The organism is Nostoc sp. NMS2, from assembly GCF_017115105.1.
Lineage (GTDB): Bacteria > Cyanobacteriota > Cyanobacteriia > Cyanobacteriales > Nostocaceae > Nostoc.
Map to the genome: position 1 here is coordinate 1 of NZ_JABXKH010000158.1, position 52,257 is coordinate 52,257.

Annotated in this window: 43 protein-coding genes and 2 pseudogenes; 21 read left to right on the plus strand and 24 right to left on the minus strand. The window is 42.1% G+C overall.

Features of this window, described 5'->3' with window-relative positions; translation table 11 throughout:
* Nucleotides 1-109 precede the first annotated feature (109 nt).
* The 3 genes from hemN to HWQ36_RS28460 form a co-directional block, all read right to left on the minus strand.
* Entirely contained in the window at nucleotides 110-1,492 is a 1,383-nt protein-coding gene (gene hemN / locus HWQ36_RS28450; protein WP_292709069.1) for an oxygen-independent coproporphyrinogen III oxidase, read from the minus strand.
* A gap of 565 nt (nucleotides 1,493-2,057) precedes the next feature.
* A complete protein-coding gene (locus HWQ36_RS28455; protein WP_292709071.1) occupies nucleotides 2,058-2,477 on the minus strand; it encodes a hypothetical protein in 420 nt (139 codons plus the stop codon).
* A gap of 14 nt (nucleotides 2,478-2,491) precedes the next feature.
* Nucleotides 2,492-3,436 (minus strand): hypothetical protein, encoded by a 945-nt coding sequence (locus tag HWQ36_RS28460; RefSeq protein ID WP_292709073.1) that lies wholly within the window; start codon nucleotides 3,434-3,436, stop codon nucleotides 2,492-2,494.
* Between the two features lie 348 nt (nucleotides 3,437-3,784).
* Here HWQ36_RS28460 and HWQ36_RS28465 point away from each other — a divergent pair, with 348 nt between their 5' ends.
* Nucleotides 3,785-6,025, plus strand: a complete 2,241-nt coding sequence (locus HWQ36_RS28465) for a DUF1796 family putative cysteine peptidase (RefSeq protein ID WP_292709075.1) — start codon at nucleotides 3,785-3,787, stop codon at nucleotides 6,023-6,025.
* 343 nt (nucleotides 6,026-6,368) lie between these two features.
* On the opposite strand, the gene HWQ36_RS28470 is transcribed toward HWQ36_RS28465, so the two are convergent.
* The 15 genes and pseudogenes from HWQ36_RS28470 to HWQ36_RS28545 all read right to left on the minus strand — a co-directional run bounded on the left by HWQ36_RS28470 (nucleotide 6,369) and on the right by HWQ36_RS28545 (nucleotide 21,081).
* Nucleotides 6,369-6,560, minus strand: a complete 192-nt coding sequence (locus HWQ36_RS28470) for a hypothetical protein (protein ID WP_292709077.1) — start codon at nucleotides 6,558-6,560, stop codon at nucleotides 6,369-6,371.
* A gap of 108 nt (nucleotides 6,561-6,668) precedes the next feature.
* Complete coding sequence (locus HWQ36_RS28475; protein WP_292709088.1) at nucleotides 6,669-7,415, minus strand: alpha/beta hydrolase; 747 nt, start codon at nucleotides 7,413-7,415, stop codon at nucleotides 6,669-6,671.
* Nucleotides 7,416-7,739: 324 nt separating this feature from the next.
* Complete coding sequence (locus HWQ36_RS28480; protein ID WP_292709090.1) at nucleotides 7,740-7,931, minus strand: hypothetical protein; 192 nt, start codon at nucleotides 7,929-7,931, stop codon at nucleotides 7,740-7,742.
* A gap of 2 nt (nucleotides 7,932-7,933) precedes the next feature.
* A pseudogene (locus HWQ36_RS28485) lies at nucleotides 7,934-8,080 on the minus strand (DNA-binding protein); the annotation flags it as partial.
* A 144-nt stretch (nucleotides 8,081-8,224) separates the two neighbouring features.
* Nucleotides 8,225-9,703, minus strand: coding sequence for an amidase (locus HWQ36_RS28490; protein WP_292709093.1), 1,479 nt, complete (start codon nucleotides 9,701-9,703; stop codon nucleotides 8,225-8,227).
* A 26-nt stretch (nucleotides 9,704-9,729) separates the two neighbouring features.
* Nucleotides 9,730-11,769, minus strand: a complete 2,040-nt coding sequence (locus HWQ36_RS28495) for a pentapeptide repeat-containing protein (RefSeq protein WP_292709095.1) — start codon at nucleotides 11,767-11,769, stop codon at nucleotides 9,730-9,732.
* Between the two features lie 202 nt (nucleotides 11,770-11,971).
* Nucleotides 11,972-12,196: a PIN domain-containing protein gene (locus tag HWQ36_RS28500; protein WP_292709097.1), complete on the minus strand. Its 225-nt coding sequence runs from the start codon at nucleotides 12,194-12,196 to the stop codon at nucleotides 11,972-11,974.
* A 162-nt stretch (nucleotides 12,197-12,358) separates the two neighbouring features.
* Complete coding sequence (locus HWQ36_RS28505; RefSeq protein WP_292709099.1) at nucleotides 12,359-12,535, minus strand: hypothetical protein; 177 nt, start codon at nucleotides 12,533-12,535, stop codon at nucleotides 12,359-12,361.
* The gene (locus tag HWQ36_RS28510) at nucleotides 12,507-12,749 is read right to left on the minus strand and encodes an antitoxin family protein (RefSeq protein WP_292709100.1); all 243 of its coding nucleotides are present in this window, start codon (nucleotides 12,747-12,749) and stop codon (nucleotides 12,507-12,509) included. Before HWQ36_RS28510 ends, HWQ36_RS28505 begins: the two co-directional genes overlap by 29 nt.
* Nucleotides 12,750-12,951: 202 nt before the next feature.
* Nucleotides 12,952-14,460, minus strand: a complete 1,509-nt coding sequence (locus HWQ36_RS28520) for an acyl-CoA synthetase (protein ID WP_292709102.1) — start codon at nucleotides 14,458-14,460, stop codon at nucleotides 12,952-12,954.
* A gap of 135 nt (nucleotides 14,461-14,595) precedes the next feature.
* Nucleotides 14,596-15,576 carry a CorA family divalent cation transporter gene (locus HWQ36_RS28525; protein ID WP_292709104.1) on the minus strand — a complete coding sequence of 327 codons (981 nt, stop codon included), beginning with the start codon at nucleotides 15,574-15,576 and terminating at the stop codon, nucleotides 14,596-14,598.
* A gap of 526 nt (nucleotides 15,577-16,102) precedes the next feature.
* The gene (locus HWQ36_RS28530; protein ID WP_292709106.1) at nucleotides 16,103-18,160 is read right to left on the minus strand and encodes a tetratricopeptide repeat protein; all 2,058 of its coding nucleotides are present in this window, start codon (nucleotides 18,158-18,160) and stop codon (nucleotides 16,103-16,105) included.
* A gap of 529 nt (nucleotides 18,161-18,689) precedes the next feature.
* The gene (locus HWQ36_RS28535) at nucleotides 18,690-20,588 is read right to left on the minus strand and encodes an aspartate kinase (protein ID WP_292709107.1); all 1,899 of its coding nucleotides are present in this window, start codon (nucleotides 20,586-20,588) and stop codon (nucleotides 18,690-18,692) included.
* A 120-nt stretch (nucleotides 20,589-20,708) separates the two neighbouring features.
* Nucleotides 20,709-20,861: pseudogene (locus tag HWQ36_RS28540) on the minus strand (Uma2 family endonuclease); the annotation flags it as partial.
* A complete protein-coding gene (locus tag HWQ36_RS28545) occupies nucleotides 20,824-21,081 on the minus strand; it encodes a hypothetical protein (RefSeq protein ID WP_366829861.1) in 258 nt (85 codons plus the stop codon). The gene HWQ36_RS28545 and the pseudogene HWQ36_RS28540, both read right to left, overlap by 38 nt.
* A 385-nt stretch (nucleotides 21,082-21,466) precedes the next feature.
* On the opposite strand from HWQ36_RS28545, the gene HWQ36_RS28550 reads away from it, so the two are divergent.
* From HWQ36_RS28550 to coaBC, 4 genes are all read left to right on the plus strand, one after another.
* Nucleotides 21,467-22,267 (plus strand): RMD1 family protein, encoded by an 801-nt coding sequence (locus HWQ36_RS28550; RefSeq protein ID WP_292709109.1) that lies wholly within the window; start codon nucleotides 21,467-21,469, stop codon nucleotides 22,265-22,267.
* Between the two features lie 260 nt (nucleotides 22,268-22,527).
* A complete protein-coding gene (locus tag HWQ36_RS28555) occupies nucleotides 22,528-23,133 on the plus strand; it encodes an alpha/beta hydrolase (protein WP_292709158.1) in 606 nt (201 codons plus the stop codon).
* 154 nt (nucleotides 23,134-23,287) lie between these two features.
* Complete coding sequence (locus HWQ36_RS28560; RefSeq protein WP_012412287.1) at nucleotides 23,288-23,500, plus strand: DUF2555 domain-containing protein; 213 nt, start codon at nucleotides 23,288-23,290, stop codon at nucleotides 23,498-23,500.
* A 118-nt stretch (nucleotides 23,501-23,618) separates the two neighbouring features.
* On the plus strand, nucleotides 23,619-24,881 hold the full coding sequence (gene coaBC, locus HWQ36_RS28565; RefSeq protein ID WP_292709111.1) for a bifunctional phosphopantothenoylcysteine decarboxylase/phosphopantothenate--cysteine ligase CoaBC: 1,263 nt from the start codon (nucleotides 23,619-23,621) through the stop codon (nucleotides 24,879-24,881).
* Nucleotides 24,882-24,923: 42 nt separating this feature from the next.
* Here the strand turns inward: coaBC and HWQ36_RS28570 are convergent, their stop codons facing one another.
* The 5 genes from HWQ36_RS28570 to HWQ36_RS28590 all read right to left on the minus strand — a co-directional run bounded on the left by HWQ36_RS28570 (nucleotide 24,924) and on the right by HWQ36_RS28590 (nucleotide 30,089).
* Nucleotides 24,924-25,874, minus strand: coding sequence for a D-2-hydroxyacid dehydrogenase (locus tag HWQ36_RS28570; protein WP_292709113.1), 951 nt, complete (start codon nucleotides 25,872-25,874; stop codon nucleotides 24,924-24,926).
* A gap of 461 nt (nucleotides 25,875-26,335) precedes the next feature.
* Nucleotides 26,336-27,106: an ATP-binding cassette domain-containing protein gene (locus HWQ36_RS28575; RefSeq protein ID WP_292709115.1), complete on the minus strand. Its 771-nt coding sequence runs from the start codon at nucleotides 27,104-27,106 to the stop codon at nucleotides 26,336-26,338.
* Nucleotides 27,107-27,410: 304 nt separating this feature from the next.
* The gene (gene ssuC / locus HWQ36_RS28580; RefSeq protein WP_292709117.1) at nucleotides 27,411-28,238 is read right to left on the minus strand and encodes an aliphatic sulfonate ABC transporter permease SsuC; all 828 of its coding nucleotides are present in this window, start codon (nucleotides 28,236-28,238) and stop codon (nucleotides 27,411-27,413) included.
* A gap of 131 nt (nucleotides 28,239-28,369) precedes the next feature.
* Nucleotides 28,370-29,518, minus strand: a complete 1,149-nt coding sequence (ssuD, locus tag HWQ36_RS28585) for an FMNH2-dependent alkanesulfonate monooxygenase (RefSeq protein WP_292709119.1) — start codon at nucleotides 29,516-29,518, stop codon at nucleotides 28,370-28,372.
* A gap of 352 nt (nucleotides 29,519-29,870) precedes the next feature.
* Entirely contained in the window at nucleotides 29,871-30,089 is a 219-nt protein-coding gene (locus HWQ36_RS28590; protein WP_292709121.1) for a hypothetical protein, read from the minus strand.
* A gap of 469 nt (nucleotides 30,090-30,558) precedes the next feature.
* On the opposite strand from HWQ36_RS28590, the gene HWQ36_RS28595 reads away from it, so the two are divergent.
* The 14 genes from HWQ36_RS28595 to HWQ36_RS28660 all read left to right on the plus strand — a co-directional run bounded on the left by HWQ36_RS28595 (nucleotide 30,559) and on the right by HWQ36_RS28660 (nucleotide 48,462).
* Complete coding sequence (locus tag HWQ36_RS28595) at nucleotides 30,559-32,517, plus strand: iron uptake porin (RefSeq protein ID WP_292709124.1); 1,959 nt, start codon at nucleotides 30,559-30,561, stop codon at nucleotides 32,515-32,517.
* Between the two features lie 276 nt (nucleotides 32,518-32,793).
* A complete protein-coding gene (locus HWQ36_RS28600) occupies nucleotides 32,794-33,504 on the plus strand; it encodes a TVP38/TMEM64 family protein (protein ID WP_292709126.1) in 711 nt (236 codons plus the stop codon).
* Between the two features lie 108 nt (nucleotides 33,505-33,612).
* Nucleotides 33,613-34,623, plus strand: a complete 1,011-nt coding sequence (locus tag HWQ36_RS28605) for a glycosyltransferase family 2 protein (protein ID WP_292709128.1) — start codon at nucleotides 33,613-33,615, stop codon at nucleotides 34,621-34,623.
* 361 nt (nucleotides 34,624-34,984) lie between these two features.
* On the plus strand, nucleotides 34,985-36,658 hold the full coding sequence (locus HWQ36_RS28610) for an FAD-binding protein (RefSeq protein WP_292709130.1): 1,674 nt from the start codon (nucleotides 34,985-34,987) through the stop codon (nucleotides 36,656-36,658).
* Nucleotides 36,655-36,984: a ferredoxin family protein gene (locus HWQ36_RS28615; protein WP_292709133.1), complete on the plus strand. Its 330-nt coding sequence runs from the start codon at nucleotides 36,655-36,657 to the stop codon at nucleotides 36,982-36,984. Before HWQ36_RS28610 ends, HWQ36_RS28615 begins: the two co-directional genes overlap by 4 nt.
* 165 nt (nucleotides 36,985-37,149) lie before the next feature.
* Nucleotides 37,150-38,199, plus strand: a complete 1,050-nt coding sequence (locus HWQ36_RS28620) for an ABC transporter substrate-binding protein (RefSeq protein ID WP_292709135.1) — start codon at nucleotides 37,150-37,152, stop codon at nucleotides 38,197-38,199.
* 3 nt (nucleotides 38,200-38,202) lie between these two features.
* A complete protein-coding gene (locus HWQ36_RS28625) occupies nucleotides 38,203-38,673 on the plus strand; it encodes a hypothetical protein (RefSeq protein ID WP_292709137.1) in 471 nt (156 codons plus the stop codon).
* Nucleotides 38,674-38,700: 27 nt separating this feature from the next.
* Complete coding sequence (locus HWQ36_RS28630; protein ID WP_292709139.1) at nucleotides 38,701-40,182, plus strand: amidohydrolase family protein; 1,482 nt, start codon at nucleotides 38,701-38,703, stop codon at nucleotides 40,180-40,182.
* A gap of 109 nt (nucleotides 40,183-40,291) precedes the next feature.
* Entirely contained in the window at nucleotides 40,292-41,533 is a 1,242-nt protein-coding gene (locus HWQ36_RS28635; protein WP_292709141.1) for an MFS transporter, read from the plus strand.
* A 72-nt stretch (nucleotides 41,534-41,605) separates the two neighbouring features.
* A complete protein-coding gene (locus tag HWQ36_RS28640) occupies nucleotides 41,606-43,087 on the plus strand; it encodes an amidohydrolase family protein (RefSeq protein ID WP_292709143.1) in 1,482 nt (493 codons plus the stop codon).
* 394 nt (nucleotides 43,088-43,481) lie between these two features.
* Complete coding sequence (locus HWQ36_RS28645) at nucleotides 43,482-44,588, plus strand: aliphatic sulfonate ABC transporter substrate-binding protein (RefSeq protein ID WP_292709145.1); 1,107 nt, start codon at nucleotides 43,482-43,484, stop codon at nucleotides 44,586-44,588.
* 37 nt (nucleotides 44,589-44,625) lie between these two features.
* A complete protein-coding gene (locus HWQ36_RS28650) occupies nucleotides 44,626-45,489 on the plus strand; it encodes a TauD/TfdA family dioxygenase (RefSeq protein ID WP_292709147.1) in 864 nt (287 codons plus the stop codon).
* 588 nt (nucleotides 45,490-46,077) lie between these two features.
* Entirely contained in the window at nucleotides 46,078-47,283 is a 1,206-nt protein-coding gene (locus tag HWQ36_RS28655) for an aliphatic sulfonate ABC transporter substrate-binding protein (protein ID WP_292709149.1), read from the plus strand.
* Between the two features lie 90 nt (nucleotides 47,284-47,373).
* On the plus strand, nucleotides 47,374-48,462 hold the full coding sequence (locus tag HWQ36_RS28660) for a sulfonate ABC transporter substrate-binding protein (protein ID WP_292709151.1): 1,089 nt from the start codon (nucleotides 47,374-47,376) through the stop codon (nucleotides 48,460-48,462).
* 493 nt (nucleotides 48,463-48,955) lie between these two features.
* Here HWQ36_RS28660 and HWQ36_RS28665 read toward each other — a convergent pair whose 3' ends face one another.
* Nucleotides 48,956-49,183, minus strand: a complete 228-nt coding sequence (locus tag HWQ36_RS28665) for a helix-turn-helix transcriptional regulator (RefSeq protein WP_292709153.1) — start codon at nucleotides 49,181-49,183, stop codon at nucleotides 48,956-48,958.
* A 175-nt stretch (nucleotides 49,184-49,358) separates the two neighbouring features.
* Here HWQ36_RS28665 and HWQ36_RS28670 point away from each other — a divergent pair, with 175 nt between their 5' ends.
* Entirely contained in the window at nucleotides 49,359-49,643 is a 285-nt protein-coding gene (locus tag HWQ36_RS28670; RefSeq protein ID WP_292709155.1) for a hypothetical protein, read from the plus strand.
* A gap of 225 nt (nucleotides 49,644-49,868) precedes the next feature.
* Nucleotides 49,869-52,079 (plus strand): CHASE2 domain-containing serine/threonine-protein kinase, encoded by a 2,211-nt coding sequence (locus HWQ36_RS28675; protein ID WP_292709159.1) that lies wholly within the window; start codon nucleotides 49,869-49,871, stop codon nucleotides 52,077-52,079.
* Nucleotides 52,080-52,257 lie beyond the last annotated feature (178 nt).

Genomic DNA, 52,257 nt, shown 5'->3' on the forward strand with positions numbered 1-52,257 from the left:
CCCGTCACAAAACTTAATTACGAATTACGAATTACGAATTACGAATTATTTAATCTTGGCATACATTTTTACCTGATAATTGGAGCGTTAGGAAGGAACAACGACTGGTTTAAATAGCACGAGAGAATTTTGTCTCTCGCATTTTTGTGTGAGTATCAAATATAACGGCAATATTTCTGACTAGTAATCTCCCGATGTCTGTAATCTGGATCTGATTTTTTGATAAACTGACTAGACCATCAGCTTCTAGTGGTTTTAACGCCTCTAATTCCTCAGAGAAATATTCATCAAAGTTGATCTGATATTTGTTTTCAATATCTTGTTTATGCAACTGGAAGTGAGACATAATACCCATGATTACATCCCTTCTGATAATATCATTTTGACTAAGCTTGACACCTTTGCTAACAGGTAAATTACCTGATGCAATTGTCTGATAATAATCCTTTAATTCCTTGTGATTTTGAGCATAAGCATCTTCTAGCATACTGATGGATGTAGAACCAAAGCCAAATAATTCTGTCTCCGCGTGGGTAGTGTAGCCCTGGAAATTGCGCTTTAGAGTGCCATTGCGTTGAGCGATCGCTAGTTCGTCATTAGTTTTTGCAAAGTGATCCATCCCAATAAATAGATATTGGTTATTCGTTAATTCTTCAATAGTCATTTTCAGAATATCTAACTTTTCTTCGGCTGGTGGTAACGCCTCTTGAGGAATATTTTTTTGTGTTGGTTTAAGCCACGGTACATAGGCGAAGTTAAAGACAACAATTCGGTCAGGATCTAGTTCAATTGTCTTTTTCACCGTTTCTTGAAATGTCTCGCGGGTTTGATAGGGTAAACCATAAATTAGGTCTACATTCACACTCTCAAACTTAGCTTCTTTAACCCAACTCATGACATCAAAGAGCATTTCTTCTGGCTGAACACGATTTACAGCTACTTGAACTTGGCTATTAAAATCCTGAATGCCGAAACTAATGCGGTTAAATCCAATCTCTCTGAGAAAGAAAATGTAGTTTTTATCGATATAGCGGGGATTAATTTCAATTGAAATTTCTGCTTGTGGATCGATGTTGAAATAGCGATTGATATTTTTCCATAAAAATTCTACTTGGTGATGATCCAAGTAATTAGGAGTACCGCCCCCCCAGTGGATTTGCAACACTTTTCTGTCTGGATCGATTAAAGCTGCGGTGTTTTTGATATCTTGAACCAAAGACTCTACATAAGGTTTAGCAATATTCTTGTTGTTGGAAATTACTGTGTTACAGCCGCAGAAATAGCAAGCACTTTGGCAAAAGGGAATGTGAAAATACAAACTCATAGGAGTTTGGCGTTGATTAGATGCTGCGATCGCGGCCTTAAAATCAGTTTCAGTGAATGTTTCGCTTAACTCTGTAGCGGGCGGGTAACTGGTATATCTAGGTGCGCGAGTGTCGTACTTTTGAATCAGATCTAGATCAAACTTGACATCAGGTAATAAAAAAACCATTGAGTTGCTTTCCAGTGAATGTGTGAAGCGAGGGGGAGTGGGGAGTGGGGAGTGGGGAGCAGGGGCAGGGGAGCAGGGGGCAGGGGGAGATGAGGGAGATGAGGGGGATGAGGGAGATGAGGGAGACAAGGGGGACAAGGGGGAATTATTGAATAGTCTCTTCCTTGTCTCCCCCCTCTTCCTTGTCTCCCTTGTCTCTTCTTCATGCCCAATTCCCAATTCCCAATTGTTATTCTAGGTTTAAAGAGGATCTGCATCAGTCTATCCAGCAAGTACCAATGCCGATGTAGATCCAGGTATTTTTATTTCTCCTAAGATTATTTAACTATTAATTTATATATAACTATAAAGATATTAGTATTTATTTATGTTTTTCTGATGCTCATGTTCAGGCACATTTCAGTTAAGTATTTGAGAATAACATAGATTAATAATAGCGATCGCTCAATTCAACCCTCCAGCTTTTTGTGTTAAAGGTGGGTTACTAGTGACCAAGTATATATTCATACATGAAAATCGCACAGATCGATATTAATATTTCCTGATCTCAATAATTCAAGCAATTTCATACTCCTGCAAATCTAATCACCACATGAGCCAAGCTAATAAAGAAATTCAACACTTTCTCTGCTTGAATTGCAGCATCAATATCTCGTTTGATATTTTGCAGATCGGCAATAATTTGGTTGTGATCTGGACGCATCAAAACTTGTGTGAACAGAGCGGCTGTCACTGCTCTTAGTGCATCCTGACATTGTTCAATAGCTTCAGAGAGGATATCAATAAGTTCCCAATTCTCTTCTTCTTCTGCTTGCAAAAGTGCAAATTGTAATCTAAAAAGGATGCTTTTTAGACTTTTTTCTGATTGTTGAAAAACTTGCAGGTCGATAGGTTTACCAGGAGATAGATTTGCTATCGAATCAATGCTATCAATAATCTGTTTGATCTGTTCTTTAATTTTGTTGAGGCTAGTTGATGTAATCATTTTAAACTATCTCCTTACGATGAACATTCGAGAGGTTGAGAATCAGAAGTTGCAGGCGGGAGATTCTGTCTTTGTTTGTTTAACATATCGTTCAAGATGGAATCTTCCTGAATTGCTGTTTGAATCTCTTTAATCCTTACATTTACAGCAGTAATATCCGACCCAAAACTAGAAGCTATTCCTAAAATTGTGGTGATTTTTGCAACAACTTCATCAAAGCTTACATCGTTGTATTTTTCGATGACTTGAGAAAGCTTTGCTCCTGTATCGGCTGTCAGTAAAAGTTTCGCTCTAGCTTGACAAATCATTTTTTTATCTTCTATATTGATGCTGAGTAACTCATCTAAAACTTGCTCAGACTGATTGAATATTTGTGTTTTATCTGCCTCAGAAGTCGCATTTTGAAATTGCGTTCTGAGCTTGCTAAACCGAAAAAGAATCACAACTCGATCTGGATTTTTCGGTGAGGGTGGATCTTGAGCAATCAGTTCAGCTAGAAGTAGCATTTTGACAGTTAATCGCCTAGAAGGTTCAGCCGCTCTAGTAACTGCACCCGCTTCAGTGCCTAATAACCCTGCTTGTTCAATATTGTTAAAAGTCTCGCCTGCTACGATATATTCTTGCTTGAGATCGTTGAGAACGTTATTAACAGGACTTGGCCGGGTATTTGTCTGAAGTTGGTTTTCAATTATATTCGATATTTTGTCTATATCAGCAAAGTCTATATTGCGATCGCTTAAGAGTCTTTTTACCAGTCTTCGCCGTAGTTCAACAGTTGAGCGCGGTAGAGGATTGAGTTGATAGATAGTTTTGACAGATTCAATTGCATCACTTGCCTGATTCTTAAAGTTCAGTGCTGTCAGTCGTAATACCGCCCTCCTCTCTGGACTGCAACCGCTTAGAGCGATACTCACTATCAAAAAAAGCAGGAAACTTTTTAATTGAACTGGATTTTTCATGTCTTGGTTAAGTGGAATAGATATTCCCTACTAAGTACTGGCGTATTTCAGTGCTATTAAAGGAAAAATTTAACTTAATCTTATCCTTTTGTTGATTTGTTCTTAGTTGTGCAAAGACTTTTAATACAATATATTCTACTTAATAAGTATAAAATCTTGTATAAAAATTCGACTTAATCGTTAAAAAGCTTTACTGCTGGTAACTTTGGGTGATTTCAGCCAGAGCTTCAGTATACTTAACAATATTCATACCGGATTCTTAAAAATTCTATGTGATATTGTCAAAGTAGATTTAAATATTTCAGCCTGACTGTTTGGTATCGGACTCACGAAAACAGGATAAACTCTATGTATCGATTCCAGATCAGTGCATACACGCAAACGGGTGAATCCATCGGTCTGGTCGGTTCCACTCCAGAGTTGGGACTGTGGGACATCAAAAAATGTGTCTACTTGCGTACAAGTGGTGATCGCTATCCTTCATGGTGGACAGATATTGACATTCAAGAGTCAGGCGGTCAACAGAGAGTTGAATACAAGTACGTGCTACTCGATGCCAACGGCAACCGATGGGAAAGCTTACTAGATACAAACCGATGGATACCGATTGATTCTAAGGATCGTTCCAACACAATTATTGTGGATGATGGTGTATTCGGTTATTTACAGCCTTACCCTTTTGGATACATTGAAAAATCAACTGTCAAGATGCCAGTGGAAGAAAGGGCTGAGAGACTCAAAATTGTGGTCATTGGCAGTTCCGTCGCATTAGGTCATAAAGCCTGGTTTTTGAAAGGTTGGGTCTGGTTGTTAGCACAGGCTTTAGAGCAAAAATATGGGCATCAACTCGTGAATGTGTCAGAGGTGGGGGCAAATGTCAGCAGAACGATCGCTCGATTTGGCTCAGTTGTCATCCCAGAACAACCAGATATCGTGATTATTGCCCTTTCTCTGGGCAACGAAGGGTTAGCTTATTCCCCCCCTCACGAACGGCGGGCAGTACAGCGACGGTTTGAAAGTGGCTTGCAGCAGCTGGTGAAAATGACGCGAGACATCGGCGCAATTCCGATTCTGGGCGGTGTCTATCCCAATGGTGACTATTCCCTGGAACATTACTGGCTGCTCCGAGACACACACAAGCGGATGCTAAGTTGGGACGTAACTGTATTGGATTGGTTGGCAGCCGTGGATGATGGACAAGGACGATGGAAAGCGGGGATATCCTTCGATCCGGCTCACCCAAACACCAACGGTCATAGCCTTATGTATAAGCAGATCGACCAGCACCTATTCGACATCCACAAAGACGAATTGGCAAAAGAAAAACAACGCTTCCAGCAACCGAATGAATTTCCCATCTACTTTGACAATGCTGGCTTTCATATCTCCGTCTGTATCGAAGAGAAGCGTTTACGGTTCGTTAATCCATCACAATACAGCTACACCATCGCTCCCAATTGGCAAGAATTGCAAACTGCATTACAAAGTAGGGCAAGATTGATACCAGGTATTTACATTGCAAAGTCTGTCAAGCCAGGGATACTCCCCTTCTTCGCTGTGCAAGAAGATGGCGCGATCGCAACTACAATAAATATTCCCCCTGGTGCAGACTTAGAATATAGCGCCGCCTTCAATCTTTTTTCGCCGAACAACTTACAAGTTTTGTTTTATGACGGGAATCTGGGGATTTTGCAAGCGGACGAACAACACCTCTGGATAATCAACGAATCAGATAACGAGTACAATATCCAACCCATGTGGACGGAGGTTTGCAACGCACTTAAAGCCATGCCATCGGGTGTTTATGAAGATCCGCTTCATCCTGACATTCCCTTTCGCACCATGATGATTAGCAAAGAGGGGCTAGAAAGCCGGGTGAAAGCACCAGCTAAGTCTGCGGTGTTTTTCCAATACAAATGTCAGTTATCGGATATTAGCCGTGTCGCTATTCTTCCCCTTGGCGATCGCTGTGCCGTCCGCATGATGCTATATAAAATGGAGTACGATGGCCCTGCTTTTCCCTTTGATTTAACGCGCACCACTAATATTGCAGATGTTGCGGATGCGATCGAAAACGGTTTTTATGATATGTGGAATCCTGCTTTCCTACACTACAGCCCGGATGCAGGCAGAATTTACCATAGTAAATGGTCAGGTCTATCCTTTGCCCATGAAGTTGAGGAGACAGACGACCCGACGAGCGATATGTCTCCCGTCCATGAACGGATGCGCGTTCGATACACAGCACGTTCTGAAAGGTTTTGGTACGCATTGCAGCACTGCGACAAAGTGCTTTTTGTTCGTACAGGAATTAGCGATCGCGGTGGTGTGATAGATTTAGTCAACAAGCTGCAAAAACAATGCCATGGAAAGCCATTTCATCTCTTGCTTCTTTCTCCTCAAAGCGATGATGAGTTTTTAGACCTTCCTAATGTGCTGCACTACAATGTGGAGTTTAATCCCGATCGCATGTATGACGATTTGGGACATTGGATGTATTGCACAGAGGTAATGCGAGCAATTCTGCAATCCCTTGGGGTGTCTAGTAAAAACCTCTTTTGGTGTCCGCCTAAGATACCGAAGGGGTGAGAAACTGGGTAGAGGCGAACTCATTTGTTATTTCGGCGAACTCATTTGTTATTTCGGCGAACTCATTTGCGATTTCGGCGAACTCATTTGCGATTTCGGTGACTGGGTTGTTTGAGTTTTTCAACTTAACGTGAGTTGGTTATAACGCAATACAGTTCAGTTAGCGTCAAAAACCATAAACTGCGTAGGTTGGGTGGAGGAACGAAACCCAACATTTTCGAGGGTTTGTTGGGTTTCACTACGTTCCACCCAACCTACGATTATCTATTGTCACACAAACAAATTGAAGCTACATAACCTTCTCAATCACCCCAGATAGACCGCAACACCCAACAGATAACTTTTAGCTAGTTGGGTAAAGCGACTTGCTATGCAGACGACTGGGTTGTTTGAGTGGCTGTGAAATGATCTGCCGATTACTTGCAGCTTGCTTTTGTCGCAAATCATCGCAAATTGCTTGTAAGTCGTAGTTGAAAGCCTTTGCGTGTTCTTCTCGAATTTTATAAATCTCTTCAAGAATTTCATCTTTCCACATATCTACTCTCCCATTAGTTCGTAGGGTGTACAAAGGGTTGGCAACTCGTATCCGGCATCAAGACTACATTGGGTTTTTAGATAATCATTTGGAGAGTAACACCCAAATTTAAACATCATTAGTTAATACTGAGGCAAGGTGAGCAGGACGAGACAAGTGTGGGCAATGTCCTCCAGGCAGTTCTATAGCATCAACTCCCAAGCGCCTACGTGCAGCGTAGTGTGACCATGCAGGAGAGATTATCAGGTCATCACTACAAAAAATATATTTATACTCTACATTTGGTAAAGCATTCAGGGGATTAACCTCAAAAATATATGCCATTGATTGCTGCAAACGTCTTTTTGATAGTGCCCAGCGCATGACATCCGGCTGACAATCTTGATAAAAAAATTCCATCAACACTGCTTCATCTGAAAAGTTTTTACCAGCAGAAATTGAATTAAATATATAAGGTTCATCATCAAATTGTTCGAGTTTACCTGACTCTTTTGGTTCGTAATTTAATGATTTGAGGCTATCAGAATCAAGATGATGAGAAAATTGGTCAAGTGTACTGGTTCCTGGGTATGGAATAAGCGCGGTAAGGAATACTAGTTGACGTACTTGACGCGCTTGGGCAACAAGGGGAATAACAGTACCAGCCATTGAGTGACCAACCAGCACAATATCATCATCAGTTTGTGGAAGCGCTTGCAATACTACATCTGCAAATTGCGATAAACTTGCAGACGCATCTTCAATTGGCAAATCCATTGCTACTGTTTTGTGACCTTGCGCTTCTAAATAAGGAATTAACAAATCCCAACACCAAGCGCCTTGGAAAGCGCCATGAACTAGACAAAAAAGACTCATAGCGATTTTAAGTTTTTTGAATTTTACTTATCTTCTAGTGACGTGTCAAGCCTAAATTTGTGCATTAGACGTAGGTTGGGTTGAACGAAGTGAAACCCAACATGGATAAGAGTGTTGGGTAACGCATTGCCTCAACCCAACCTACAATTTTTTGCTAAGATACCGAAGGGGTGAGAAATTAGTTAGTGGCGATCGCTTTTCGACTACTTAAACCCTTCGATATAATGAGGGTTGGTAGTCTAACGGCTAGCTTTACGGGCGGCAGATAAAATGTAACTCAGCATCAGCGTATATCTACCGTCCGTAACGCTCAACAGATAACTTTTAGCTAGTTGGGTGCAGCGATTTGCTATGGCGCGGACTGGGTTGTTTGAGTGGCTGTGAAATGATCTGCCGATTACTTACAGCTTGTTTTTGTCGCAAATCATCACAAATTGTTTGTAAATCGTAGTTGAAAGCCTTTGCATGTTCTTCTCTAATTCTATAAATCTCTTCAAGAATTTCATCTTTCCACATATCTACTCTCCCATTGGTTCGTAGGGTGTACAAAGGGTTGGCAACTCGTATCCGGCGTCAAGACTGATTTGGGCTAGCTTCTTCTGGATTTGAGCATTGGCAATATGCTTAGAGTTCCACGTTAACAGATAGTCCAATCCGTAAACTGTGTAAACAGTTTCGCTCATCTGGTATTAAGCTGTTAACTTTCTCATGTTATCCGAAGTCAAAAACCATAAACTGCGTAGGTTGGGTTGAGGAAAGAAACCCAAGCGTATTGGGTTATAACGGTGAAGTTTAATTGCTGCCATTCCTCAATAGCCTAATGGATGGTGGAAATCACCAACCACTTTGTCAAGTTCTTGAGCGATCGCTAACAACTCCATTTCGCGCCATCGCTTGCCCACAATCTGCATCCCGATCGGTAAGCCATTGTGAGTTTGCCCTATGGGAATCACCACCGCCGGATGACCACTGAGATTAAATGGCATGGTGTAAGCTCCGTTTGCCACCGCATGAGGATAGGATTTGCCCTCAATATCAATAGCACTCCAAGCCGGACAATGAGTAAATGCAGGAGTTGCTGTCACAGGAGTGAGCCATACATCCCATGCTTCTAAGGCTTCATCCATCTGGGAAATGAAGCGATCGCGCTCGGTGAGGGTCTCAAAATATCCTCTGAGGCTGGGATTCAAAAGTTCTGGCAGAAAGCTGCTGAAATTCCCCAATTTTCGGAGTTTTTTGTCGCCTTGAGTTGCCGTGCGAAAGAGTAATTCTAAGCTGCGGATCACATTATAACGATCCTTGGGTTGGGCATAGTTGTTGATGTATGCTTCCATCCGCCCGCAGAGGTTCCACACTATCGATAAATCAAAGTCTTTGGGAAGCCAGCGTTCAACATGAGTACCTGCTTGAGCAAGTTTTTGCACGGCTGTCTGGACTGCGGCTCGAATTTCCGCAGCAACGGGAACTTCCACCCATTCATCAATCCAAGCAATTTTCAGATCCTGCAAAGACTTGCCTGATGGCGTATCAAGAGGAATCGGTGGCACATCTGGGCGACGTAGATCCGCACCAGCGATCAGCGAGAAACAAAGGCGAATATCTTCGAGCGATCGCGCAAAACAGCCAATCGTCAACATTTGTCGCAAGCATAGTGGCATTCCCGGTACTTCAGGGATACTTCCGGCGGTAGAAATCCGGCGATCTGTTGGCTTTAAGCCATACACACCACAGAAAGTTGCAGGCTGGCGCACGGAACCCGCAAGATCGTTGCCTATATCTAATGTTGAAAGTCCGGCTGCAACAGCAGCAGCACTGCCTCCAGAACTGCCACCTGCTGTATAGTCAAGATTCCAGGGATTATTTACCCGTGGAAACAGAGAATTTGTACTTTGAAAATCACCAGCCAGTTCTGCCATGTTCGTTTTTCCCAGAATCACGGCTCCTGCTGCCCGCAACCTTGCGACAACGGTGGCATCCTGTTGAGGAATGTAGTCTTTAAGCGGAATGTAACCTGCTGTGGTACGTAATCCTACTGTTTCAAAAATGTCTTTGAGCGTCACAGGGACACCGTGCAGAGCGCCCCAGTATTCTCCTCTGGCTAGAGCTTCATCCGCAAGCTTTGCTCTAGTACGAGCATTGTCTTCGTCTAAGGTGCAAATCGCATTCAGCTTTGAGTTGTGTTTATAAATCTGCGTCAGGTAAGCATCAAACACTTCGACAGCAGAGACTTGGCGATCGCAAATCATCTGAGCAAGTTGATGAGCAGGTAGAAAAACTAAGTTACTCATATCACTGTTATCCGTAAAGCGATAAATTATCCCAAACCGAATAATTTAGAAATTGCAGGTAATAATTTATTAGTTGCTTCAACTAGGGATGCGATCGCAGGTAAACCGGAAAATAGACCTTTCAACATGATGATTGCATTTTTTGCCGTTTTTTGCTTCGTCGATTCTTGGGGACTTTTACCTGCTTCTGCTAAAGCTTCTACCTGTAACAATGCATCAGCTTTGTCTGTTTCTGGTAAATCTGAGGAGTCTGAAATTACCTGGTGCAACTGCGTTAACAATTCTTTAATGCCTGGTTTATCGGCATCGGTTGCATTAGGCAACTGATTCAGGGCAATACTCACGTTACCGCTAATGGTTCCTAGATTAGCAATAGAATTATTGCCAGCGATACCGCTAACATTACTGCTGCCTTGAATATTGATGCCACTGATATCTGACATGATGGTACTTCCTTGTGTATAAAAATTCGGCTGCCCAAGTGCAGTTGTGATCATATTTTCTAAATTACGAATGCGTAGGCGTAGCCCGCCGCAGGCATCGCTTTTTTCTACAAGCAATAATTGCTGACTCTGCGATAAGGCTTTGAATTGATTATAATCATCAAAATATTCTGCACTCAGTTGAGATTTATCGCTACCTGCGGCAGTTTTGGCTCTGAGTAAGATTTTATCATCGCCGCGTTTCTCCATTGCCACGATTTCTAACTCAGCTTCGGGATGGTTTTCAGCGAGGTTTTTCAAGGCAATAGCGATCGCGCGAGGGTCAACGCCTTGATTATGGTAAAGGTCGAGGGTGTCAAAAATTGGTTTGATAAAGTCGGCAAAGTCGCCGTCTGCAAATTCCTCTTGTTTATTATCAGGTTTGCGGAGCGGGTCGGGGTCTTCTTTTGTGGGTAAGCGCATGAAGACATATTCACACCTTACTCCATGCAATTTAGTTGTATTTGTAATCCCCCAATCTTCAATATACGCGCCGGTGAGGATTGCACCTGTTAAATCGGTTGCGTCTAGTTGCGTTTGTTTGAGCTTTGCTCTTGACAAATCGGCATCTTGCAAGTTTGCTTCACTGAGGTCAGCGCCGATAAAGCTGGTATCAGCTAAGTTTGCTGCTTGTAAGTTGATACCTCGTAGGTTTTGACGGTCAAAGTTTGTGTCTTCTCCCTGTCCTGTAACTAGCAGTTGCCGTACTTGTGAGTTTTGCAGATAAGTTGAGCCAGGACGAACACGGTCAAGCATTTTGGCTTGATGCCAACGGCTACAAATAAGAATAGTGTTTCGGAAATCTGTACTTTTGAGTATGGCTTGGGTGAAATCAGCATTGGTTAAATTAGCACCACGAAAACTTGTACCTCCTGTTGCAGCAAAAGCGATCGTAATATTGCGAATTAAGGAGTGTTTTTGATCTCCTTTCATGGCTCGCCAGCTGATGTAAATACTAAATAACGTTCCGGCTACGGCTCCGGCTACGGCAAAGGCTCCGGCTACGGCAAAGGCTACGGCAAAGGCTACGGCAAAGACTCCTGCTACGGCAAAGGCGAAGGCAAAGGCTCCAGCTACGGCAAAGGCGAAGGCAAAGGCTACGACTCCGGCTATGGCTCCGGCTCCGGCTCCGGCTACAGCTACGGCTCCGGCTAAGGCTAAGATTACGGCTACGGCTCCAGCTACGGCGAAGGCTCCGGCTACGGCAAAGACGAAGGCTCCGGCTCCTAAACCAGCTGTTATTCCTTGGCGAATTGTGATGAAGAAAAAGGCAATTAATACGATTAAAGCAACCCAGCCAATAACTTGATTCCCTAAGCTGGAATTAAATATTAGTGATACAAAATAACCGTTGACAGCCCATAAATATCCTGACACTCCCGACAATAAGAACGAGACAAGGACTAGGAAAGTTGCCCAACGGCGTTGCAGTCCAGCTTTGACATGACTGAAGTTTGCACCTGTTAAATTAGCATTGGTGAAGTTTGCCCCTCGGATGTCGGCATAGCTAAAGTTTGCACCCGCAAGGTCTTGTCCTTTGAAGTTGCGTCCTCGGAGATTTTGACCGGAGAAGTCTAAAGCCATGTTCCACTTTACGAAGGTGAGCAAATTTTACTACACGCTCACCTCTGTAAATTCAGGAATGGTTAGATATATTTGTTAGTTGAGTCTCTGAAGGTCAACTTCGAGCCTCTGAAGGTCAACTTCGAGCCTCTGAAGGTCAATTTCGAGCTTCAGAAGGTCAACTTCGAGCCTCAGAAGGTCATTGTTAAACTACACTTACTAATTACCACTGTTCGACTATGAGATTATCTACATAACTAAAATGCTGATCATTTGTGGCTAATCTCCAGCCACGTTCCAGACATTGGGCTGCAATCCAAATGTCATTTTCTGGAATCGGTCTGCCTTTGCGCTTTAAGGTAAGGCGTGTTTGGGCGTAGAAAGTGGCAGTTTCTCGTCCCATTGGCACTACAGCACAAGCCTCAATAAACTGTAAATAGCGAGTCAAGTTTTGCAAGGAACGGGCAGAATTTTCTGCTCCAAATAACAGTTCCGCAACAACAGGTCTGACTTTTCACGGTATCTGGAAAACCTCTCTCTAAATCTCTCTCCTAAAAGGAGAGAGACTTTGAATTTTCCCCCTTCCCGCGTCGGGTTGGGGGTTAGGGGGTTAGGTTTTTCGTAGTATTTTCCACATGACGTGAAAAGTCAGAACAACAGGTAATGGCAGGACGATTGTTGGCAAGGCTATGACCCTTCCAACTACGATCGCATCACCGTTGAGATAGCGAATAGCAACGGACGTGTCCAGAGCCGTTTCACCAGCCATTGGAGTCAATTTGCTCAAATTCCTGATGAATCACAGCTTGCAATTGTGCAGCTTCTTCGTTGCTGATAATGCCTGCAAACTGTAACAGTGGATGGGTTGGAGTCTCTTGGTACTCAATTATGATCTTAACTTTGCTATGTTCTGCCACACCTGTTAGTGTTTGCAGTGGACGTAAAACTCCATCTTCATATATTGCTTCAATAGTTTGAGACTCTGGCATACGGTTTTGCAATTTAATTCCTACTTAAAATTCTATAACTGTTTACAGATGCGATTTCTGTCATTTTAGCGATCGCCTACCTAATGTTAGTCCAACTGCTGGACTACCGCGACATGAAACCTGCTCCTATCAGCCAATTTGACGAAGCACCTGCGTTAATGATCGCACTTGACATTCAAGACAGTCGCTACGAAGTCTAAATTTACGATCGCTATCAGCAAAATAACTCAACCACTGTCGGCTTAGTCACTTTCCCCATAGCGTTGCGCGGTAATTCTTCAACTATCAAAATTTGGGTTGGCACTTTATAGACAGCCAATCGCTCTTTTGCCCAACTCCTAAAAGATTCTAATGTCAAAGGTTGTAACCCTTGCAATACTAATGCAGCACAAACCCGTTCACCCCACTCTATATCTGCAACCCCAACCACTGCACATTCTTGAATATCTGGATGCGATCGCAATACTTCTTCAATTTCCAAAGCTGAAACTTTATACCCTCCGGTTTTGATAATATCCACACTCATCCGTCCCAGAATCCGGTATTTGCCGTTCTCAACTACGGCGGTATCTCCAGTACAAAACCAGCCATCTTGGAAGGCTTTGGCGGTTGCTTCAGGGTTTTGCCAATATTCGAGAAACACTCCGGGCCCTTTGACTTGGATCTCTCCTGGTGTTCCTACTGGGACTAACTCTCCGTTCTCATTTACTAATCTCACTTCAACTTCAGGCAAAGGCTTTCCTACATATCCAGCCAACCGTTCACCGTGTAAAGGGTTCGATAGCGCCATCCCAATTTCTGTCATCCCATATCGCTCCAGCAGAAAATGGCCGCTAATACTCTGCCACTTTTCTAAAACTTGAACTGGTAACGCTGCCGAGCCGGAAACCATCAGACGCATTTTACCACAGCCTTCTGACATGGTTTTTTGACGTTCCCTAGAGGCATTTTCCCAAGCAGTAATGAGCTTTACATAAATCGTTGGTACTGCCATAAATAGGGTTAAGTCACCGTCACAAATTCGCCTCCAAACGGTTTCGGCATCAAACTTGCTCAATATATGGCACTCCGCGCCAGCCCATAAAGCACAAGTCAGTACGTTAATAATTCCATGAATATGATGTAGTGGCAATATATGTAAAATGCGTTCGCGCCGCGTCTCCCCAGGAAAATCGTTAGATGTCCATTCCCAAGCAGTAATTAAGCTAGTCACTTGCGCTTGAATATTTTGATGAGTTGTAACTACACCCTTGGGTTTACCCGTTGTACCACTAGTGTAGAGAATTAAGGCGCGTCTAGTGATATCTACCTCTGGGAGACGAGCAATATTAGATGGGAGCGTTTCTGAGGTGAGGATAAATCGCAAATTGTATTCTTCGGCGAGCGATCGCAGTATACCTTCAAAATTAGGATGAGCAACAATAATCGATGCTCCAGAATTAGTAATTACATACTCCAATTCTGGGCGCGGATGGGAAACACACAGAGGTACAGCCATTCCACCAGCCCGCCAAATTCCCCATTGAGTCGCTACATACTCAAATCCAGGTGCAATGAGAAAGGCGACTCTCTCCTCTTGTAAATCTTCTGAATTCTGAAGAAGATTTGTTGCTATTTGACTAGAAGTGTGGAGCAAATCCCGATAGGTAAATGATCCATCCGTCGTAGCGATAGCTATTTTCTCGCTGTGTTCTTCAGCACGAATAATCAATGGGAGATTCACGTTTATTTACCGATTTAGGGTTAATGCAGTCTACTTATTGAAAATATATATAGTAATCTTATTTGCTTTCCACCGACAGACTCAGATCCCCGACTTCTTGAAGAAGTCGGGGATCTTTTTATTCGTAACTTGATGTTACAACCAACGTTGTTTTTTAGCATAAGCAATACTACCAATCACAATTAACGCCATCATACAGATCACCACAGGATAAGCCCAAGGTTGCTCTAATTCCGGCATATATTTGAAGTTCATACCATAGAAACCAGACATAAAAGTTATTGGTAAGAATATGGTCGATAGGATAGTCAGACGATTAATTCGTTCACCAGTTTTGCTAGCAATATTATCGCGTTGAATTTCCATTAATTCTGACATCCAGGCTCTCAAAGCTTGATATTCTTGCCATAATTTATCAACTTGATGAACCAATTCTTCTTGGAATAGTTCTTTTACTGGCTGGGTGATCCATTGGAAATCTTCGTAATCCATAATAGCCATAAGTGACTTAATGCTTTGAAAATTACGCCGTCCTGAGCGAGTAGATTGCCTCATGGTAGCAATTCTTTGGTACGTTGATTCATCACCAGAATCATCTAAAACTTCATCTTCTAAATCATCAAGCTTTCTAGAAATATATTCAAATACGGTATGATAATTATTCAAAATCTCTTTAAAAATGAGATAAAAAAGATAGTCGATACCCCACTTTTTTATATCTAAATGGCGCTTTTGCAAGTTATTAGCTAGAATGCTTAAGACTTTTAGCTCGGTGATTTCAAATGTGATGATAAAATTATTTCCAACTACAATATTGCCACGTGCAACTTCAAATTCATGATTTTTTATTTGAGCAGTTAGAATTTCATAACTGTCAAATAAACAATCTTCTACGTCTTCATCAATTCCTAAAGGGGAATGATTGAAAATCATGTTAACACGAGATGGATTGAGTTCAAAGTGCTTGATAATTTTAGCCGTTCCAGTGCGATCGCGGAAGTGAACACAGCGCAACCAAATATTCTGAGAAGCATCAATTCTTTTTAGTACCGTATCGACATCTCTATGAGTAAATATTTCCAGGTTATCTGGATAAAAAGTGAGAAGAATTAGCATATAGCCATCCTAATTGAGTCGTGAGAAAATACGGTGACTCATGTTGAGCGATAATTTATTTGACTACAACGACATATAAAATGTCAAAGCCTATGATTTCCGAGGGTGAATAGATTACAGTGATATTTTACCTCGGAAGCTCCCCCAAACTCTCGTTAATAAAGAGGGTTTAATCTCCTCCTTTTTAAATAGGATTTACGGATGTAGGGGCAATTCACGAATTGCCCCTACATGAAATCTCAGGAGGATTAGCCCTCTTTTATTACTCCGAAAAAATAAAATATTCGTAGGTTGGGTTGAACTTTAGTGAAACCCAACAAAACCAGGGATTTTTGGTGTTGGGTTTCGTTCCTCAACCCAACCTACACCTAAATTCATCAAAGTCCTTAAAAATAAAAGTGGATGATTTTTATCCGACGAGAGTCATAAAAGAGCGTTAGGAAGGATAAAGCCTGTATTAGGACATATTAGGTTAATAGTATAAAAGGGAACATCATAAAATGGTATGACTGTATTGAGTCATAGGTCAGTTTTTTTCCATTTTCCCCGATTTAGGACGAGAACTTTTCGCTGGTGCTGAATTATTTTGCAGAATTGCAATTTCTCTCAGTGCATCTTGATAACTATCTTTTTCCCCCTGCCGTTGGAATAGTTTTGCAGCTTTTTTAAAATCTGCGATCGCACCCTGTTTATTTTTCTGCTTGGTGCGAATCACACCCCGATTATAATAGGCTAAGGCATTGTTAGCATTAATTGCGATCGCTTGTGAATAATCCTGATTGGCAGCTTTTTTATTTCCCAGTTCAAGATAAGCGTTACCACGATTGTTGTAAGCTGCTATATTATTAGTGTCTAGTTTCAGAGCTTCGGTATAATCTTCAATAGCGCCTTTATAATCTCCGAAAGAAAAGCGGTGAATACCTCTGTGAATATAAGCGGCAATAAATTTAGGATCAATCTGTAAAATACTATTGTAATCTTCAGTAGCTTCGACTTTATTTCCCAGATCGCTGAAAACATCACCTCGATTAAGATATGCTTCTATATATTTTGGATTAATGTTAATTGCATCTGTATAATCTTTAATGGCTGCATATTGTTGTTTATTAATAGATTGAGTTAAAGCCCTTTGATAATAAGCTTTGGCATCACTAGGATTAATCTTAATTACTGTATCAAAATCTTCAATTGCCCCTTGCTTGAGTTTGAGGCGACGGCGGATAATCCCTCGCTGTAAGTAGGCTTCGGTATACTGAGGCTTGAGGGCAATCGCTTTACTAAAATCTCCAATTGCCCCTTTATGATCTTTCAATTGAACACGGGCTAACCCTCGTCCATAGTAAGGGTATGCATCATTAGAGTTTAACTTAATTGCTTGGGTATAGTCTGCGATCGCTTCTTTGTATTTGCCTAATTCCGAAAAAGCAAATCCTCGGTCAAAATAGGCATTACCATCTTGAGGATTGAGTAAAATGGCCTGACTAGAGTCTGCTTGTGCTTGCTCATAGTCTCCTAAGCGATAATAAGCATCGCCTCGCTTATTATAAGCTAAAGCATTTTTCTGATCTAATTCAATAACGTGATTGAAATCTTCAACTGCTCCTTCATAATTTCCTGCATCATATTTATTTAGTCCTTCTTGATATAATTCTTTTTGAGCATCACTTATAGGTTTTAGCGAATGCAAAAACCACACTCCTACACCAAGTATGATTAAGCCAGCTATGCCAGTCAAAACTATTAATAATTTTTTATCAGGCTGTTTTTGCTGAACTTCAACATTTGTTATCTTTTTCAAGTCGTCTAAAACTTCAGTTGCATACTGGTAACGCTTACGATAATCAAAACGCACCATTTTATTAATAATTTTTGCTAATTCTTTGTTAACTTTTATATTTTTATTACGCCAAACTATTTCACCCGTCAGTTTATTTTTCTGATTTCGCAAATTAGATATTTCGTTTTCAGGTAAACCTAGAAGTGCTGCGATCGCAACTATACCTAAAGCATATATATCACTGTTATATTTAACGTTGCCGTTAACTTGTTCTATAGGCATATATTCGGGATTTTCAGCATTATTATTGCTGCTTTCATTAAAATTACTAACATCAACCAAAACTAACTTTTTATCTGACTCCCTGCGAATAATATTTGCTGGTTTAATATTCCGGTGGATTACACCTAAGCTATGTAAAATAACCAAAATCTCTAATATTTCTGATAAAAGACTAATTACTTGGTCTTCCCTCAGAGGTTGTCCCTGAATAATTTCGTCAGTTAAAGGATTACCAGAGATGAATTCTTTAACTATATAAAATTCTTCATTTTCTTCAAAATAAGCAATTAGCTTTTGAATTTTATCTTGTTCCTGTCCTAATTTTTCTAAAGTTTCTACTTTACTGGTAAATAAGCGACTGAGGATTGTTAAAGTTTGAGGATTACTACTATGAGAACTTAACTGCTTTACTATAAATTGGTTGCCAGGGAGATTAACATCTTCAACTAGATAGGTTTTTGCCTTTTCACCATCATTGAGAACTTTTAGTATTTGATAATGTCCATCTAGGAAATGACTATTCATTAATATAAATGTAAGATTATAAATTGTTTGATTATAGCTTACGTGTTATTAATAGTGATTTTAAAATGTAAATATTTATTTATTAACTTGTAGGGGCAATTCATGAATTGCTCCTACCAGAATCTCACATAGAATTAGTATAAGCGGCTCCAGCCCTATTCTAAGAGGATGTTTTAAAAGTCTCCTTATCGGTATCAAAAGTTCTAGATCCCCCTAAATCCACGCCACTTGCTTCACTACAGCGCTTCGCGCATCCTGCGGCGGGGGAGACCCCAAGACCGCAGTGGCTCCCCGATAAATTGGGGGACTTTGATTCCAGTTCCCCCCTTAAAAAGGGGAGTTAGGGGGGATCTAAAAGTGCCTAAAGTCACAGCAAAACACTTTTAAAACATCCTCTAAAGGCTAGAGCCGCTTACTACAAACCTTTAATTATTCACGCCTACTTACTTACCAGAACAGTAAATAGACCACGTGGTTAATTACGAATTACGAATTACGAATTACGAATTACGAATTATTCAGTCAGATTTTACGCTGGTACGACAACTTTCTCACTACCAGCTAGTCTAAAAGCGGCATGAATAGCTTGTAAAGCTTTAACACCTTGCTCTTGTGCTACGACACAACTAATTTTTATTTCTGAGGTGGCAATCATTTGAATATTAATTTGGTGTTGGGCTAGCGCTTCAAACATTTTTGCAGCAACACCTGGTTGTCCCACCATACCTGCACCGACAATACTCACTTTAGCGATCGCACTATCTAAAACAACTTCACCCCATCCTAACTCTGCCGCTACTTGAGTAAGCATTTTTTTGGCATTTTCCCCATCTATCCGCGAGACTGTAAAGGCAATATCTCGCCTGGGAACACCATCAATTACCCGACAGCGTTGAGATTGAATAATCATGTCAACGCTGATATTATGTTGCGCTAATAATCCAAATAACTTCGCCGCCATCCCTGGACGATCTGGTAATTGGCGAATAGCAAGACGCGCCTGATTCAAATCTAAAGCAACACCGCGAACGGGAGGAGTGGAAGGAGACAAGGGAGAGGGGGGAGACAAGGGAGAGGGGGGAGACAAGGGAGAGGGGGGAGACAAGGGAGAAGTCTCTTCAATGATTCTTCCTTGTCCCCCTTGTCCCCTTGTCCCCTTTCCCCCTGCCTCTATTTCAAAGGCGGTGCGGAGTGCTATGACGGCGCGATCGCATTCTGCGGCATTGACTACGCAACTTACTTTTACTTCGCTGGTGGAAATCATTTGAATATTCACGCCAGCTTCGGCTAAGGTGGCGAACATTTTTGCAGCCACACCAGGACGGCCAATCATTCCTGCACCAGCGATGCTGACTTTGGCAATGTTATGTTCTAGCATTACCTCGGCTTCGTCAGATTTGGGGTTAGATGGATTTCTCAGGGCTGGGGCGATCGCTGCGGCTACTGCTTCGGCTCGTTTTAATATAGGTGTGGTGACAGTAAAGGCAATGTCATTACTGTTACCTTCATGAATTGACTGAATAATCAAATCTACGTCTACTTTTTGCCGAGAAATTTCGCCAAATAACCTGGCTGCTACGCCTGGTTTATCGGGTACGCGCAACAAAGCTACCTTTGCTTGGTCGGTGTCAAATTCTACAGCATCCACCGGACGGGCAATTTCGAGATTGATTAGCGATCGCCCTTGAGGTTGGGCTGATGTTACCCAAGTACCTGGTTCATCTGTCCAGCTAGACCTAACTACAAGGGGAATACCATAGTTACGAGCAATTTCCACAGCGCGGGGATGCAGCACTTTTGCACCCAAGCTAGCTAATTCCAACATTTCATCGCAGGTGATAGCATCCATCAACTGGGCTTCGGCAACTAAGCGGGGGTCTGTAGTCAAAATCCCTGGAACGTCTGTATAAATTTCACAAAAATTTGCTCCTAATGCGGCTGCGATCGCCACTGCCGACGTATCAGAACCACCGCGCCCCAAAGTTGTAATTTCCATTTCCCCGACGTTGGATGTGCCTTGGAACCCTGCTACAACAACTACTTTACCTGCATTTATGTGGCGAGTAAGGCGAGTAGTGTCAATATGCAAAATTCGAGCGCGGCTGTGTTCCGCTTCAGTAACAATTCCTACTTGAGCGCCAGTCATCGAAATTGCGGATTGTCCGAGTTCCTGCAAAGCCATGCTAAGTAAGGCAATAGTTACTTGTTCGCCAGTAGAAAGTAGCATATCCATTTCCCGGCGGTTTGGATTTGGAGAAATTTCATTAGCTAGTTTGACGAGTCCATCGGTGGTTTTGCCCATTGCCGAAACCACTACTACCAGAGAGTTTCCAGCTTGAACAGTTTTATAAACACGCTGTGCGACAGCTTGAATGCGTTCCACTGAACCGACAGATGTACCACCGTATTTCTGAACTATGAGCGCCATAACTTTTTTTTAATCAATTGTGCCTGCTTTTATCAACGCTTCCACCTGGTTAGGAAGCTTTCAAGGCTTATCAGTTATATAGTTTACTAAATATCGCGCCGAATGCCCCATCATAATTGATTATTCAAAAACTACATCTTCGTAAAGCGATGCCATTGTTTCCTCAAAATCCACGCTGTTGAGTCGAAATGATTGATGTTCTGCTGTATAAGATTGTAAAACCCACAACCCTTGCTCATTGCGGCGAAAACACTCGACTCGCTGACGTTTCGAGTATTCGCCTCAGTTCGTCTAGAGTCTCGGCTGTGAGAATAGAACGTTGAATTGCTTTTAGTTGCTCGATATCAGATATTTGAGAGATTTTTGGCATGAAATTTAATCCTTCATTACCAAATTTTACTTCCAGGGTTAATTCAATGCTTGATAGCCTGTCTTCTTGCTGTCCGCGTTGAAATATTTCCTGATACCACGGCGAGGAGCGCAATACTGTCATATCCCACCTCATAATTTTGGTTTATGGCCAACATCGCCTAACTATTCCCTCTAATGATGAGTATTCTGTACCGCAATTGCGGATGATGATTGGGGAAGTTGAGGTGATTCTAGAGCGGGAAATCAAGTTATAAGAATGGAATAGCCTTTAAGATTTGCCAAGAAGCGATCGCTCTGACATCTTTGAATCCCATTAATTCCGGTCAGATTCTATCTGCAAGTTAAGGTGTCAAAATACAAGCCCACCTTCGGCAGTGCTAGATAGCTTTATTGGTAAGCTGAGATTGTAGCGATCTCCGATAACAGGCATTAATTGCGTAGGCGTAGCCCGTCGTAGACATCGCTACCCTCCAAGATCAGCAGGCAGAAAAGCAAATAGGGCGACAATGCAAAAACTCCTTTTTAATGATACAGATAGATTTAGAGCGCAGGCCCTATTCCTTGGTAAGGATATTAACTTACAGACATTGGAGAATTACGTTTGCGTGGCGACTATGCCATTAATGGTTACAGTCGGTGAACACGGCTGTGCGGTACTGCTAAACTATGGCGCAGTTGTCCTGTTTAACCTTGAGCCTGTAGAAAAGGTAGCCTTTTTCACTAAACTATCTTCTCAAATTAGTGGCTCCTTTGCCGAACCAGAGACAGAAGAGGTGGAAATTCATCTCAACATTGCAGAGAGTGAGAGAGTTAAGGAAGGAAAAATTTTACTGCATGAATTTAGTGTAGAACGCTTGCAGATAGTGGCTGATATTCTTGCTAAAAGTGTTGTGCTGTCTCATTATGAAACTAGCCTAGCGACTGTATTCGATCAAATTGAACCGTTTGCAGCTAGTCTCCAGCGTGAACACAGGGGAAGACGGCAGAGCCGGGAATTACTGCGTCAACTTGGGACTGCGCTGTTAGTTCAACATAAGATTGTAGGTCGAGTTGAGATCATTGATAAGCCAGAGTTGCTCTGGGAATCCCCACAGCTAGAAAACTTATATCTGCGCTTGGAGGATGAATACGAAATTCGTGAGCGTCACAATGCCTTGGAACGCAAACTAGAGCTAATTACCCAAACTGCACAAACAGTATTAGAGTTTATGCAGCATAGCAGTAGCCAACGAGTAGAGTGGTATGTGGTGATTCTGATTGTGGTGGAGATTCTGCTGTCACTGTACGACATCATTTTCAAAGGCTAAGGCTAAATACTAAATCTGCTTGAAGAGATAAACCTCATCTAAGTTGAGAACCGTAGTTTTCGCCCTCACCCTAAATCCCTCTCCCATATCTGGGAGAGGGACTTTGAAATTCTAGCTCCCCGAATCCCATATCTGGGGGATAGGTTGGGGGATGAGGGCAAATCCTTATTCATTAGAGTTGAACTACATTCAAGATAGACGTGGTTTAGGATCTATTAGAAAAGTAGAATTTTGGGAGTAAACCTCTGTCTTTACAATTTATTACCGTTTCCCCCGGAACTTCTCAACCCGTCGCAGGGTTAATTGTGACTTTGCATGGTTGGGGAGCTAATGCTGAGGATGTCGCATCTTTGCTACCCTTGCTCAACTTACCTGATTACCAGTTTATATTACCCAATGCACCTTATCCTTATCCCTATTCCCCTATCGGGAGGGCATGGTATGACCTGCGGGTGGAGAATATGTATGAAGGATTGGCAGAAAGTCGGCAACTGCTAACAGATTTTTTGCAATCTTTAGAAAGTACCACTGGCATACCTTTGTCACGCACCATTTTAAGTGGATTTTCTCAAGGTGGAGCAATGACTTTAGATGTCGGCTCAAAATTGCCCCTAGCAGGCTTAGTTGTCATGAGTGGGTATTTACATCCTGATGCACTAACGGCAAATCAAAGAAATATTCCGCCGATTTTAATCAGCCACGGTAAATATGATGAAGTTGTTCCACTGCAAGCTGCTGTAAAGGCACGAGAAACTTTAAAATCTCTAGGAGTGGCGGCAGAATACCATGAATTTGACATGGGGCATGAAATAAATCCACAAACGTTAAAGGTGCTGCGGAATTTCGTTGTCAATACAATTAGCTAGTGAGGATTACGAATTTTTTATAAATTCTGGTATAAATGCTGAAAATTTTCACGAAATCCATGCCTTCTAATGAGTAATATATATAGGGTGGCTGCGTTCAGCGCAACTTAACCCATGCTGAAGGCGAGTGCTGCATAAGGGAGGGGCGAGCATTATGACAACTCTAAGCATTTCCAGGAAAGAAATTGCTGCCATAACTGCGGCAGAAGTAGAAGAACTGGCTACACGTCTGGATCTGGATAATTACAGTAATGCTTTTGATGGTTTAAATGATTGGCATCTATTACGAGCGATCGCATTTCAGCGTCCAGAGTTAGTTGAACCCTATATCTACCTCTTAGACTTGGAACCCTACGATGAAGCTTAGTAATTTTGGATTTTAGACTTCGGCTACGCTCAGTCGAACGATTTTAGATTGGGGTCAACTGGATACAATCAGAGATTATCAGGGGTTAATCTATCACTTGCTTACTCCGAAAGTACCAATGCAATCTCCTTTAAATCCAAAATCCAAGTTGCGCTGTCAGCGCACCAAAGGTGCGACCCAAAATCCAAAATTGAACAGGGTTCTAATAGGTGTAGGTGGCGGTATCGCCGCCTACAAAATTTGTGAGCTGGTTTCGACACTGTTTAAGACTGGGGTGGAAGTGCGAGTCATCCTCACCCGTTCGGCACAAGAATTTATCACTCCTCTGACAATAGCCACCCTATCTCGTCATCCCGCCTACACAGATGATGATTTTTGGCAGCCAACTCACTCTCGTCCCTTGCATATTGGGTTGGGTGAATGGGCAGATATCATGGTAATTGCTCCCTTGACAGCTAATACATTAGCAAAGCTAGCCTACGGGATGGCTGATAATTTACTCACAAATACCGTGCTGGCTTCTACTTGTCCCGTGCTGTTAGCACCCGCAATGAATACGGATATGTGGGAACAGCTATCGGTGCAGCGAAATTGGCAACAGCTATTGATTGATAGCCGATATCATGGGATGAATACAGCATCAGGTTTATTAGCGTGCGATCGCATCGGTGCTGGTAGATTAGCAGAACCTCCAGAAATTTTGGCTCACATCCAATCGTTGTTACAGACTCAAGGTAAACGAGATTTAGTCGGTAAACGAGTGTTAATTAGTGCTGGCGGAACGCGAGAGTTTCTTGACCCAGTAAGGTTTATTGGTAATCCTTCCACAGGTAAAATGGGATTAGCTTTAGCGCAAGCTGCACTTCACCGAGGGGCAAACGTCACCCTAGTACATGGCCCAGCTAATTGGGATGTACCATTGGGAGTGCAAGCAATTCCCGTCATTAGTGCCGAGCAAATGCAGCACACTATGTTGGAATATTTACCCAACGCTGATGTAATTGTTATGTCAGCAGCCGTGGCAGATGTGAAGCCAAAAAATTATAGTACAGAAAAATTGCCCAAGCGATCGCTCCCCCAAGCTTTACCCCTGGAACCAGTACCGGATATAGTCGCCCAATTAGCAAAACTCAAACAGCCGCATCAGATATTAATTGGTTTTGCAGCACAAACTGGGGGTATTGTCAAGCCTGCATTAGAAAAATTACAGAATAAAAAACTTGATGCGATTGTTGCCAATCCCATCGATCAACCTGATAGTGGTTTCGGTAGCGATAATAATCAAGCGATATTTTTAGATAGCCAAGGAAATCAGCTAGCGATCGCACCTTGTTCTAAATTAGAAATGGCTCATCATTTATTTGATTTTGTAATTACTTGATTGAAGTACTGGGTAGGAACACTGTCTCTTCTCAATGCCCAATCAGTATCCTGCCTTCTTGTCTACGACATTCCGCAAGGGTTGACCGGTTTGGTAACGTTTAAGATTGTCGATAAACAGTTGTGCTATGCGCTCTCTCAGTGGCGGTGATAGGGCTGAACAATGGGGTGTGATAAAGGCGTTTGGCAAAGACCACAAAGGACTTTCCGGTGGCAGAGGTTCTGTAGCGACTGTATCTAATCCAGCCCCTGCAATCCATCCCTCACTTAGTGCGGTGAGCAATGCTGTTTCATTGACGATCGCACCACGAGCAATATTAATTAAATAAGCAGATTGACGCATAGAGCGCAAGGCGGCTTCATCGATCAAGCCTTTAGTTTCTGGGGTTAGTGGTGTGGCAATTACTACATAGTCGGCTGCTGGTAGCAGCGATCGCCATTCATCAGCACCAACAATCTTGTCAAAATTCGGTAGGAGTTCGGGATGGCGGCGACTTCCCCAAACTTTAACACCAAAAGCTTTAGCGCGAGATGCGATCGCTTGACCGATATTTCCAGTGCCGAGAATTAATAAAGTCGCGTCTGCTAACTCTTCGAGAAACACTCCTCTTACCCAGGTGTGTTCATCCTGCAAAGTTTGCAATTTCCGCAGATTTTTAGCGTGATAGAGCATGAATGCCAGTACAAATTCCGAAATTGGAATCGCATGAACCCCTGCGCCATTAGTGAGGATAATATCCTTTTGCAAAAAATTTGGCGTGAGAATGTGATTCACCCCAGCACTTGGCGACTGTTGCCAACACAGCCTGGGCGCTGCTGTCAGCACTTTGTCAAGGGTAGAAGCTTTCAAGTAAAATCCGTTGACATAAACTTCTGCATCACTGGCATCACCATCAAGATTACCTTCACTATCCACCTCCACAACATCTATATCAGATGGCAGATGTGGTTCAATATCAGCAATAAGATGATCGGGTAAGATTAGTTTCACCATTTGCTACTCTCCCATTTCATTTTAAATTTTCAAAGGGACTGGATATTAGGGCACAGAGGCAAAAGAAAGATTAAAAGTCAATAGGACTTATGCACAATTAATAATTATTTTTAATTATAGATACAATCTCTAGAATCAAAAATGCTACTAAGCTGTTGCGCCTTTAATTTGCACTAATATTTTTCCAATATGATTGTGGGGTGGGCAACATGAGCGCCCCGATTATGCAACTTAAATGCTGATTAGCTTATCACATTTAACATTTTTGAGGGGTCTAAGTACCTCGCTTTTAAAGCGTGACAAACTTTGCGGTGGGGGAGATTCCAAGACCGCACTTTGCGGTAAATCCCAATTGCAAAACTTAATTACGAATTACGAATTATTTTAATAATATTGATTCTCGAAGTAGCCTATTTTACCACAGCTACCTCAAGCATTATATTAATCAACCAACGTAAATCTCAACTACTCAACTGCAACAATTGGTTATTTGACTGAGTACTTTCATTGCTCATGACTCGCTGGAGAACTGCTTCTCTGATATTGATAAATACTTCACTATTTCTATCTCGTGGGCGTGAAAGTTTCACAGATAGATCGAGAGAAATCTGTCCTTCATCAATCACTATCACTCGGTCTGCCAACGCCACAGCTTCTTCTACATCGTGAGTCACTAAAAATGCAGTAAATCTCCGTTCTTGCCACAAGTTTTCAATCAAATTTTGCATCTCTAGACGAGTTAGAGCATCCAATGCTCCCAAAGGTTCATCTAACAACAACAAACGGGGCTGACTGACTAATGCCCTTGCCAATGACACCCGTTGCCGTTGTCCACCAGATAAGACATAAGGCCACTCATCAGCCCTATCTTCGAGTCCGACTTTATCGAGTGCCCACAAAGCTTTTTCACACCAATTACCTTCCAAGCCTAACCCCACATTCTGAACAACGCGCTTCCACGGTAGCAAGCGGGGATCTTGAAACATCACTGTTACAGAGCGGCTGAGTCTACGCAGTGGTTCTCCATCCAGTAGTATTCCGCCTGAAGTTGCTTTATCTAATCCTGACACCAGACGCAATAAGGTACTTTTACCACAACCACTACGTCCGACGATAGCGACAAATTCACCCGCTTCAACTTCTAAATTCAGCGAATTTAAAACAGTTTTCTTACCGAAAGCTTTTGTCAAATCCAAAATACTTAGTTGTGTACCTTGTACATTAGAACTCACTTGCAAAACCTCATTTTTTTAGAACAATTGGGATTTAATTATTTGGTGACATACAGCAGTTTTCTTTTGCATGAGGTACAAAGTTACGGGTTTTGAGGCAGTAGGCAGGAGGCAGGAGGTAGAAACTCTTTATATCTGATGTGTGAGCCTTGCGTTTTGTACCTCACTTACTTGCAAACTGCTGTATTAAATTTTGTGGCTCTTCCTATTGTGGGTTCTGAATTCGCAACTTAGATAAAATCATAACAGCCCCCAGCCTCCTGTCTCCTGCCCCCTGCCCCCTGCGCCCTGCCTCCTGTCTCCTTCAAGACTTTTGATAGTTGGGATTCCAAGCCAAGAATTTGGTTTCTAATCCTCTGGCAACAGCATCTGCTAATTTACCCAGCAGTGCATAGATTACAATGCTCAAAACCACAACATCAGTTTGCATAAATTCACGGGCATTCATTGCCATATAACCAAGTCCAGAATCTGCTGCGATCGTTTCTGCGACAATTAATGTCAGCCACATAATCCCCAAAGAAAAACGGACACCGACGAGAATTGAAGATAAGGCTCCTGGAAAAATAATTTGCCACAGAAGTTGTGGTGTTTTTAATCCATAGACTTTTCCCATTTCAATCAGTCCAGGATCTACACTGCGGATGCCATGAAATGTATTAAGATATAACGGGAAAAATACCCCCATAGACACTAAAAATAATCTAGCCTGATCGCCAATGCCAAACCAGAGAATTACCAGGGGAATTAATGCCAAATTAGGGATAGTACGGAGCATTTGCAAGGAACTATCCAATAACTTTTCTGCCAGACGGGAAAAGCCATTGAGCAATCCCAAACCGAACCCAATACTGCCACCAACTATAAAACCAGATATCGCCCGCCCAGCACTTATTCCTATATGTTGAAAAAGTTCTCCGGTGGAGGCTAGTCTAATGGCTGTAGCGATTACGCCACTTGGGGCTGGTAAAATTCTGGTTGAAAGTAAACCAGTTCTGGAAGCAAATTCCCAAAGTACTAGTATTAGAACGGGCACAATCCAGGGAACTATTTTATCGATTTGTGGATTTTCTAATACCTCACTCAGGGATATATTATTGTTTCTTTTGGTGTATTTCAGGGTAATAGTCATGGGGTTTTAGATTTTAAATTATTCCAAAGATGAATCTAGAAGCATCGTCAACATAATTCGTAATTTGCTCTTTAATTACGAATTACGAACTTGTACTGAGCGTAGCCGAAGTATTACGAATTACGAATTATTCATGAAGCACTCGTTAGTTGTTTAGCAAATTTTTCACTGGCAACTATTTCGCTAACAGTACTCAATACTGGTGGCGTTAGCGGTGCAGTTTCCCTATGCAAAGGTAAACGTGGAAATAATAATTCAGCCGTGCGATATGCCTCTTCTAAATGGGGATATCCAGAGAATACGAAGGTTTCTATGCCCAAATTCTGATATTCCAGCATCCTAGCGGCAACCGTGTCGGGATCTCCAACTAGGGCTGTACCAGCACCACCCCGCACTAATCCAATTCCTGTCCACAGGTTGGGGCTAATCTCTAGGGTGTCTCGACTACCACTATGTAGTTGACTCATCCGTCGCTGTCCTTCAGAATCAGAACTAGCTAAGTGTTTTTGAGCGTTTGCGATCGCATCCTCATCCACATACTTAATTAGCTCATTGGCTGCATCCCAAGCCGCAGATTCGGTTTCTCGCACAATTACATGCAACCGAATCCCAAAGCGGACTGTTCTACCTTGTTCAGCCGCCAGTCGTTTAACCTCAGCAATCTTTTGAGCAACTTGCTGTGGAGGTTCGCCCCAAGTTAGATAAACATCTATATGTTTAGCAGCAACCCGCTTTGCAGCCGCAGATGAGCCACCAAACCACAATGGTGGATAGGGTTTTTGGACTGGTGGGAATAAGAGTTTACCACCTTTGATATCCAGGTAGTTTCCCTTAAAATCCACTGTTTCCCCACTGACGATACCCCGCCAAACGGTGAGAAATTCATCGGTTAAATCATAGCGATCGTCATGACTAAGATGCAAGCCATCCCCAGCGAGTTGCACCGGATCTCCACCTGTCACCACATTGATTAACAGTCTTCCTTTAGAAATCCGATCAAATGTTGCTGCCATCCGTGCAGCAGAACCTGGAGAAGTAATTCCTGGACGAATTGCCACGAGAAATTTCATCTGCTTGGTGACAGATATAAAAGCGGCGGCAGTTATCCAAGCATCTTCACAAGAATTCCCTGTAGGTAACAATGCGCCCGTGTAGCCTAAATTATCTACAGCTTGGGCAATTTGCTGCAAATAATCAGGTGTGGCAACACGAGAGCCAATATCTGTACCTAAATAGCGTCCGTCATGAGATCCAGTAGGAATAAACCAGAGAATTTGCATATTTATCAGGGTATGAGAACTTAATATACGATTATCCGATCGAATTGCCGTATTTTATAGACAAATTCTACCCGATATTATCTAAAAATCAAGACTAATTTAACCATTAGTAAAAAAGGGCTGCCTGAATAACGAACTCCTTAGTGGATAATTTTGACACTTTTGTAGTCAGAATTGCTGTGTTGGAAAATACAACTTTTAATCGAGGCAGAAGGCAGGAGGAATCCCCATAAATAAACTTAGGGAATTTTTACCGAGTGACTATCTGTGGCGATTGCCTACGGCACGCTAAGTAAGTTGGTGCGAAAAAACCCCAGTATGTTACGAAACATAAATAGGCTTCAAGCCCTTACTAATGACCAATACTTCGACTTACCTCGACTTCGCTCGGCACAAGTCGCTCAGTACAAGTGACAAATGACAAATGACAACCTTCACTAGTTAGCTTTAATTGTGCCGACCTACTTATACGATTACAGCACGCTACGCGATCGCAGTTGCTTGGGTTGAGTTGACCCAGCCAATAATTTTGATATATTTTCTCTTCATGGATAAATACTGGGTCTTGCATTGTAACAAGCTCTATGCAAAGATAATTTTACGTAAAATCCGGTAAACCTATCGACTTATCGTTTTATCGGCTTTTCTTAACAATTCAGATTGTGAAACCTAGCTGCTTACAAATTAGTGTATTCAGCTAATGTTAATTGTCAATTAATAGCTTGCATTAAATTCAAGCTTTAGTCGATGTCAGTAGCCATTGATGAATTTTGTTGCACGATCTCACCAATCGCACTCCAATACCAAACCGAATTTTGAATTTTATTTTGAGAATTTCGTATAAATTTTGGAATCTACATTCAACTGCTTAGTAATGGTTGCGATATTTATCGGGGATTTGCAGTTTTCTCACTGGGGGAACCTTTGCTAACTCATTAACTAATGGTTTAGCACGAATATTTCATCAATAATTTCTGCTAGTCTCTCTGTCAAAGCTAGAGCCAATTTATTCGTTTTTCAGGTTGAGGAGTTCAAGAGTAATGTCGAATTTTCGCTCTAATTATAGATACATAATGTTCCTGATCTTGTTGCTAGATATTCTAGCCATTCTGATTTTTTATCCAACTAAAAGTCACGCTGAACTCCCTAAATCTGATGTATCTACTGCTGAAGCAGAAGTGAACAAAGCTCCAGAAGCAATTGTCAATCAAACACTAGAAACTTCAACGATAGAGGCAAGAGGCAAAGGGTCAGGAGAGGTCGAATCCCCTCCTGCCTCCTGCCTCCTGGCTTCTGGCTCCTGCCCTTCGGGTTCGCAGTCGCTCATGGGGGAAACCCCCAAGACCGCGCTGTCTCACCTCCTACCTTCTTCTTCAATTCCACCGCTAACTAGTAAAAAGACTACAAACTCAGAACGAGTCACACCTGTCTCGCAATTGTTGGAAGTTGCACCGCCGACTAATAAAAAAGCTACAAATAATTCTGCGGGACAAGTGACATCCGTCTCGCAATTGTCAGATGTTTTGCCCACAGATTGGGCATTTCAAGCATTACAGTCTTTAGTGGAGCGCTACGGTGTAATTGCTGGATATACAGATGACACATTTAAAGGGAATCGTGCCCTAACACGGTATGAATTTGCAGCTGGGTTGAATGCTGCTTTAGATCGTCTCAATGAATTAATAGCGACTTCGACGACAGATTTAGTCAAACGGGAAGACTTGGATGTCATCAAAAAACTACAAGAACAATTTTCTCCAGAACTTGCTCAATTTCGGGGACGCTTAGATAACTTGGAAACGCGGACTGCGAAGTTAGAGGCAAATCAGTTTACAACCACCACTAAACTTATAGGTCGAGCGCAGATTGTTCTTGGCGAACTTATAACAGGCAATAACGTCGTCACCAAGAGACCAGTACCTCACAATGCCACACTTCAAGGCTCAACTTCTTTACGGTTAAACACCAGTTTTAACGGTAAAGATTCACTAGCTATAACAATAGGAGGGGGAAATATTGAATCATTAGGACAAACAAGAGCTGGATTAGTGGGAACTTATGAGGGAAGAACTGCTGATAACTCCAGTATTACTTTTGCACGCAACACTCTTATTCTCAGTGGTGTTCGCTATCGGTTTCTACCTTATCCAAATACCCAAGTCAACATTTATCCCTTGTCCGATGGAGCTAGTGAAATAGGTCTTTCTGGCCCGATTAACCCATATTTTGAATCGTCTTCTGCGACTGGTGCTAATGGGATTTCACGATTTTCACGGCGATCTTTGGTCTATAACTATGGAGATAGCGGCCCCGGAATTGCCATACTCCAGGGATTAGGCAAACAGGTTCAATTGGGGCTAGCCTACAGCGCACCAAACGGTAACAATCCGACACCTAATAATGGCTTATTTAAAGGTAGGTATTTAGCTTTAGCACAGTTAATATACTACTCTTCTAATCGAAATTTTCGGGTGGCGGCAACTTACGTTAATACCTATAGCCCACCAAATACCATAGGTTTTAGTGGAACAAATTTTGGCCCAGCAGTCGGTAGTAACCTGGTAAACAGCACCGTGGCTGGAGCGGGAACTGTAGCCAATCTTTATGGTCTACAGGCGTTCTATCAAGTTAATTCCAAGTTGGCAATTAATGGGTGGGTAAGTTATGGATCACACCGCTATTTGGGGCGCGGTGATGGTAATGCAATGGATTGGGCCGTAGGACTGGCATTCCCGGATCTTTTTAGTGAAGGTGCTTTAGGGGGGGTTTTAGTTGGTATGGAGCCGAAACTCACCAGGCTAAGTCAAAATGTAGATTTGGGAGCAGGTGCGGGCCAAGCAGATAAAGATACCTCCCTGCACGTTGAGGCATTTTACCAATATAAAATCGGAGATAATATTGAGGTGACACCGGGTCTCATCTGGATTACTGCACCGAACTCTGATGCCAGCAATCCTGATAGTTTATTTGCTTGGGTTCGTACTGTCTTTAGGTTTTAACCAGTGAAAACTAAAGATATAGGTTAATACGCTTGGGTTAGCGCCATAAACCCTTAAACTGCGTAGGTTGGGCGGGTTTTTCGACTTGTTCGCTTTTAGCGTTCCCGCAGGGCAGCAAGTGGCGTTTGAGGAACAAAACCCAACATTTCTGGGGCTTTGTTGGGTTGCGCTTTGCTTAACCCAACCTACAATTTTTCATGAAGCCAAGCGTATTAATTAAAGGGGACATTTGCGAAAGATGGGTTATGTTACAAAAAAAGTAGGAGTAGAGTTCTAGTGTGGAACTTGAAAACTGGTATTTTACTACTCACACTGAGTTGCATAATTGCAACTGGTATAGCAGTATATCTGATTGGCGGCATTGAACCAGCACAAATTCAGGCTTTGCTGAAATCTTCTGGTATCTGGGCACCTATTATTTATGTTGGTTTGTACGTTGTGGCAACTATGTTAGTTCTGCCCTCAACAGTGTTGAATTTGACTGGAGGTGCAATTTTTGGCCCTTGGCTGGGTACTTTCTGGACTAGTGTTGGAGCAGTTATTGCAGCAATAATTGCTTTCGTTTTTACTAGAACCATTGGACGACAAACAGTTGCAAAACGACTAGCAGGACGCTGGCAAGCGATGGATGCTGAGGTACGGCGTGGAGGGCTTTTTTATATGTTTGCTATCCGACTAGTACCAATCATGCCTTATGGCTTGGTAAACTTTGTTGCTGGACTGACTTCGATTAGCTTTAAAGATTATGTTCTAGGCACAACACTTGGTACTGTTCCTAGTGTCTTACCTTTTGTACTACTAGGTAGTTCTGGTTTAAAAGCAGTCAAAACAGGTGATTTTTTGCCGCTAGTACTCGCCTTGGGCTTAACTGGAATACTGGTAGCAGGGTCTACTTGGTATCGCCATCGTCGAACTTTTCCTAAAAAAGCTGTAGAAAGCCTTAAAGAATCTGACTCTTCAGATGACATCAACCCGAAGAATAAATAAACTATAACAATCTGACTTGAATCTTGCTAAGTATGCTGATAACCAAACCCTTTATCATGAGAAGCAGTCTCTCAGCTTTGGTGTTGCAAAATTAAACGGAATTCCTAGATGATACCAAAGTATTCATTGATTGTTCCAATTTATAACGAAGAAGAAATTATACCCGAACTATACCGCAGGCTGAGTGCAGTAATGAATCGGCTAGATGGTCTTGTCGAATTAATTTTAATCAATGATGGTAGCCGCGATCGCTCTTTACAACTATTGCGAGAACTCCATCAAAAAGATCCGCGCATTTGCTACTTGAGCTTTGCTCGTAACTTTGGTCATCAAATTGCAGTTACTGCTGGTCTTAATTTTGTCCGGGGTCAAGTTATTATCATTCTTGATGCTGACTTACAAGATCCGCCAGAACTAATCCCAGACATGATTGAAAAATGGCGACAGGGCTATCAGGTCGTCTACGCTCAACGGACTCAACGCCTCAAGGAAGGATGGTTTAAGCGTTTTACTGCCTACTACTTTTATCGCCTCCTCAAGAAGCTTGCAGATGTAGATATTCCTACTGATACTGGTGATTTTTGTTTAATGGATCGGCAAATCGTAGATATTCTCAATTCTATGCCAGAACGCACCCGCTATATTCGTGGTCTGCGTTCTTGGGTTGGCTTTCAGCAAACAGCAATTCGGTTCGAGCGCGATCCCCGCTTTGCTGGGGAAGTTAAATACACTTTCAGCAAATCTTTGGCCCTTGCCATTAATGGTTTAGTATCTTTTTCGATAGTGCCACTGCGGTTATCAACCTACTTAGGCTTATTAGCGGCGGCGGCGGCCATCTTCATGGCTTTATTAATCTTGTATTGGCGGCTTTTTCTCCCCCATTCGCCTTTAACTGGGTTCACGATTATTTTGATGGCAATTTTCTTTCTTGGATCTGTGCAGTTAGTCAGTGTTGGCATCTTAGGCGAATATATAGGGCGTATCTATGAAGAAGTTAAAGCTAGACCCCTTTATACTTTGGCAGAGGTAGGGGGCTTTTATTCCAAATCTCCCAATTCAACACATAATGGTGACAAACTAGTTGAGGCTCCCCACCTTAAAAGCGATGAAGATTCTTAAGACACTTCTACCGCTTGCGGCCTCACTATCCGCCAGTTGTACAGAATTCATTCTTAATTCTGTTAGCGCTAGCGCGACGTTTAGCCCGTCCTGATCCCTGAATTCTGTTTTGATAAATTTACATTTGAATTTGTTAAAAAGCTTGCTTTTTATCTCAAATCGTGAAACACTTCTATATATAAATAAACTACGGTTCGTTGGTCGAGATAAAGTATTTTAACTGGTCTGGTTGAATTAGCCATAAATCGAGGCTACTGAGAAATCCTCAAGTAAATGGGTAAACAGATTTCTGAATATTTTGCAGCATCGATGGGGTGAAGACTTGATGCTTAAGACTTTATAGATGGGGGGGAAATTGTAAATGCTGAAGACGTTAACAACCGATTTTGAACTCGACTTAGAAGCAGATGTGCTGGTGATTGGAGGTGGGCCGGCTGGAACTTGGGCAGCTTGGAGTGCTGCATCAAGTGGAGCTAGAGTTGTCCTGGTAGACAAAGGATATTGTGGTACGACTGGATGCGCTGCGGCATCTGGTAATGGTGTGTGGTATGTGCCACCCGATCCAGATGCACGAGAAACTGCAAAGGCGAGTCGAGAATCGTTGGGTGGGTTTTTAGCCGATCGCAATTGGATGGATCGAGTACTGAATCAGACCTATATAAACGTCAATCAGTTAGCAGAGTGGGGTTATCCCTTCCCTACCGACGATGAAGGCAAACCCTATCGGCGATCGCTGCAAGGGCCTGAGTATATGCGGCTGATGCGGCGGCAAATTCAACGCGCTGGAGTCAAGATTTTAGATAATAGCCCCGCCTTAGAATTACTGGTTGATGACGATGGTGCTGTTGGTGGTGCAACAGGTGTGAACCGTCAGACTGGTGAGAAATGGATAGTGCGATCGCAGTCCACAATTATCGCAACAGGTGGCTGTGCATTTCTCAGCAAAGCGTTAGGATGCAACGTCCTGACAGGGGATGGTTACTTAATGGCGGCAGAGGCAGGTGCCGAGATGTCGGGTATGGAATTTTCCAATGCTTATGGCATCTCTCCCGCCTTTTCTTCAGTCACCAAAACCCTGTTTTATAATTGGGCAACTTTCACCTCCGAAGACGGGACTGTAATTCCGGGGGCAAGTTCTCATAGACGGTCAGTAATTGCCCAAACATTACTGCAACAGCCAGTTTACGCCATCATAGACAAAGCAGCAGAATCGATGCGGCCATCTATGCGTTTAGCACAGCCAAACTTCTTTTTACCCTTTGACCGTGCGGGTATCGATCCATTTACTCAACGTTTCCCTGTGACTCTGCGCCTAGAAGGAACTGTGCGCGGTACGGGAGGAATTCGGATTGTAGACGAGAGTTGTGCTAGTTCTGTACGGGGACTCTATGCGGCTGGAGATGCAGCCACACGCGAACTGATTTGTGGCGGATTTACCGGCGGTGGTAGTCACAACGCGGCTTGGGCAATATCTTCTGGCTATTGGTCGGGGAAATCGGCTGCCGAATATAGCCGCAGTTTGGGAGAATACAAAACTCAACGTCATGTTAAGGGTGTTGGAGAGGTAGGATTACAGAGTGGGAGCGATCGCTCTCAAGCCTTGGCAACTGATGAAGTGATTCAAGCAGTCCAAGTTGAAGTATTCCCTTACGAAAAGAACTATTTCCGTACAGAACAAGGCTTAACCGAGTCTTTGGGTAAGCTAAATCATCTTTGGCAAGAACTCCGCAGTAGCCAGGTAACATCAGAGAAAGAGCTTCCCAGAGCGCGAGAAGCTGCGGCGATGGTAGCTACAGCACGCTGGATGTACAGCAGTGCCATTGAACGTAAAGAAACTCGTGGGATGCACAAACATCAAGATTATCCAGAACTTGATGCTAACCAGCAACATCACCTGATTAGTGGCGGATTAGATCGAGTTTGGGTGAAGAGTCAGCCGCTACTGAATGCAGAAGATATTTCCCAATCTAAAATCGTTCGACTGAGCGAAGTCGAAGTCCAAAATCTAAAATTCAAAATAGGAGCAGTTGTGTGATTGAGTTGGTCAGCGAATCGCGGTGCATAAAATGTAATATCTGCGTGAACATTTGTCCAACCAACGTGTTTGACCGTGTGCCAGATGGTCCGCCAACCATTGCTCGACAGAGTGACTGTCAAACCTGTTATATGTGCGAATTGTATTGTCCAGTTGATGCTCTTTATGTAGCACCAGAAAGCGATATGAAAACTTCAGTCAACGAGGCAGAATTGGCAGAAGTTGGGCTACTGGGTAGTTACCGGGAAAACATCGGTTGGGGACACAAACGTACATCAACAGCAAAAGCCGATCAAACATTCCAAATTTTGAAGCAGTTGAAATAGTAACGTGATGTGCAACTTATTCTTAGAACCCCGCTTCCATTCCTCTCCCCCACAGGGAGAGAGGCTTTGATTCTTGCTCCCCTTCCCTTGTAGGGAAGGGGTTGGGGGTTAGGTCTAAGAGAAAGTTACACACGGCGAGCGTATAATACGGCGGAGAAAATAGTCATGCTGTCGTTACCAGTAGTAACAGGTTCTATCAGTAAAAATAAATTTACTTCCAGATTATCAACTTCAGTGGCTTGTGTTCTACTGCTACTAACTACAGCATGTAGCCAAGGCGAAACCAAATCTGCTCAATCCATTGAGGCTGTTAATGTCAACAATGTCGCTACATCTAATAAAATTTCTACCCTACGAATAGGTTATGTAGGTAGTTCAGAACCTACAGGATCGCTTGGTTGGGCAAAGAAAAAGGGAATATTAGAACGTGAGTTGCAAAAAGTGGGATTTAAAAACATTACTTTTGCAAGATTTCCTAACGGGCCGGATCTAAATGAGGCGCTTGTCGCAGGTAAATTAGATGTTGGTTCTTTAGGCGATACACCAGCCATAGTTTTGAGAGCTAGGGGTCAGGAAACCCGACTGCTGCGGATTAGCCAATTTAATACAACTGCTTGGTTAGTGGCGAAAAAGCATGGTGCGCGATCGCTTGCTGAACTTAAAGGTCAAAAAATAGCTACCCAAAAAGGTTCTTATATGCATCGATACCTGCTGGGTCTGTTAGCTGAAGCTAAAATTGCCAAAGATGTAAAAGTTGTCCACTTGATGACTACTGAGGCAAAAGCTGCTTTAGAACGTGGTGATGTAGCTGCTTATGCAACCTCAAGCGATCTGGGGCCTTTTCTGAAATCACAAGGGTTTCCAGTGATTGATTCTTCTGCAAATCATAAAGGTCTTTCAGGGACATCATTAGTTGTAGCAACTGAAAGTTTTCTGGCAAAACAGCCTGATTTTCCACAGAAATTTAATGCAATTCTCACAGAAGCAGCCAAGGATTTAAAAGCTAATTCTGAAGAATATTATCAGTATCATGCTCAAACTACTAAATATCCCATCGATATTATAAAAGTATCGTTCCCACTCAAACAGGTATCAGAAGAACCATTACCAGCCGAGGGAGTAAAACTTTTAGAGGGAACAAAGAAATTTTTAGTCTCGCAGGGTTTAGCAAAGTCGGACTTTAAATTAACTGATTGGGTTGCTGAAGAGAAATAGGGAGTGGGGAGTGGGGAGTGGGGAAGTGGGGGAGATGAGGGAGATGAGGGAGATGAGGAGGCAGAAATCAGTAACTTTTTTGAGCAAGAAAAACAAATTTTTGTAATTAAGTCTTTCAAAAGCGCAATTTTCAGGCTCAAAGGTGCAACTTCCAGGCTCAAAGGTGCAACTTCCAAGCTCAAAGGTGCAACTTCCAAGCTCAAAGGCTCAACTTCCAGGCTCAAAGGTGCAACTTTCAAGCTCAAAGGCTCAACTTCCAGGTTCAAAGGCTCAACTTCCAAGCTCAAAGGTGCAACTTCCAAGCTCAGAGGTGCAACTTCCAGGCTCAAAGGTGCAACTTTCAAGCTCAAAGGCTCAACTTCCAGGTTCAAAGGCTCAACTTCCAAGCTCAAAGGTGCAACTTCCAGGTTCAAAGGCTCAACTTCCAGGTTCAAAGGCTTTTTGTTTTCCTCGTGGCTCCTGCCTTTTGACTAATTTATCTAAAAATTCAGGTAAAATGCTATGACTATTGCACTAGAACGTCCCAGAAAAACCAAGTCTGCTCAAATTCGGGAAAAACTGGGTTATCCGATCGTTGATACTGATGTACATACCCAAGAATTTCCCCCAGCATTCTTAGACTATTTAGAGCAAGTTGCTGGAACTGCGATCGCAGAGCGTTTCCAAGAACACTTACCCGGTGCATCTCGCTCTAAATGGTTTAAGCAATCTTGGGATGAACGCCGCACTTACCGCACCGCCCGTCCTCCTTTCTGGACTCGTCCCACTAACGATGCTTTAAATTTAGCTACCGTTAGTTTGCCAAAGTTGTTGCACGAACGCTTGCAAGAAGCTGGTACAGACTTTGCCGTTGTGTACCCCAATTTGGCAACGATGGCCCCACACATCGGTCATGAAGAGATGCGGCGGGCTGTTTGTCGTGCAGCTAATACCTATCACGCTGATATTTTCCGCCCTTATAGCGATCGCTTAACACCCATTGCTGCCATCCCCATGCATACGCCCGAAGAAGCGATCGCAGAATTGGAATATGCGGTGAAAGTGCTAGGACTCAAAGCAATTCAAATCCCCGGACATATCCGCCGGCCCATTCCTGCCTTTGAGAAGTATGGCGAAGAAGTCGCCAACGAAGCTATTTGGATTGATACCTTTGGCTTGGATAGCAAATATGATTACGATCCTTTCTGGGCAAAGTGCGTAGAACTGAAAGTTGTACCCACCACCCACTCTTCCGGTATGGGTTGGATAAATCGGCGTTCCATTAGCAATTACCAATACAACCATATTGGTCATTTTGCATCGGCTGCGGAAGCATTATGTAAATCTTTATTCTTTGGTGGTGTAACTCACCGCTTCCCCACACTCAAGTTTGCTTTCTTAGAAGGAGGTTCAGCTTGGGGTGCTAGTTTGTACACCGATTTAATTTGGCACTGGGATACCCGCAATAAAGATCATTTGGTGGAAAATAACAATCCCGCTAATATCGATCGCGAAGAATTGCTAGAACTCTATACCCGTTATGGTGGTGAATTAGTACATGGTCGTTTGGATCAACTAGGTAGTGGTCTAGGTTTCCACGCTGAGTTAGTAGCGCCGTTAGAACCAGGTGATTTAGATGAATTCGCCGTTGCAGGAATTACCAAGCCAGAAGATATCCGCGATCGCTTTTTGAATCATTTTTACTTCGGCACAGAATCAGATGATACCCGTGTAGCTCAAGCTTTTAACCGGAAAGCTAACCCTTATGGCGATCGTGTTAAAGCTTTCTTGGGTTCCGATTCTGGTCATTGGGATGTACCTGATATTACTGCGATCGCAGCTAATACTTATTCAATGGTAGAACGCAAGATTATCAGCGAAGAAGATTTGCAATATTTCCTGTCAATTCATCCCTTGGAGTTATACACCAGTCTGAATCGTGACTTCTTTAAAGGTACGACTGTGGAGAAGGCGGCGAATGAATTTTTGGAGAGTAAGGAGTAGAGGGAGATAAAACAAACTCATAACTTATTACTGTCCGTTCGCTCATTTTTTTTAGCGTTGAAGAAATTGGCTAGGAAATAGAGACTGAAAACTAACTAAGGGATGATGTATGGCGACAGACACCAAAAGATCACAAGTCATGCTCCGTGCTTTTGATTCTAGAAATTTTAAACTGTTCTACACAGGTCAAGCAATTTCTCTGATTGGTACGTCAATGACCCAGGTAGCTACTAGCTGGCTGGTATATCGCCTTACTGATTCTGCTTTATTATTGGGTGTAGTTGGTTTTGCCAGCCAAATTCCCACATTGCTTTTAATTCCTCTGGGTGGAATCATCGCTGATCGCTCCAAGCGTCACCATATTCTCCTTATCGCCCAAATTTTGGGAATGCTGCGGTCTTTAGCTCTAACGTGGCTAGCACTAAGCGGTACGATTAACATCTGGTACATTGCGTTTCTTGGTGTGTTGCAGGGGATAATCAACGCCTTCGATATTCCAACTCGACAAGCCTTTCTACCGGAAACAGTCAGTAAGGAAAATCTCGGTAATGGCTTTGCCTTGTACTCTTCCCTTGTGAGTGTCACCAGTATGCTGGGCCAGGCGATCGCAGGTTTGTTGATTGCGGCTGTAGGTTCAGGGTTGTGTTTCCTTGTCGATAGTATCAGTTACATTGCTGTAATTATTGCTCTTTTAGCAATAAGGCTCGATCTCAAAAAAGCTGTCATTTCTACACGCAAACCTCTAGAAGAATTGAGAACTAGCTTGAACTACGCCATAGGGTTTTTGCCAATTCGCTCTATCTTGATTGGTTCGTCTTTAGTCTGCTGCGTCTGGGGATTTTACTTAGCTTTGGGGCCGATTTTTGCTAAGGAGATTTTACAAGGCGGGCCTAACACCTTTGGTTTCTTGATGACAGCTTCTAGTTTAGGAACCTTAGCTGGTGGTATCTATTTAACTAGGCAAGGAAATGTAAATGGATTAGGTAAAGTTTTGGTACTGGGCATAGCTTTTATGGGAGTGAGCCTGATTGTCTTTGCCCTATCCCATGTGTTCTGGCTTTCGTTCCTATCGCTTTTGGCGGCTGGTTTCGGCTTTATTTTGCAGATAATTGCTGGACGAACTCTACTTCAGTTATTGGTGAGCGATGAAAATCGTGGTCAAATCACAGGTCTTTACGTTATGGCATCTACAGGCGCAGTACCTATAGGTAACTTGATAGCTGGCGCACTGGCAAGCCGCATCGGTGCTGTCAATAGTATCATCCTTGGTGCGAGTTTCTGTATTCTCGGCTCACTCTTTTTTATGCAACAGATTTCTACTTTCCACGATCGAGTAATTCGTAATTTATAACTCAATACTCTTGTACAGACGCAATTAATCGCGTCTTTACTCACCACTTATGACTCAAATTAGGAGGTTATCATGACGATCGCTCTAGACCGCCCACAAAAAACCAGGTCTGCTCAAATTCGGGAAAAACTTGGTTATCCGATCATTGACACCGATGTACATACCCAGGAATTTGAACCAGCAGTTTTGGATTATTTAGAACAAGTTGGTGGAACTGAACTTGTCGAACGTTTCAAAGAAAATTTACCAGGATCTTCACGCTTTAAGTGGTACAAACAAAGTTGGGAAGAACGTTTTGCTTATCGCACCAATCGCCCTAACTGGTGGGGTCGTCCCACAAAAAATACTTTGAATTTGGCTACTATTAGCTTGCCCAAGTTGCTGCATGAGCGTTTGGAAGAAGCAGGTACAGACTTTGCCGTTGTGTACCCCAATTTGGCAACGATGGCTCCGAATATCGGCAACGAAGAAATGCGGCAGGCTGTTTGTCGGGCAGTTAATACCTACCATGCTGATATTTTCCGCCCTTATAGCGATCGCTTAACACCCATTGCGGCAATTCCCTTGCACACTCCCGAAGAAGGGATTGAAGAGTTGGAATATGCAGTGAATGTTTTAGGACTCAAAGCAATTCAAATTCCCGGTTACGTCCGTCGTCCAATTCCTGCCTTTGAGAAGTATGGCAAAGAAGTAGCTAACGAAGTGGTTTGGATTGATAACTTTGGCTTAGATAGTGAGTATGATTACGATTCATTCTGGGCTAAGTGCGTAGAACTGAAAGTTGTACCGACAACTCACGCTTCTAGCCAAGGTTGGACAACTCAGCGTTCTGTCACCAACGCCCAATACAATCACATTAATCACTTTGCCTTTGCAGCAGAAGCATTATGCAAATCGCTGTTCTTTGGTGGAGTTACTCGCCGCTTCCCGCAATTAAAGTTTGCTTTCTTAGAAGGTGGTTCAGCCTGGGGTGCAAGTCTATACGCTGATATTATTTGGCACTGGGAAACCCGCAACAAACAACACTTGTTATCAAATAACAACCCTGATATTATCGACAAAGAAGCATTAGTAGAGTTATATACTCGCTACGGTGGCGAACTGGTAGATGGACGCTTAGATAGAATTGGTAACGGTTTAGGATTCCACCATCAACTATTAGCTCCAGAAAATCCAGGCGAACTCGACGAATTTGAACTAGCAGGAATAGAGAAACCAGAAGATGTGCGCGATCGCTTCTTGAATCATTTCTACTTCGGTACAGAATCAGATGATACCCGTGTATCTCAAGCTTTTAATCGTGCAGCTAATCCCTTTGGCGACAGAGTTAAAGCCTTCTTAGGTTCCGATTCCGGTCACTGGGATGTGCCTGATATCACCGCCGTTACAGCCAACGCCTACTCAATGGCAGAAAACGAAATCATTACAGAAGAAGACCTCCGTTACTTCCTCTCAATCCATCCTTTGGAGTTGTACACCAGTCTCAATCAAGACTTCTTCAAGGGTACAGGTGTTGAGAAAACCGCAAACGAATATCTAGCGGCTAAGAAATAACTGTCATTAGTCATTGGTCACTAATTGATATGACTCAACTAAAATTTTACAGAATAACTCAAGGCTACAATCCTAGTCGCTTGGAAGCACTAGCAAAATTGAACGTTGACAAAACAGAGTTTCATTCAAAAATTTCAATCTTCCACTAGCACGACACTGGAGTGAGCCTTTCTCACTCCACTTCCTAAATTTTTACCTCCTAACTATTAAAGTTTCAGTTCCTCGAGTCTTTGCGGGGTGGGTAATACCCACTCTCTTCCCTAACTTCATAATTAAAGTTTTTGAAGCTATAAAAACATCTACTAATTGGAGATTTCAAAAAACATTTTCGTTCTTTATATTGCAATTAATCATCATTTTTCTAACCACATAGAGGGAATCAAGAAAACAACCCATGCCAGTTTTAAAAGGAAAGTTTGAATTCAGAAAAAGCCCAATAACAACACGTCGTTCTTTGTTATTTTCTCTGGGCTACTGCTTAATGCTATCGACGGCTCTATCAAGTTGTAGTGAAGCAAAAAATAACGCTCAACAGTCAGCAGTTTCCCCTGAGTCAGTAGTTTCATCTAACACTACAGAGAAGTCAACCGAGAAACAAGTAGTACGGATTGTACGTTCAAAACAACTTTCCGCTTTAGCGGTTTTAGAAAAGCAGGGTTCCTTAGAAAAGCGATTAGAGCCTCTGGGTTTTAAAGTACAGTGGGCTGAGTTTGCGGCTGGGCCACAACAGCTAGAAGCCCTGAATGCAAATGGATTGGATATTGCATCTACAGCCGAATCGCCTCCTGTATTTTCACAAGCAGCAGGAGCGCCCCTTGTTTATCTAGCTACTACACGTCCTAGTGGTAAATCTATTTCACTTTTAGTTCCTGTAAACTCTCCAATTAAAAGTGTTGGCGATTTGAAGGGCAAAAAAGTAGCTTTTCAGAAAGCTTCCATTGGCCACTACTTATTAGTTAAAGCATTAGAAGATGCGGGGTTGAAACTGAGCGATGTCCAATCAGTTTTTTTAACCCCAGCAGATGCAAATGCGGCATTCAGTCAAAATAAGGTAGATGCTTGGTATATCTGGGAGCCATTCGGTACCAGAAATGTACAAAATAAAATAGCTCGTGTTTTAGCAGATGGCGGTAAGTTGCGGGATACTGGAAACTTTTACTCAACCTCGCGCCAGTTTTATCAGGCTCATCCTGATGTAATCAAAGTGTTTTTAGAGGAGTTAGAAAAGTCAGAAATCTGGACTAAGGATCATCCTAAAGAAGTAGCACAACTGCTTGCTCCTGTAACTCAGCTAAATCCACCGACTCTAGAAATAATGCATAATAAATATGATTATGGGCTGCTACCAATTACTGAGAAAACTATTACCAAACAACAAGAAGTTGCAGATAAGTGGTACAGCCTCGGACTTATCCCCAAAAAGGTGAATGTTAGAGATGGCTTTTTAACGCCTGAAGAGTACGCCAAAATTACTCCTTCAGATGTATTAGCTAATAAGTAGTTATACCCAAGAAGAAATTAAAACACAGGAGAATATTATGCCTACCTCGACTTTGACAAAGGTTAAAATAAGTCCTATCGATGCTCCTTTGGGAGCGATAGTTACCGATATTGATGCCAGTCAAGCGATCGCACCTGAAGTTATATTACAACTTAAGCAAGCTTTGCGCGATCGCCATATCTTGATCTTCAAAGACCAAAAGCTCTCTGATGAACAGCTTTTGAATTTTGCTCTATACTTTGGCGCACTCTTTGTACCATCTGATGAAACTCCAGTATTGGCTTCTAAACCAGGAGAAACTCCGGTGGTGATTCCAATTTCCAATGTCGATGGCGGCTATACCGGTACTGGAGAACTAACTTTCCATTCTGACCACAAATGGACTTCTACCCCATCTAGTGGTTCGCTTCTTTATGCTTTGGAAATACCTTCTCAAGGTGGAAATACTTATTGGTTAAATACAAATTTGGCCTATGAGGCGTTAGATGAAATCACCAAAGAACGGATTGCAGATTTACAGCTAATTACCTACAACCCATTCTTACAAGACCGGAATGCACCGCGCCCTTTATATCGTTTAGATAAGAATATTCCTTTAATAAGTCCTGTTTTTCCCCATCCTTTAGTTAGGACACATCCAGAGAGTGGTAAAAAGCATCTTTACTTAGATGCCGCTACAGAAGTGGAAATTGTCGGGTTAGAGCCAGAAGAAGGAGCTAAACTGATTGAACAGTTGCGTCAGCATCTAAATCAACCCAAATTCTACTACCAACACAAGTGGTATGTAGGTGATATTGTCTACTGGGATAATCAAGCTACTTTGCACTACCGTCAAGCATTTAATCCAAATGAGCGACGGGTTTTGAAACGAGTCAGTCTTGCAGGTAGTCGTCCTTTTTAGGTTTTATTATTTAGACAGTTATAAAGCTTTTAAAACCTAAAATCTGCTTTTAAGGATAGGGTGGTAGTCATCCACCCTCGTTCCTAAACTAGACATAAAAAACACCCAATTTATCATAATAAATCTATATATAAATCTGCTTTTATTCTGAAACTTACTAGTTTTAACAAGAATATTAAATAAGCTTTTCTTACTTGTGTTTATTAACACTTTATTCAAAGACCAAATCCGATAAGATATAAACCAATACAGTTCAGTCAAGCAATTTTTTCCTTCTCTTTATTCTCTCTGTGTACTCTGCGTCTCTGCGGTTCGTAAAGAGCGCTAACCTTAACTGAATCGTATTGAGATATTAACTGTATTTAATAACCAATTTGGTTAAACACAACATTAGAGGTTGTTTGAAAAGTAGTTGGCTGTGATTTTAGGAATTTATTGATCCCCCCTAACCCCCCTTAGAAAAGGGGGGAACCGAATCAAAGTCCCCGTTAAAAAGGGGGATCTAAAAGAATTTGATACATCACTAAGAACTTTTCAAACATCCTCTTACAGTAAAAAGTTTTCTATTGAAGGAGACAATAGAGTTTTATGGCATTTTTTAAAGATTTTCAGCAATTGCATATATCTATTAACAAGCCGATAAAATCGAAAATAGAGAATTTAAAGCCTTTTTTCCCGACAGTAAATCTGATATCTAATAAAAGCCTAACTATCAAAGCAGAAGCTAAATATAAAATTGAGCTTAACTATCTCTCTTTGCTTGTAGCTGCTTGCTCTCTCACAATACCAATGAGTATAGTTGGTTGCAGCCAAGAAAATAAAACTACTCAAAACGAACTATCTCAAATTAGTACACAAGCTCAAAGCAAATCAGTTTCTAGTACTCGACAAAAGCAAGAAGTGAGAGTTGTTTCTTCTAAGCTTGGTTCTCTTGCAGTTATGAGGAAACAGGGAACTCTAGAAAAAAGTTTGGCAGCGAAGAATTTTACTGTCAAGTGGTTAGAGTTTGCTGCTGGGCCACAAGCTTTAGAAGCATTAAATGCAGGTTCTCTTGATATTGCAGCTACAGCCGAATCACCGCCCATATTTGCCCAAGCCGCAGGTACACCACTCGTCTATGTAGTGACTACAGCATTTAATGGTAAAGGAGTTTCTTTTCTCGTGCCAAAAAACTCTCCCATTAAAAGTGTTGCTGACTTTAAAGGCAAAAAAGTCTCATTTCAAAAAGCTTCTATTGCTCACTATGTTTTGCTGAAAGCACTACAAAAAGATAAGCTAAAACTCACTGATGTTAAATCTATTTTCTTACCACCTCCAGATGCAAATGTTGCTTTTAGTCAGGGTGGACTTGATGTTTGGGTAACTTGGGAACCATATATTACAAGAGCCGTACAAAAAAATATTGGTCGTGTATTAATAGATGGGCAAGGACTCCAGGATTTAGGGAGCTTTTATTCTACCTCGCGTAAATTTGCGAAAGAACATCCTGAAGTTCTCAAAATTTTCCTAGAGGAGCTTACAAAAGCAGATGAGTGGTCTAAAAAGAATCCCGATAAATTAGCAGAACTTGTTTCTCGTGATGTTGGTATTGATGTTCCTACCTTGAAGAAAATTCAAGCTAAATCAGTTTATGGATTGCGACCAATTACCGAACAGGTTGTCAATAAACAACAACAAATTGCTGATTTGTGGTACAGCCAAGGACTCTTGCCAAAGAAGGTTAATGTTAGAGATGGTGTATTAACTCCAGAAGAATATGCGGCTTTTACACCAGAATCAATTAAATCCAAATAGAAAATTATTAACTTTAGAAAGCTTAAACATAATCATTTAAAAATTTGTCTTTTCCTGAGAGCAGAGATTAATTTAGCCTGGAGTTGTAAAATGTTAAGCAATACTGTAATAAAAACATCAACAATTATCAGAAGATTGGCATTGTTTGTAATGCCTGGTTTTTTAGCTTTATCTACCACATTAATTAGTTGTACATCTCCCAGTGACAATGCAAATAATGCAACCGAACCAAAAGCAGATCCAGCAGCGACAAAAACCATTACTTTTAAAACCAAAGTTCTACGAATGGGTTATCAAAGTTCTGGTGATTTAGTGAGAGTGACAGGAATTTTAGAAAAACGTTTGGAACCTTTGGGTGTCAAAGTTGAGTGGGCACAATTTGCCCAAGGGCCGCAACTCATGGAAGCGATGAATGTTGGGAAAATTGATGTTGGTTTAGTTGGAGAAACTCCTCCTATTTTTGCACAAGCTGCTGGTGCAAGAATTGTCTATCTTGCTGGTAGACGAATTACTGCTACTTCCGGCAAAGGGAGTGCCATTGTAGTTCCTAAAGGTTCTCCTATTAAGAGTTTAGCGCAAATCAAAGGACAAAAAGTAGTCTTTCAAAAAGGTTCTGCTTCCCACTATTTTATCATCCAAGCCTTAAAAGAAGTGGGCTTGAAATATAGTGATATTCAAGTATTGAGTATGCCCAATGTCGAAGCCCGTGGTGCATTTATTCAGGGCACTATTCCAGTTTGGGTAACTGGCGATCCTCATTTAGCTTTGGTAGAAAAACTCCACGGTGCGCGGGTGCTGAGAGATGGGACAAATATCGGTACTCCAGGCGGATACTATGTAGGAACACGGGAGTTCGCTAAGGAAAATCCCGAATTACTTCGGATTATCTTGGAAGAAATTGATAAAAATGGTCAATGGGCAGAAGCAAATCGTCAAGAAGTAGCCAAACTTATAGCACCTGTACTTAAAATTGATTTACCCATTCAAGAAATAATTTCTGGACGCGCTAATTATCGATTAAAAGGAATTACTCCAGAATTGATGAAAGCTCAACAAAGTGTTGCTGATTTATTTTATAACGAAAAAATCTTGCCCAAAAAGATTGATGTTCAGGAAGCACTGCTGACATCCAAAGAATATGCAGCTATTACTCCACCAACACTAATCAGTGAAAAATAGAAACTAATCAGATATGATACCTAAACCTCGTCTACCTTGAGAACCGTAGTTTTGTATGTTGGGTGCAGCGATAGCGTAACCCAACATAAATAAGGTGATAATGTTGGGTTACGTTTCACTCCACCCAACATACATAAATATATCTTTTAAAAAACTCTGGGTTTCAACATAGATGAGGTTTAGAACACCAATTCAATAATTTTGGAAGGACTTCTCTTCCAACCCTTCTCTTCGGTGTACACACATCTCTGTGTACACCAGAGCAACCCTTTTAGGAAGCATCGCACACTTAAAGTCTAAAGCAACAATAATCACATAGAGGCAGGTTTATTCAGCTATTAAGTTAGCGATCGCTTCTACTAATTTACCTGGCTCTAATGGTTTGGCAAAATGCTTGTGAAATCAGGCTGCAAGTACTTACTTGGGGTTAATTTATCACGAATAGGGTAGTAGTTCTTCACCTACGATACTACTGGTGTCACATTTGCCATTATTAAAAATATTTCGTTAAAAGTGCCTCACCGGGTTCTCCCATCTGGTATAATAACCTTTCAATTTGTTTCATAGCGAGTGGCGAAGGTCGTGTTCGGCCGTTCTCCCATCGGTTTACAGTGTGGAATGAAACCCCTAAAATCGTTGCCAGTTTTATCTGTGATAGTTTGAGACACTGCCGAGTCTCACGAACTAACAGTGCAATGCTTGGCTGTTGGATTGCAGGCATAAGCTAAATATATTTTATTTCCCTACAAGATATTGCAATATAGCAGATGCTATGACTGTGACTGCACCTATCTATGGTTATAAAGGTTGTAAGTTGATAGTTATGTACTACATCAACTATCATGCAAGCTATTTAAGCTATTAATAGAGTTGTTTCAATCTAGGAAATAGAAAATATGAAAGTTTGGCTCGCTTGCTTTTTAGTACTGTTTGCCTTGGCGGAATTGTTTGACTGGTTGCAAGAATTTAATCTGCCATTACCTATCTATATTTTAGGTGGTGCTTTTTTAGCTGTTGCTTCTAACTATGATAAAATCATTGGCTCCTATTTTGACGATCCAAGCATCGAAGCATCGCTCGAACAACCCCGGTTAGATTCACTAACACCATCTACTAATCCTATTTCTTTCACTATTGCCAGTGCTGTTGAAGATGCTCAAACATCTCAAACAGATGATTAGCGCCATTGCGCGACCCGGAATAGCCTGTCGTAGACATCGCTTATTTCTATGGTTGATGCTGCTCGTCAGCTTGCTTTAAGAGTAGGAATACGCCAAGGTTTCTCACCAGCAAGTAAATTGCTACATTAATAGAGAAGCTCAGGTTAATTAGCTTTTAACCTGGAGTCCGAAAATTAACTTTTGCGCCTGCAACATCTACCCAATTCAGGCTACCGCCGCAACGCTGTGATTAGTGGACTATTAAAAAAACTCTGTGTCCCTTTTGTCAAAGTTCAGGATTCGCGTGAAACGTCCAAGAACAAAAGCTGGTTGCAAATTATTTTAGTTACCAGTGTGGGAGTCACCGCCTTTATCTGGGGAGTTCGGGAACTCAAGTGGTTACAGTCTTGGGAGTTAAGAGTTTATGATGAAATGTTGCGATCGCGTCCAGCACAAGCACCCGATCGGCGGATTTTGCTAGTAACAATCACTGACGACGATCTCAAACGAGAGAAATGGACTCTATCAGATCGGACAATCAATCAGCTATTAAAAAAAATTGAGTCTTATCAACCGCGAATTGTTGGTTTATATCTTTTCCAACCAGAAGACAACAATTTGGCAACTAATTTCCCAAATCAAGATAACATTGTCAGCACTTGTTTGTTCAGCAGTTTGGGTAGAGATGAAATTCCACCGCCGACTAATTTTCCTATAGATAATGTTGGGTTTAGCGATGTCGTTTCTGACAATGAAAACGACCAAATTCTCCGCCGTAGTTTGTTATTTGCTTACTCTACAGACAATAAATGTACAACATCATTTGCATTTGGGGCGCTAATAGCAATTAATTATCTAGAAAAACAAGGTATTGAATACCAGTTTACTAATAAAAAAGAATTACAGTTAGGTAAAACCCTCTTCCCGCGTTTACAACCTAATTCCGGTAGCTATCAACATCTGGATACAGATGGCTATCAAATATTATTAAATTACCGTCACCCCAACAGCCTCGCCGATCAAGTAACCCTAAGAGATGTTCTTAGTGGCCGAGTCAACCCCAATTTAGTTAAAGACCGCCTTGTAATTATTGGCACTACGGCGGCTAATCTCCCTCCTGGTGGTTTCTATACACCCTACAGCACTTTGCCGGATCAGCCAGCTAAAATGCCTGCTCTGTTTATTCATGCACAGATAGCAAGTCAACTCATCAGTACAGTGTTGGATGGGCGATCGCTAATTTGGTATTGGCCCGACTGGGTGGAACTTATTTGGATGTGGGGTTGGTCGCTTTTAGGGGGAATTATCGGATGGCGGTGGCAAAATCCGTTGCTGTTGCTAGTGGTGGCAGGGACAACTCTACTTGGGTTAGTGGGAATCTGCGTTGCTTTGTTTTTGCAAGCTGGATGGGTGCCTTTAGTTCCCTCTGCTCTGACTTTGGTTGTTAGTAGTATCTGTGTGATTGCTTATACTAGCTACCAAAACCAGCGACAAACTCAGGTGATTATTCTGCAAGTTGAAAAACAACAAGAAGCGATCGCACAATTAAATGTACTCTTAGAAGACAAAACAGCAATTCCCGATTCGTCTCTTGATTTTCCTCCCCCAGTTGATTCACCAGAAAGAAAATCAGGTGATTTGCTTTTGGGTGGACGCTACAAAATTTCTCAAGTTCTTGGTGCAGGTGGATTTGGTCGCACTTATTTAGCACAGGATACTCAACGACCGGGGAATCCTACTTGTGTAGTTAAAAAGTTAATGCCAGCCCGTCAAGATACACGATTTTTGCAAGTTGCTCGCAGGTTGTTTAATAGTGAAGCTGAAATATTAGAATCTTTGGGTAAACATCATCAGATTCCCGAACTACTGGCTTATTTTGAAGATGACCAAGAATTCTATTTAATTCAACAATATATCGAAGGACATACTTTAAGTGAAGAATTACCACCTGTGCAGGATGTGCAAAGCGAATTATTTGTAATAGAGATGTTCAAACAAGTTTTAGAGGTTCTAGAATTTGTTCACCAACATCGAGTGATTCATCGTGATATCAAACCGACTAATATTATTAGATGCGCTCAAGATAATCGGCTGGTATTGATTGATTTTGGTGCAGTCAAATTGATGCAACCGTCGAGTAGCGAGCAAACCGAATTAGCCACAGTAGCCATCGGGACGCGGGGTTATGCGCCTCCAGAACAATTTGCCGGTCATCCTCGCATCTGTAGTGACATTTACGCTTTAGGAATGATTGGTATTCAAGCCATAACTGGGATACTACCGCAAGAACTCCATCCAGATCCAGAAACGGGGAATGTGATGTGGCGGCAAACAATGCCAGTCAGCGAAGAATTGGCGGCAATTTTAGATAAAATGGTTTGCTATCATTTTAGCGATCGCTATCAATCAGCTGCCGCAGTTTTACAAGATTTAAAACGGATGTTGCCGCTCTATTAAACTTACCTAAAACTATCTAAGTCTCGACTTCCAGTCGCCTAGTGCTATTTAAATCCCGCGAGCCTTGGACTACTTAAGCTACTCCATACCCTGTATACGGGCGCTTATACGGTGGATGTAAACGGGAGCATCTCACCTTTGCAAATATAGGTGTAAGTGAGGGAAGATAGTTACACTC

Coding starts and splice junctions, on each gene's coding strand:
- hemN (WP_292709069.1), bottom strand. CDS start 1,492: ATGGTTTTTTTATTACCTGATGTCAAGTTTGATCTAGATCTGATTCAA.
- HWQ36_RS28455 (WP_292709071.1), bottom strand. CDS start 2,477: ATGATTACATCAACTAGCCTCAACAAAATTAAAGAACAGATCAAACAG.
- HWQ36_RS28460 (WP_292709073.1), bottom strand. CDS start 3,436: ATGAAAAATCCAGTTCAATTAAAAAGTTTCCTGCTTTTTTTGATAGTG.
- HWQ36_RS28465 (WP_292709075.1), top strand. CDS start 3,785: ATGTATCGATTCCAGATCAGTGCATACACGCAAACGGGTGAATCCATC.
- HWQ36_RS28470 (WP_292709077.1), bottom strand. CDS start 6,560: ATGTGGAAAGATGAAATTCTTGAAGAGATTTATAAAATTCGAGAAGAA.
- HWQ36_RS28475 (WP_292709088.1), bottom strand. CDS start 7,415: ATGAGTCTTTTTTGTCTAGTTCATGGCGCTTTCCAAGGCGCTTGGTGT.
- HWQ36_RS28480 (WP_292709090.1), bottom strand. CDS start 7,931: ATGTGGAAAGATGAAATTCTTGAAGAGATTTATAGAATTAGAGAAGAA.
- HWQ36_RS28490 (WP_292709093.1), bottom strand. CDS start 9,703: ATGAGTAACTTAGTTTTTCTACCTGCTCATCAACTTGCTCAGATGATT.
- HWQ36_RS28495 (WP_292709095.1), bottom strand. CDS start 11,769: ATGGCTTTAGACTTCTCCGGTCAAAATCTCCGAGGACGCAACTTCAAA.
- HWQ36_RS28525 (WP_292709104.1), bottom strand. CDS start 15,576: ATGCTAATTCTTCTCACTTTTTATCCAGATAACCTGGAAATATTTACT.
- HWQ36_RS28530 (WP_292709106.1), bottom strand. CDS start 18,160: ATGAATAGTCATTTCCTAGATGGACATTATCAAATACTAAAAGTTCTC.
- HWQ36_RS28535 (WP_292709107.1), bottom strand. CDS start 20,588: ATGGCGCTCATAGTTCAGAAATACGGTGGTACATCTGTCGGTTCAGTG.
- HWQ36_RS28545 (WP_366829861.1), bottom strand. CDS start 21,081: ATGACAGTATTGCGCTCCTCGCCGTGGTATCAGGAAATATTTCAACGC.
- HWQ36_RS28550 (WP_292709109.1), top strand. CDS start 21,467: ATGCAAAAACTCCTTTTTAATGATACAGATAGATTTAGAGCGCAGGCC.
- HWQ36_RS28560 (WP_012412287.1), top strand. CDS start 23,288: ATGACAACTCTAAGCATTTCCAGGAAAGAAATTGCTGCCATAACTGCG.
- coaBC (WP_292709111.1), top strand. CDS start 23,619: ATGCAATCTCCTTTAAATCCAAAATCCAAGTTGCGCTGTCAGCGCACC.
- HWQ36_RS28570 (WP_292709113.1), bottom strand. CDS start 25,874: ATGGTGAAACTAATCTTACCCGATCATCTTATTGCTGATATTGAACCA.
- ssuC (WP_292709117.1), bottom strand. CDS start 28,238: ATGACTATTACCCTGAAATACACCAAAAGAAACAATAATATATCCCTG.
- ssuD (WP_292709119.1), bottom strand. CDS start 29,518: ATGCAAATTCTCTGGTTTATTCCTACTGGATCTCATGACGGACGCTAT.
- HWQ36_RS28590 (WP_292709121.1), bottom strand. CDS start 30,089: ATGCAAGACCCAGTATTTATCCATGAAGAGAAAATATATCAAAATTAT.
- HWQ36_RS28595 (WP_292709124.1), top strand. CDS start 30,559: ATGTCGAATTTTCGCTCTAATTATAGATACATAATGTTCCTGATCTTG.
- HWQ36_RS28605 (WP_292709128.1), top strand. CDS start 33,613: ATGATACCAAAGTATTCATTGATTGTTCCAATTTATAACGAAGAAGAA.
- HWQ36_RS28610 (WP_292709130.1), top strand. CDS start 34,985: ATGCTGAAGACGTTAACAACCGATTTTGAACTCGACTTAGAAGCAGAT.
- HWQ36_RS28620 (WP_292709135.1), top strand. CDS start 37,150: ATGCTGTCGTTACCAGTAGTAACAGGTTCTATCAGTAAAAATAAATTT.
- HWQ36_RS28630 (WP_292709139.1), top strand. CDS start 38,701: ATGACTATTGCACTAGAACGTCCCAGAAAAACCAAGTCTGCTCAAATT.
- HWQ36_RS28635 (WP_292709141.1), top strand. CDS start 40,292: ATGGCGACAGACACCAAAAGATCACAAGTCATGCTCCGTGCTTTTGAT.
- HWQ36_RS28640 (WP_292709143.1), top strand. CDS start 41,606: ATGACGATCGCTCTAGACCGCCCACAAAAAACCAGGTCTGCTCAAATT.
- HWQ36_RS28645 (WP_292709145.1), top strand. CDS start 43,482: ATGCCAGTTTTAAAAGGAAAGTTTGAATTCAGAAAAAGCCCAATAACA.
- HWQ36_RS28650 (WP_292709147.1), top strand. CDS start 44,626: ATGCCTACCTCGACTTTGACAAAGGTTAAAATAAGTCCTATCGATGCT.
- HWQ36_RS28655 (WP_292709149.1), top strand. CDS start 46,078: ATGGCATTTTTTAAAGATTTTCAGCAATTGCATATATCTATTAACAAG.
- HWQ36_RS28660 (WP_292709151.1), top strand. CDS start 47,374: ATGTTAAGCAATACTGTAATAAAAACATCAACAATTATCAGAAGATTG.
- HWQ36_RS28665 (WP_292709153.1), bottom strand. CDS start 49,183: ATGCCTGCAATCCAACAGCCAAGCATTGCACTGTTAGTTCGTGAGACT.
- HWQ36_RS28670 (WP_292709155.1), top strand. CDS start 49,359: ATGAAAGTTTGGCTCGCTTGCTTTTTAGTACTGTTTGCCTTGGCGGAA.